Origin of the sequence: Catellatospora bangladeshensis, assembly GCF_016862575.1 — a bacterium.
In the GTDB taxonomy this organism is placed as follows: Bacteria; Actinomycetota; Actinomycetes; order Mycobacteriales; family Micromonosporaceae; genus Catellatospora; species Catellatospora bangladeshensis.
The window spans coordinates 1-57,671 of record NZ_BONF01000047.1; the positions used below are offsets into that span (position 1 = coordinate 1).

46 protein-coding genes and 1 tRNA gene (1 of these 47 running past the window's edge) are annotated in these 57,671 nt (G+C 74.3%); 33 read left to right on the forward strand and 14 right to left on the reverse strand.

Annotation, left to right across the window (positions count from 1 at the left end):
• Both Cba03nite_RS33620 and Cba03nite_RS33625 read left to right on the forward strand, forming a co-directional pair.
• Positions 1–3,050, forward strand: a 3,050-nt coding sequence (locus Cba03nite_RS33620) for an AMP-binding protein (RefSeq protein WP_203755265.1), incomplete at its 5' end; no start/stop codon positions are given.
• Complete coding sequence (locus tag Cba03nite_RS33625) at positions 3,047–6,013, forward strand: non-ribosomal peptide synthetase (protein WP_203755266.1); 2,967 nt, start codon at positions 3,047–3,049, stop codon at positions 6,011–6,013. The genes Cba03nite_RS33620 and Cba03nite_RS33625, both read left to right, overlap by 4 nt.
• Before the next feature lie 57 nt (positions 6,014–6,070).
• Here the strand turns inward: Cba03nite_RS33625 and Cba03nite_RS33630 are convergent, their stop codons facing one another.
• Both Cba03nite_RS33630 and Cba03nite_RS33635 read right to left on the reverse strand, forming a co-directional pair.
• Complete coding sequence (locus tag Cba03nite_RS33630) at positions 6,071–8,764, reverse strand: collagen-binding domain-containing protein (RefSeq protein WP_203755267.1); 2,694 nt, start codon at positions 8,762–8,764, stop codon at positions 6,071–6,073.
• Positions 8,765–8,953: 189 nt separating this feature from the next.
• Positions 8,954–9,628 (reverse strand): hypothetical protein, encoded by a 675-nt coding sequence (locus Cba03nite_RS33635; protein WP_203755269.1) that lies wholly within the window; start codon positions 9,626–9,628, stop codon positions 8,954–8,956.
• Between the two features lie 178 nt (positions 9,629–9,806).
• On the opposite strand from Cba03nite_RS33635, the gene Cba03nite_RS33640 reads away from it, so the two are divergent.
• From Cba03nite_RS33640 to Cba03nite_RS33680, 9 genes are all read left to right on the forward strand, one after another.
• On the forward strand, positions 9,807–11,024 hold the full coding sequence (locus Cba03nite_RS33640) for a collagen-binding domain-containing protein (protein WP_203755271.1): 1,218 nt from the start codon (positions 9,807–9,809) through the stop codon (positions 11,022–11,024).
• Between the two features lie 155 nt (positions 11,025–11,179).
• Positions 11,180–12,559: a serine hydrolase gene (locus Cba03nite_RS33645; protein WP_203755273.1), complete on the forward strand. Its 1,380-nt coding sequence runs from the start codon at positions 11,180–11,182 to the stop codon at positions 12,557–12,559.
• A 122-nt stretch (positions 12,560–12,681) separates the two neighbouring features.
• Complete coding sequence (locus tag Cba03nite_RS33650) at positions 12,682–14,265, forward strand: ABC transporter substrate-binding protein (RefSeq protein WP_203755275.1); 1,584 nt, start codon at positions 12,682–12,684, stop codon at positions 14,263–14,265.
• Positions 14,266–14,470: 205 nt separating this feature from the next.
• Positions 14,471–15,463 (forward strand): ABC transporter permease, encoded by a 993-nt coding sequence (locus Cba03nite_RS33655; RefSeq protein ID WP_239126215.1) that lies wholly within the window; start codon positions 14,471–14,473, stop codon positions 15,461–15,463.
• Between the two features lie 3 nt (positions 15,464–15,466).
• Positions 15,467–17,434, forward strand: coding sequence for a dipeptide/oligopeptide/nickel ABC transporter permease/ATP-binding protein (locus Cba03nite_RS33660; protein ID WP_203755281.1), 1,968 nt, complete (start codon positions 15,467–15,469; stop codon positions 17,432–17,434).
• On the forward strand, positions 17,431–18,384 hold the full coding sequence (locus Cba03nite_RS33665) for an ABC transporter ATP-binding protein (RefSeq protein WP_203755284.1): 954 nt from the start codon (positions 17,431–17,433) through the stop codon (positions 18,382–18,384). Before Cba03nite_RS33660 ends, Cba03nite_RS33665 begins: the two co-directional genes overlap by 4 nt.
• Positions 18,385–18,439: 55 nt before the next feature.
• Positions 18,440–21,775, forward strand: a complete 3,336-nt coding sequence (locus tag Cba03nite_RS33670) for a serine hydrolase (RefSeq protein ID WP_203755287.1) — start codon at positions 18,440–18,442, stop codon at positions 21,773–21,775.
• On the forward strand, positions 21,775–22,932 hold the full coding sequence (locus tag Cba03nite_RS33675) for a M20 family metallopeptidase (RefSeq protein ID WP_239126216.1): 1,158 nt from the start codon (positions 21,775–21,777) through the stop codon (positions 22,930–22,932). Before Cba03nite_RS33670 ends, Cba03nite_RS33675 begins: the two co-directional genes overlap by 1 nt.
• A 194-nt stretch (positions 22,933–23,126) precedes the next feature.
• Positions 23,127–24,794 (forward strand): PucR family transcriptional regulator, encoded by a 1,668-nt coding sequence (locus Cba03nite_RS33680; RefSeq protein ID WP_239126217.1) that lies wholly within the window; start codon positions 23,127–23,129, stop codon positions 24,792–24,794.
• A 21-nt stretch (positions 24,795–24,815) separates the two neighbouring features.
• Here the strand turns inward: Cba03nite_RS33680 and Cba03nite_RS33685 are convergent, their stop codons facing one another.
• Both Cba03nite_RS33685 and Cba03nite_RS33690 read right to left on the reverse strand, forming a co-directional pair.
• On the reverse strand, positions 24,816–26,531 hold the full coding sequence (locus tag Cba03nite_RS33685; RefSeq protein WP_203755291.1) for an ankyrin repeat domain-containing protein: 1,716 nt from the start codon (positions 26,529–26,531) through the stop codon (positions 24,816–24,818).
• 24 nt (positions 26,532–26,555) lie between these two features.
• Positions 26,556–26,628: transfer RNA gene (locus Cba03nite_RS33690), tRNA-OTHER, on the reverse strand.
• Between the two features lie 125 nt (positions 26,629–26,753).
• On the opposite strand from Cba03nite_RS33690, the gene Cba03nite_RS33695 reads away from it, so the two are divergent.
• The 8 genes from Cba03nite_RS33695 to Cba03nite_RS33730 all read left to right on the forward strand — a co-directional run bounded on the left by Cba03nite_RS33695 (position 26,754) and on the right by Cba03nite_RS33730 (position 36,386).
• Positions 26,754–28,757 carry an APC family permease gene (locus tag Cba03nite_RS33695; RefSeq protein ID WP_203755294.1) on the forward strand — a complete coding sequence of 668 codons (2,004 nt, stop codon included), beginning with the start codon at positions 26,754–26,756 and terminating at the stop codon, positions 28,755–28,757.
• A gap of 54 nt (positions 28,758–28,811) precedes the next feature.
• Positions 28,812–29,147, forward strand: a complete 336-nt coding sequence (locus Cba03nite_RS33700; RefSeq protein ID WP_203755297.1) for an STAS domain-containing protein — start codon at positions 28,812–28,814, stop codon at positions 29,145–29,147.
• A 127-nt stretch (positions 29,148–29,274) separates the two neighbouring features.
• Entirely contained in the window at positions 29,275–30,213 is a 939-nt protein-coding gene (locus Cba03nite_RS33705; protein ID WP_203755299.1) for an anti-sigma factor RsbA family regulatory protein, read from the forward strand.
• A gap of 156 nt (positions 30,214–30,369) precedes the next feature.
• Entirely contained in the window at positions 30,370–32,046 is a 1,677-nt protein-coding gene (locus Cba03nite_RS33710) for a hypothetical protein (RefSeq protein ID WP_203755301.1), read from the forward strand.
• Positions 32,047–32,087: 41 nt separating this feature from the next.
• Complete coding sequence (ypfJ, locus tag Cba03nite_RS33715; RefSeq protein ID WP_203755303.1) at positions 32,088–33,011, forward strand: KPN_02809 family neutral zinc metallopeptidase; 924 nt, start codon at positions 32,088–32,090, stop codon at positions 33,009–33,011.
• A 162-nt stretch (positions 33,012–33,173) separates the two neighbouring features.
• Positions 33,174–34,469, forward strand: a complete 1,296-nt coding sequence (locus Cba03nite_RS33720; RefSeq protein ID WP_203755305.1) for a Gfo/Idh/MocA family protein — start codon at positions 33,174–33,176, stop codon at positions 34,467–34,469.
• Between the two features lie 50 nt (positions 34,470–34,519).
• Positions 34,520–35,497: a helix-turn-helix transcriptional regulator gene (locus tag Cba03nite_RS33725; RefSeq protein WP_203755308.1), complete on the forward strand. Its 978-nt coding sequence runs from the start codon at positions 34,520–34,522 to the stop codon at positions 35,495–35,497.
• Positions 35,498–35,570: 73 nt separating this feature from the next.
• Positions 35,571–36,386, forward strand: a complete 816-nt coding sequence (locus Cba03nite_RS33730) for an alpha/beta hydrolase family protein (RefSeq protein ID WP_203755311.1) — start codon at positions 35,571–35,573, stop codon at positions 36,384–36,386.
• A 12-nt stretch (positions 36,387–36,398) separates the two neighbouring features.
• Here the strand turns inward: Cba03nite_RS33730 and Cba03nite_RS33735 are convergent, their stop codons facing one another.
• Positions 36,399–37,418: a DUF695 domain-containing protein gene (locus Cba03nite_RS33735; protein ID WP_203755313.1), complete on the reverse strand. Its 1,020-nt coding sequence runs from the start codon at positions 37,416–37,418 to the stop codon at positions 36,399–36,401.
• A gap of 80 nt (positions 37,419–37,498) precedes the next feature.
• Here Cba03nite_RS33735 and Cba03nite_RS33740 point away from each other — a divergent pair, with 80 nt between their 5' ends.
• On the forward strand, positions 37,499–37,801 hold the full coding sequence (locus tag Cba03nite_RS33740; protein WP_203755315.1) for a DUF1905 domain-containing protein: 303 nt from the start codon (positions 37,499–37,501) through the stop codon (positions 37,799–37,801).
• Positions 37,802–37,817: 16 nt separating this feature from the next.
• On the opposite strand, the gene Cba03nite_RS33745 is transcribed toward Cba03nite_RS33740, so the two are convergent.
• Positions 37,818–38,189: a hypothetical protein gene (locus tag Cba03nite_RS33745; protein WP_203755317.1), complete on the reverse strand. Its 372-nt coding sequence runs from the start codon at positions 38,187–38,189 to the stop codon at positions 37,818–37,820.
• A gap of 99 nt (positions 38,190–38,288) precedes the next feature.
• On the opposite strand from Cba03nite_RS33745, the gene Cba03nite_RS33750 reads away from it, so the two are divergent.
• The 3 genes from Cba03nite_RS33750 to ggt all read left to right on the forward strand — a co-directional run bounded on the left by Cba03nite_RS33750 (position 38,289) and on the right by ggt (position 41,203).
• Positions 38,289–38,720 (forward strand): protein-tyrosine phosphatase family protein, encoded by a 432-nt coding sequence (locus Cba03nite_RS33750; RefSeq protein ID WP_203755319.1) that lies wholly within the window; start codon positions 38,289–38,291, stop codon positions 38,718–38,720.
• Between the two features lie 78 nt (positions 38,721–38,798).
• The gene (locus Cba03nite_RS33755) at positions 38,799–39,296 is read left to right on the forward strand and encodes an EXPERA domain-containing protein (protein ID WP_203755321.1); all 498 of its coding nucleotides are present in this window, start codon (positions 38,799–38,801) and stop codon (positions 39,294–39,296) included.
• 89 nt (positions 39,297–39,385) lie between these two features.
• Positions 39,386–41,203 (forward strand): gamma-glutamyltransferase, encoded by a 1,818-nt coding sequence (ggt, locus tag Cba03nite_RS33760; RefSeq protein ID WP_239126218.1) that lies wholly within the window; start codon positions 39,386–39,388, stop codon positions 41,201–41,203.
• Between the two features lie 66 nt (positions 41,204–41,269).
• On the opposite strand, the gene Cba03nite_RS33765 is transcribed toward ggt, so the two are convergent.
• On the reverse strand, positions 41,270–41,956 hold the full coding sequence (locus tag Cba03nite_RS33765; RefSeq protein WP_203755323.1) for an alpha/beta fold hydrolase: 687 nt from the start codon (positions 41,954–41,956) through the stop codon (positions 41,270–41,272).
• A gap of 149 nt (positions 41,957–42,105) precedes the next feature.
• Between Cba03nite_RS33765 and Cba03nite_RS33770 the strand changes: the two genes are divergently transcribed.
• Positions 42,106–43,074: a helix-turn-helix transcriptional regulator gene (locus Cba03nite_RS33770; protein ID WP_203755325.1), complete on the forward strand. Its 969-nt coding sequence runs from the start codon at positions 42,106–42,108 to the stop codon at positions 43,072–43,074.
• Between the two features lie 89 nt (positions 43,075–43,163).
• The gene (gene nhaA, locus Cba03nite_RS33775; protein WP_203755328.1) at positions 43,164–44,573 is read left to right on the forward strand and encodes a Na+/H+ antiporter NhaA; all 1,410 of its coding nucleotides are present in this window, start codon (positions 43,164–43,166) and stop codon (positions 44,571–44,573) included.
• A gap of 2 nt (positions 44,574–44,575) precedes the next feature.
• Here nhaA and Cba03nite_RS33780 read toward each other — a convergent pair whose 3' ends face one another.
• From Cba03nite_RS33780 to Cba03nite_RS33800, 5 genes are read right to left on the reverse strand one after another with little or no spacing between them, the layout of a single operon-like run.
• On the reverse strand, positions 44,576–45,079 hold the full coding sequence (locus Cba03nite_RS33780; RefSeq protein ID WP_203755331.1) for a DsbA family protein: 504 nt from the start codon (positions 45,077–45,079) through the stop codon (positions 44,576–44,578).
• 26 nt (positions 45,080–45,105) lie between these two features.
• The gene (locus Cba03nite_RS33785; RefSeq protein ID WP_203755334.1) at positions 45,106–45,693 is read right to left on the reverse strand and encodes a GerMN domain-containing protein; all 588 of its coding nucleotides are present in this window, start codon (positions 45,691–45,693) and stop codon (positions 45,106–45,108) included.
• Positions 45,690–47,045, reverse strand: coding sequence for an ATP-binding protein (locus Cba03nite_RS33790; protein ID WP_373315789.1), 1,356 nt, complete (start codon positions 47,043–47,045; stop codon positions 45,690–45,692). Before Cba03nite_RS33790 ends, Cba03nite_RS33785 begins: the two co-directional genes overlap by 4 nt.
• Positions 47,045–47,719 (reverse strand): response regulator transcription factor, encoded by a 675-nt coding sequence (locus Cba03nite_RS33795; protein WP_203755340.1) that lies wholly within the window; start codon positions 47,717–47,719, stop codon positions 47,045–47,047. Before Cba03nite_RS33795 ends, Cba03nite_RS33790 begins: the two co-directional genes overlap by 1 nt.
• A 7-nt stretch (positions 47,720–47,726) precedes the next feature.
• On the reverse strand, positions 47,727–49,202 hold the full coding sequence (locus Cba03nite_RS33800) for a trehalose-6-phosphate synthase (protein WP_203755343.1): 1,476 nt from the start codon (positions 49,200–49,202) through the stop codon (positions 47,727–47,729).
• Between the two features lie 215 nt (positions 49,203–49,417).
• Here Cba03nite_RS33800 and Cba03nite_RS33805 point away from each other — a divergent pair, with 215 nt between their 5' ends.
• From Cba03nite_RS33805 to Cba03nite_RS33815, 3 genes are all read left to right on the forward strand, one after another.
• Positions 49,418–49,879 carry a hypothetical protein gene (locus Cba03nite_RS33805; RefSeq protein WP_203755346.1) on the forward strand — a complete coding sequence of 154 codons (462 nt, stop codon included), beginning with the start codon at positions 49,418–49,420 and terminating at the stop codon, positions 49,877–49,879.
• Between the two features lie 106 nt (positions 49,880–49,985).
• Positions 49,986–52,772: a CHAT domain-containing protein gene (locus Cba03nite_RS33810; protein WP_203755349.1), complete on the forward strand. Its 2,787-nt coding sequence runs from the start codon at positions 49,986–49,988 to the stop codon at positions 52,770–52,772.
• A 73-nt stretch (positions 52,773–52,845) separates the two neighbouring features.
• Complete coding sequence (locus Cba03nite_RS33815; RefSeq protein WP_203755351.1) at positions 52,846–53,301, forward strand: hypothetical protein; 456 nt, start codon at positions 52,846–52,848, stop codon at positions 53,299–53,301.
• 50 nt (positions 53,302–53,351) lie between these two features.
• Here the strand turns inward: Cba03nite_RS33815 and Cba03nite_RS33820 are convergent, their stop codons facing one another.
• A complete protein-coding gene (locus Cba03nite_RS33820; RefSeq protein WP_203755355.1) occupies positions 53,352–53,624 on the reverse strand; it encodes a hypothetical protein in 273 nt (90 codons plus the stop codon).
• A 187-nt stretch (positions 53,625–53,811) separates the two neighbouring features.
• Between Cba03nite_RS33820 and Cba03nite_RS33825 the strand changes: the two genes are divergently transcribed.
• The 3 genes from Cba03nite_RS33825 to Cba03nite_RS33835 are packed head-to-tail and all read left to right on the forward strand — an operon-like array spanning position 53,812 to position 55,256.
• Positions 53,812–54,210 (forward strand): MerR family transcriptional regulator, encoded by a 399-nt coding sequence (locus Cba03nite_RS33825; protein WP_203755358.1) that lies wholly within the window; start codon positions 53,812–53,814, stop codon positions 54,208–54,210.
• Positions 54,174–54,524 (forward strand): thioredoxin, encoded by a 351-nt coding sequence (gene trxA / locus Cba03nite_RS33830; RefSeq protein ID WP_203755361.1) that lies wholly within the window; start codon positions 54,174–54,176, stop codon positions 54,522–54,524. Before Cba03nite_RS33825 ends, trxA begins: the two co-directional genes overlap by 37 nt.
• A gap of 24 nt (positions 54,525–54,548) precedes the next feature.
• A complete protein-coding gene (locus Cba03nite_RS33835; RefSeq protein ID WP_203755364.1) occupies positions 54,549–55,256 on the forward strand; it encodes a class I SAM-dependent methyltransferase in 708 nt (235 codons plus the stop codon).
• A gap of 62 nt (positions 55,257–55,318) precedes the next feature.
• On the opposite strand, the gene Cba03nite_RS33840 is transcribed toward Cba03nite_RS33835, so the two are convergent.
• The gene (locus tag Cba03nite_RS33840; protein WP_203755367.1) at positions 55,319–56,065 is read right to left on the reverse strand and encodes a VOC family protein; all 747 of its coding nucleotides are present in this window, start codon (positions 56,063–56,065) and stop codon (positions 55,319–55,321) included.
• Between the two features lie 106 nt (positions 56,066–56,171).
• Between Cba03nite_RS33840 and Cba03nite_RS33845 the strand changes: the two genes are divergently transcribed.
• Positions 56,172–56,699: a GNAT family N-acetyltransferase gene (locus Cba03nite_RS33845; RefSeq protein ID WP_203755369.1), complete on the forward strand. Its 528-nt coding sequence runs from the start codon at positions 56,172–56,174 to the stop codon at positions 56,697–56,699.
• 92 nt (positions 56,700–56,791) lie between these two features.
• Positions 56,792–57,671 carry the 5' portion of a hypothetical protein gene (locus Cba03nite_RS40450; RefSeq protein WP_203755371.1) on the forward strand. 200 nt of this gene lie beyond the right edge of the window, so the window shows 880 of its 1,080 coding nt (coding positions 1–880); its start codon is at positions 56,792–56,794; its stop codon lies beyond the right edge, outside the window.

Here is a 57,671-nt window from a genome sequence, read left to right on the forward strand (position 1 = left end):
GTGATCCGATGACGCCCCGCACCCTCCCGGAACTGCTGGCCGCCCTCGCCGCGGCGCGACCCGAACATGTGGCGCTGCGGCTGGTGACCGGCCCCGGGCAGGGTGCGGGGCTCACCGCGCGTGACTGGCACACCCGGTCCGTGTCCGCCGGGCACGGCCTGCTCGGCAAGGGCGTCGCGCCCGGTGACCGGGTCGGGCTCGTGTTCGGCGGGCACGGCTGGCTGGACTACGCGGTCGCGTACGCGGCCGTCACCGGCGTCGGCGCGGTCGCCGTGCCGATCAGCGCCAAGCTGCCCCCCGCCCGCATCGCCGAGCTGCTGTCCCACAGCGGCGCGGCGGCCGTGGTCGGCGCGGACGGCTGGGCGCTGTCCGACCTGGACGGCCTCGGCGAAAAGCCGCTGCCTGCCGTCGAGCCCGGACAGTGCGCGCAGATCGTCTACACCTCCGGCACCACCGGCACGCCCAAGGGCGTCACCGCGAGCCACGCCAACCTGACCCACGGGCTCGACCCGGCCCGGCCGCCGCTGGCCCATTCGCGCCACGCGCTGCACGCCTTCCCGCTGGGCACCAACGCCGCGCAGACCATGCTGGTCACCGCACTGGTCGCGCGGCCCACCGTGGTGGTGCTGCCCGAGTTCGATCCGGCCGCGTACGCCGAAACGGCACGGACCCTGGCCGCGGGCACCCTGTTCCTGGTGCCCGCCATGGCGAGCGCGCTGCTGGAGGCGGGCGTGCTGGACGGGCTGGACGACGTGCAGCTCGTCTCGTGCACCGCCGCCGCGCTGCCGCCCGCGCTGGGCCGTGCCCTGTCGGAGACGCTGCCCGAGGCCGTCATCGTCAACAACTACACGTCCACCGAGGCCGCGCCCGCGTACACCAGCATGGTCTTCGACCCGGACCGGCCGGACTCGGTCGGCCGGGCCGAGGGCGGCGCGGAGCTGCGCATCCTCACCACCGACGGGGAGCCGGCCGGGCCGGGCGAGGTGGGCGAGGTGTGGCTGCACGCCGGTGACGCGGCCCGCGCCTACCACGCCGACCCGCACGGGAGTGCGGCCGTGTTCCGGGACGGCTGGGTGCGCATGGGCGACCTCGGCTACCGTGACGCCGCCGGTTACCTGTATCTCGTGGACCGGGAGTCCGACCTGGTCAACGCCGGGGCGCACCGGGTGTCCACGCTGCGCGTCGAGGCCGCCCTGTACGAGCACCCGCAGGTCACGGCCGCCGCCGTGCTCGGCCTGCCGCACCCGGTGATGGGCGCGACCGTGGCCGCCGCGGTGGTGCTGCGCGACCCGGCGGCCCTGGACGGGCTGCGCCCGTTCCTCGCCACCCGGCTCGCCGGGTACGAGCTGCCCACCCGCCTGATCGCGGTGCCCGAGCTGCCGCGCAACGACGGCGGCAAGGTGGTCAAGGGCGCGCTGCGGGAGCTGTTCGCGTCGGCCCCGGCCCGGGTGGCGCCGCGCACCGAGGCGGAACTCGCGCTGGCCGGGCTGTGGCGCGAGGTGCTGCGGGTGCCCGAGGTCGGCGCGGGCGACGACTTCTTCGCCCTCGGCGGTGACTCGATGCGCGCCACCCGCCTGGCCGCCGCCGCGTCCGAGCACTTCGGCGCTCCGGTCCCGGTCTCCCTCATCTTCGAGACCCCGGTCCTCGCTCCCCAGGCACTCCGCCTCGCGCAGCCCCCGGTGACCGGGCCGGCCGGCGGCGTCCGTCCGGCGAGCGAAGCTCCCGCCACGCGGTCGGCGACGGGCGAGAGTCTCGACCGCGAGGGCGGGGTGCCGCTGAGTTCGACGCAGGAGAGCATGCTGGCCTGGACGTGGGCCACGGGGGAGCCGCGCGACGTGGGGCCGATCAGCGTCGGCATGCGGGTGCGCGACGAGCTGGACCCCGACCTGCTGGAACGTGCCCTGGCCGAGGTGGTGCGGCGGCACGAGGCGCTGCGGACCGTGTTCGACCGCGACGCGGCCGGGATCGACCGGGCGCGGGTGCTGGCCGAGTGCCCGCCGGTGGTGACCGTGGCGGCGGCCCGGGATCTCGCGCACGCGGGCGAGCTGTGCCGGGCGGACCGGGAGCTGCGCTTCGACACCGGGCGGGGGCCGCTGGTGCGCGCGCTGGTGGCGAGCCTCGCGCCGGACGACCACGTGCTCGGGCTGGCCGTGCACCACCTGGTCTGCGACGGCGTGTCGATGGGCGTGCTGCTGCGCGAGCTGGGGCTGGCGTACGCGGCGCTGCGCGGCGGGCACCCGCTGCCACCGTCCGTGCCGGACACGGCGCTGCGGGACTTCGTCGCGTACACCCGGCGGCAGTGGTGCGTCACCCTGCCGCACTGGCACCGGGTGCTGGACGGCGCACCGGCGAACCTGGTGCCGTTCCGGGGCCGGGAGGTCGCGACCCGGCTGCGCAGCGGGCAGCGCGAGGTGCCGCTGCCCGCCGGGCTGGGCCCCGGGCTGCGCCGTGCCGCCGCCGCGCACGGCGCGACCCCGTTCATGCTGATCGCGGCGTGCTGGGCGGCGGCGCTGGCGGAGCGCACCGGCACGGACGACATCGTGCTGATGTCCCCGGTGCCCGGCCGGACCCGGCCCGGCAGCGAGGCGCTGATCGGCTGCCTGAGCCAGTCGCTGCTGCTACGGGTGGACACCTCCGGTGCGCCCGGCCACGACGGGCTGCTCGCCCGGACACGCCGGGTCGTGCTGGACGCGCTGGACCACCAGCACTTCCCGTTCGTCGAGTTCTACCTGCGGCATCCCGGCGCGGCCTGGCTGCGGGTGGAGACCTGGGGCGGCCAGGCGCACCTGCCCGGCCTGGAGTCGGAGGCGTTCGACCTGCCCCGGGCGCTGGACGCGGACTGGCCCACCCCGGGCGGCGAGCCCGATCTCCAGTCGCCCGAACTCGCCGTGGTCGAGCACCCGGACGGGAGCCTGGTCGGCCACCTGCTCTACAACCACCACGCGTTCTCGCCGTCCACCATGGACGAGCTCGCCGCCCGGGTCGCCGCGCTGCTGCGCGACGCGGTACGCGAACTCGCCCCCGCCGCACCGCAGGAGGAGCACCGATGAGCACCGCCACCCCAGCCCAGCACGGCATGTGGCTGACCGAGCACCTGGGCCTGGCCGGTACGGCGTACCACATGCCGCTGCCCGTGTGGCTGGACGGCCCGCTGGACTCCGCGCGGCTCGCCGCGGCGTGCGCGGCGGTGGTGGCCCGGCACGAGGTGCTGCGTACGGCGTTCGCCGAGGCCGACGGCGAGCTGCGGACCGTGCCCGCCGACCCGGTGCCCGCGCTGGTGCTCGGCGAGGCGCCCGCTGATCTGGCCGAGTACATGCGGGAGCGGACGTCGGCGCCGTTCGGGCTGGACGGCGGGCCGCTGATCCGGTTCGAGCTGGTGCCCGCCGGGCCGGGGCGGCACCTGCTGCTGATCGTCGCGCACCACCTGGTGTTCGACGGGGAGTCCAAGGAGATCCTGCTGGCCGACCTGGCCGCTGCCTACTCGGGCCGGGAGCTGCCGCCGCTCGGCCCGTCCGAGCCGCCGGTGCTGCCGGTGGAGGCGGCGGCCGCGCACTGGTCGGCGGCGTACGCCCCCGCGGCCGAGCCGAACCTGCCCGGCCTGCTCGGCCGCACCGGGCCCGCCGCGACCACGGGCGTGGCGGTGCCGGTCGAGCTGGACGCGGACCGGGTGCGGGCCGCCGCGCGGGAACTCGGCGCGACCGCGTTCGAGGTGGTGCTGGCCGGGCTGCTGACCCTGCTGGAGCGCTACGGCGACGCCGCGCCGGTGATCGGCGTGGACCTAGGCACCCGCACCGCGTCCGAGCACGACCGGATCGGCCTGTACGTCAACGAGCTGCCCGTGGCTGTGCCCGCCGACGCTGCGACTGCCTCCGGCGACGAGGTGACGGCGCGGGCACGGGCCGCCGCGGTGCGGCAGCGCCTGCGTGAGACCTACGCGGTGCGGACGGTGCCGCTGTCCTGGGCGGTGTCCGGGCTGTCCCCGCGCGCCGCGCTCACCCCGGTGTCGGTCAGCTACCGCCGCCGGGCCCGGCCCGAGCCGGTGTTCGCCGGGCTGGCCGCGCGGGTCGAGTGGACCGCGTACCACCACGCCGCCCGCAACGCGCTGCACGTGCAGGTGCTCGACGACCCGGCGGACGCGACGCTGCCCGTGCTGCTGCACGTCGACCCGGCGCGGCTGAGTCCCGCCGACGCGTCCCGGCTCGGCGGGCACCTGCGCGCGCTGCTGGACGGGTTCGCGTCCGACCCGGACGGGCCGGTGTCCGGGCACGAGCTGCTCGGCGCCGACGAGCAGGGGCTCACCGCGGCCTGGAACGACACCGCCCGGGTGTTCGCCGGGCCGGGCACGCTGCACGGGCTGGTGGACGCGGCGATCGCGGCGCACCCGGACGCGGTGGCGGTGGTCGCCGCGGACAGCGCGATGACGTACGCGCAGCTCGACGCGGAGGCCGGTGCCGTCGCGCGGGCGCTCGCCGGGCGCGGTATCGGGGCGGGCGACCTCGTCGCGGTGTGCCTGCCGCGTACCTCGCGCCTGCTCCCGGCGCTGCTCGGGGTCCTGCGCACGGGTGCGGCATACCTGCCGCTGGACCCGGAGCATCCGTCCGCCCGCCGCGCGGACCTGCTCGCCGACGCCCGCCCCGCGGCCCTGCTCGTGCCCGACGCCGACGGCGCGACGGTGCCCGCCGAACCGGCCGCACCCGCGCTCGGGCCGGCACCGGAAGGTGCGCCCGCACCGGCGGCACGGCATGACGCCGGGCTTGCCTACACGATCTACACCTCGGGCTCCACCGGGCGGCCGAAGGGGGTGCTGATCGAGCACCACGCGGTGGTGAACCTGCTGCACGCGCTGCGGGAGGTGCTGCCGACCGGGCCGGGCGACGCGTGGCTCGCGGTGGCCTCGGCCGCGTTCGACATGTCGGTGCCCGAGCTGTGGCTGCCGCTGGTCACCGGCGGCACGGTCGTGCTGGCCACCCAGGACCAGGCCCGCGACGGCGAGCTGCTGCTCAAGCTGCTGCGCGCCGGCGGGGTCACCCACGCCCACCTCACCCCGTCCACCTGGCGGCGGCTGCTCGACGCGGGCTTCGCCGAGCCGGGCGTGGTGGCGGTGTCCGGCGCCGAGGCGCTGCCCGAGCCGGTCGCGGCGGCGCTGCGGGAGCGGGCGGGGCGGCTGGTCAACCTGTACGGCCCGACCGAGACCACGGTCTGGTCGACGTGGGCCGACCTCACCTCGGGCGGCCCGGTGACCATCGGCCGGCCGCTGGCCAACACCACCGTGCACGTGCTGGACGCGGCGCTGCGGCCGGTGCCGCCGGGGGTGCTCGGGGAGCTGTGCCTGGGCGGGTCCGGGGTCGCCCGGGGTTACCTGAACCGGCCCGAGCTGACCGCCGAGCGCTTCGTGGACACGGCCTGGGGGCGGCTCTACCGGACGGGAGACCGGGTGCGCCAGACCGCACAGGGCGTCCTGGAGTTCCACGGCCGGGTCGACGACCAGGTGAAACTGCGCGGCTACCGGGTCGAGCCGGGCGAGGTGGAGGCGCACCTGCGGGCTGCCGGGGCCGTGGCCGACGCGGCGGTGGCGCTGTCACCGTCGGGAGAGGAGCTGGTCGCGTACGTCGTCGGCGCGCCCGACGCGGCCGAGCTGCGGGAGCGGCTGACCGCCGCGCTGCCCGCGCACCTGGTGCCGTCGTCGTTCACGCTGGTGGCGCAGCTGCCGCGCAACGCCAACGGCAAGCTGGACCGGGCCGCGCTCGCGGACCTCACCGGCACGCCGCTCACCCCGCCGGAGCAGCCGCGCGCGTACACGGGCCTGGCACTGCAGGTGTACGAGATCTGGCGGGAGGTGCTCGGGCACGGTGAGATCGGGCCGGACGACGATCTGTTCGACCTCGGCGGGCACTCGCTGACCGTCACGAAGATCGCCGCGCGGATGCGCCGCCGCCTGGGCGTCGACCTGCCGCTGCACGTCTTCTTCGACACCCCGACCATCAACGGCGTGGTCGCCGCCGCTGGCCGCTGACGACATGGCGGAGCCCCACCCGCCGGGGGTGGGGCTCCGCTGCGTCAGCGCCGGGCCTCAGGGCCGCGGGTGGCCGCCGTAGTACTTCTTCTTGACCTCGACCTGCTCGTCGCGGTCGCCGCACTCGGTGCTCGCGGTCTCACCGTTCTCTCCGGTGTAGGTCGCGACCCACTGGTAGGTGCCGGGCCGCTCCGGGCGGAACGACTCCGACCGGTAGCGGCCGTCGCCGGACACGTCCACCGTGGAGGTGAACACCGGGCGGCGTTCGCAGCGCCGGTCGCCGGGGCCGTACAGCTGGAACGTGATGGTGCCGGTCTCGCTCTGCGCGCCGGTCAGGCTCGCCCGGTCGAAGACCTCGCCGCCCAGCTTCACATCGTCGGAGGCCCGGGTGACCAGGCTCGGCCCGGCGACGGGGCGGACGACGACGCTCTCGTTCTCGGCGTTGCACGGGCTGACGGCCTCGTCGTTGTTCGCGTCCCCGCTGTAGGTGGCGACCCAGCGGTAGGTGCCGGGCGCGGTCGGCTCGAAGGCCGCCGACGTGTACCGGGTGGTGCCCGGGACCAGGTCCACCTCGTCGGTGAACACGGGCCGGCCGGTGCAGGTCTCGTTGTCCGGCCCGAACAGCTCGAAGGTGATGGTGCCGGTCGGGTTCTGGCCGCCGGTCAGGCCGGCGGTGTCGGTCACGGTGCCGCCCAGCGTGATGTCGTCGGAGGCGTTCGTGACGATGGACGGCCCGCCGCGCGGATTCACCACGACCGACTCGTTCGCCGCGTTGCACGGGCTGGCCGCCGGGTCGTTGTTGGTGTCGCCGCCGTAGCCGGCGGTCCAGCGGTAGGTGCCGGGCGCGAGCGGCTCGTACGGGTCGGTGGTGTAGGTGCGGGTGCCGCTGACCACGACCACCTCGTCGGTGAACACCGGCATGCCGGTGCAGGTCGCGTCGCCCGGCCCGTAGAGGCGGAAGGTGATGATGCCCGTCGGGTTCTGGCCGCCGTTGAGGGTGGCCGTGTCGGTGACGGTGCCGCCGATCGTGATGTCGTCCGACGCGTCGGTGACCAGGCTCAGGCTGCCCTGCGGGGTGATCAGGACGGTCTCGTTCGCCGCGTTGCAGGAGCTGGTGGCGCCGAGGTTGTTCGCGTCTCCGCTGTAGACGGCGGTCCACCGGTAGAGGCCGCTCTGGACCGGGGTGGTGGCCTCCGACGTGTAGGCGGCGTTGCCGTTGTCCACGGCCACGTCGTCACTGAAGACGGGGGTGCCGGTGCAGTTGGCGTCGTTCGGGCCGTACAGGCGGAACGTGATGGTGCCGGTCGGGTTCTGGCCGCCGGACAGGGTCGCCGTGTCGGTGACCGTGCCGCCCACCGGCACGGTCGGCGAGGCCTGGGTGGCGAGGGTCGTCGTGGCCCGCGGGTTCACCACCACGGACTCGTTCTCGGCGTTGCAGGGGCTGATCAGCTCGTTGTTGTGGTCGTCACCGCTGTACTCGGCGGTCCACCGGTAGGTGCCGGCCGCGGTCGGCGTGAAGGTCGGGGACGGGTACTCGCCGTTGCCGTGGTCGACCTCCACCGTGTAGTTGAACACCGGATCGCCGACGCAGGTCGGGTTGTCGGGCCCGTACAGCCGGAAGGTGATGGTGCCGGTCGGGCTGGCGGCCTCGTCCAGGGTGGCGGTGTCGAACACCGTGCCGCCCAGCGTCACGGCGGGCGACGCCCGGGTGAAGAAGGTCGGGGTCACCGGCCCGGAGCAGCTCAGGATGCCCTCGAACGGGAAGGGGTGCATCTCGCCGCCGTTGTTGCGGGCGTCGCCGTGCACCAGTCCGCTGACGATGACCTGGCCCTCGATGTTGTTCGAGCTGCGGTCGGTCAGCGTGGCGTTGGGGGCGTACAGCGTGCCCTCCAGCGTGGCCGAGTTCGGCTGCATGAGGATGTTGAGCGCGGTCGGGAAGTTCCAGAGGATGTACGGATTCGCGTCGTCGCTGAGGCCCGCCTGGTTCGCCACCGTCCAGGCGAAGTTGTTCATGACGGCGGTGGTGTCGACGTTGACCAGCAGCGGCCGGTCCTCGGTCGGCTGGTTGCGGAACGTCAGGCTGGCGAGGTTGTTCAACTGCCCGGCGGTGAGGTTCAGGACGTTGGTGACGTCGTCGTCGAGCGTGAGGTATGCCTGCGTGCCCGCCGGGAAGTCCTCCGGCAGCGGGGTGTTCCCGGCGTCGGTGAGGGTGACGTTCTCGATGCAGCGGGACAGCGTGCTGGAGTCGCTGCGGAACTCGGTGAACGCGGTGGCGAAGTTGATCGGCGAGGCCGGGCCGACCGAGCCGACGGGCTGCGCGATGGTGAGGTCCACCCGCGGCGTCGAGTTGTACAGAGCTCCGTCGCGCACGATGCGGGTGTCCACGTTCGGCGTGTTGTTGTCGTCGGTGTCGCGTACGTCGACGCCGGTCAGGTCGCCGACCTTGACGTACCCGTCGCTCAGCACGGACAGCCGGGAGGCCGCGTCGCTGCCTGCGAGGTTGACCTGGCCGCCGACGACCAGCGCGCTGGGCCGGGCGTCGGTGCCGACGGTGAACGTGCCGACGTCGTTACCGGCCACCTGGTAGTTGCCGCCGATGGTGAGGTTCCCGCCGAGGGCGACCGGGCCCTCCGTCTCGTTGCTGGTGAGAGCGGCGTTGCCGAGGACGAAGACGTTGAAGCCCAACGCCGCCTCGGTGGGCTGGGTGGGGCTCATCGCGTGCGCGGGCTCCACTCCCAGCAGGGAGAGCATGGCTGTGGTGGCTACACACAGCGATGCGGTCGCGGCGATGCCGCGAGTCCGGAAAAGGTTCATGAGGCATATATAGCCCCATTTGCCCGGAAGAAATATCCGTTTGCCCTATTTACCTTCTTGGCACCGTTTGTCAAAATCGGCAGCGGCCGACCCTGCGGTTTCGGGTCGGCCGCTGCGCGGAACGTGCTAAGGGGTGTACGGCGCGTCGGTGTGGGACAGCTCGGTCAGGGTGCTGCCGCTGACGCCGTACACGGCGGTGCGGCGCACGGCGACGGTGGCGGATCCGGCGTCGTCGGGGCGGGTCAGGTAGACCACGGTGAGCTTGTGCCCGGCGATGCTCACCGACTCGATCGGATCGCGGTCGTCGAGCACGAAGTGGACGGTGCACTGTGCCCGGCTGCCGGGCTTGACGCACAGCATCACGCCCCACCAGCGTCCGGTGGTGTCCACGTAGCTGCTCATGATGGTGCCGACGGTGACCTTGCCCAGCTTGCCGCCGAGATCGCCGGTGGTGCACGCCTGCTGCACGGCGAGCGTCAGCCCGTCCTCGCCACCGAAGATGCCCTCGGTCAGCGGTGCGCCCGCGGAGCCGAACGCGTCATAGGGGTCGATGCTGCCGCGTACCATCGCGTCCTTGACCTGGGCGCAGGTCGGCACCTTGTTGACGGCCGCCTTCGGGCTCGGCGAGGCGGCGGGCGGCGAGGCCGCGGCCGACGGCGAACCGGCCGCCGAAGGGCTCACCACGGTGACCGCGCTGGGCGCGGCCGAGGGCGTGCCGGAGTCCTTGCACGCGGCCAGCAGGCCGGCCAGGACGGCCGCCGGGAGCAGGAGCAATGCGGTGCGGCGGGGGCGGTGCGGCATGGGGTTCCTTCGGTGAGAGGTGCGCGGCCACTGCACAGTAGGGCCGCCGGGGCCGGGTGACCGAGCCCGAGTCCGGACCACGACACTGTGATCAGCTCCCGCGGCCCGGTTGGCGGTCGCCTGTCCGAACGTTGGCGAATCGCCTGAATCGCCCGTTTTGCCGCTATAGGGTCACGACATGCGACAAAACGTGCATCGTGGCAGGTACGCCACAGCAGCCGCCCTCAGCGCCACGGCCGTGCTCGCGGCCGCCCTGCTCGGCCCGACCGACCCGGCGTCGGGCCGCGTCGCGAGCCTCGCGAACCCGGTCGCCGGTGCGCTCGGATTCAACGTGTTCGTGGCCGAGGACGCCTCCCTCGTCGCCAACTCGTTCGAGGGCCCGCTGGCGGTCGGCGAAGACCTGACCCTGGCCGGTGACGTGTTCACGGTCGCGGCCACCACGGCGGGCACCTTCCGGGTGGGCACGGACGCGCTGCCCAGCGCGCTCGTCGTCGGCGGGGAGATCGACTTCGCGGACAGCTCCGGCAGCGGGGTGCTGACCGTGCCCACCGAGGGGTACGCGAAGATCGGCGACCTCGGTGACGCCACCGTGCACGACACCGACGGCACCGGCGCTCCGGCGAACACGCGGATCGTCGCGCAGGGCGCCGCCTACGGGAGCGCACCGCGCGCCGAACTGTCCGTGCGGCAGCCGGCGGCCTCGGTGGGGCCGGCCGCGCCGATCGACTTCGCGACCGCGTTCACGCAGTTCCGGGCCACTTCGGACGCGCTGTCGGGGTGCGGCGGCAACGTGGTGCTCACCGACGCCACCGGGCTGCCGCTGCCGCTGTACCTGCCGCCGGGCACGCATGCGTACCTCTCGCTCGCGCCGGGCGTCACCAACGTGCTCAATCTCGACCCGGGGCGGCTGGCGAACATCACGACGCTGACCTTCCAGCGGATCCCCACCCTGCCCCAGGCCGACGCGCCCCTGCTGATCAACGTGGTGCTGCCCGCCGCGGGCACGGCGTACTCGTGGACCGTGCCGCAGCTGGACGGGGTCGGCACGGCGCAGGCGCCGTACATCCTGTGGAACTTCCCGAACGCGGTGGCGGTGGCCCAGGACCCCGGTTCGCACACCATGGTCGGCACGTTCCTCGGGCCGCGCGCCAACTTCATCGACTTCAGCCCGGCCGCCAACGTCGGCCAGATCGTCAGCCGCCAGCTGGTGTACGGGGTGAACCAGGCGGGCGACCAGGACGCCGGCGAGGTGCACCACGCCCCGTTCGCCGCCGACCTGAGCTGCGCGGGCGGCCCGGGGACCCCCGGACCGAGCGCTTCGCCGAGCGGGACGCCGCAGCCGTCCGGGTCGCCGAGCTCCAGCCCGTACGGCGCCCCGCGCCCACCGCGCCCGTGAGCCCACGCCGCTGGAGGAGTTAAGAAGGGCACCTTCTTCTACGCATAGCGTTAAGAAGGTGCCCTTCCTTTGTTGTTGGGGGGTACGGAGGGTGGGGTGGGGGTTCGTCGTTCGGGACGAACGCGGTGAGCTGGGCCGAACCTAGGGTGTGGCCCATGTCGAAGCTGAGTGGGATCGATGAGTGGCTGCAGCGGCGCCTGCCGGAGCTGGTGGCCGAGCATGGGGTGGGCGCGGCGGTGGCCGTGTCCGCCGGGGGTGAGGTCGTCGAGCACGCCGCGGGTGTGCTGAGCAAGGCGACCGGCGTCGAGGCGACGACGGACTCGGTCTTCCAGATCGGGTCCGTGACGAAGGTCTGGACGGTGACGCTGCTGATGCAGCTCGCCGACGAGGGCCTGCTCGACGTGGACGCGCCGGTGCGGCGCTACCTGCCGGAGTTCGTCATCGCCGACGAGGCGGCCGCGGCCGCGATCACGGTGCGGCAGCTGATGAGCCACACGGCCGGGTTCGAGGGCGACATCTTCACCGACACCGGCCGCGGCGACGACTGCGTGGAGAAGTACGTCGCCACGCTCGGCGGCACCGCGCAGCTGTTCCCGCCGGGCGAGCTGTTCTCCTACAACAACGCCGGGTACTGCGTGCTCGGGCGGATCGCCGAGGTGCTGCGCGGCAAGCCGTACGACGACTGCGTACGCGAGCACCTGTTCGCGCCGCTGGGGCTGGTGCACGCGGCCAACGGGCCGTACGAGGCGATCCTGCACCGGGCCGCGGTCGGGCACGTGCAGCCCGGGCCGGACGCCGACCCGGTGCCCGCGCCGGTGTGGGCGCTGGCCCGCTCGAACGCCCCGGCGGGGTCGATGCTCACGATGAGCGCACGCAGCCTGGTCGCGTTCGCGCAGATGCACCTGAACGGCGGCCGCGCGGCGGACGGCACGGTCGTGCTCAGCGAGGCGAGCGTGGCCGCGATGCAGCAGCGGCAGGTCGACGTGCCGTGCGCGGGGCTGATGGGCGACGCCTGGGGCCTGGGCTGGGAGCTGTTCGACTGGGCGGGCGGGCCGGTCGTCGGCCACGACGGCAACACCATCGGGCAGGCGTCGTTCCTGCGCGTCGTGCCGGGCACGGACGTCGCGGTGGCGCTGCTGACCAACGGCGGCAACCCGTTCGCGCTGTACGCGGAGATCTTCCGGCACGTGCTGCGGGAGCTGGCCGGAGTCGAGCTGCCCGAGCTGCCGGTGCTGCCGTCGCGGCCGCAGCAGGTGGACGGGGCGCGGTACGTCGGCACGTACGCGTCCGAGGTGAACGAGCTGACCGTGAGCCAGGACGCCGACGGGCGGCTCTGGATGGACCTGGTCCCGCTGGGCCTGATGGCCGAGCTGGGCGGGCAGCCCGAGCGCACCGAGCTGGTGCACCTGCACGGCGACATCTTCCTGCCCACGCAGGCGCAGCTGGGCATCCACCTGCCGCACGCGTTCGTCGGCGACGACGGCGCCGGCAACGCCATGTACGTGCACAGCGGGCGGGCGACCCGCCGGGTCTGAGCGTCCGGGGTTCGGTGCGGCGTACGGAAGCGCCGCGCCGAACTCGTCATCCGGCACCAACACGGCAGCGCCCGGCTTGGGCAGGCTGCGCCCCACAGACTTCCCCCTCGGAGGCACCCACCATGAGATCGATAGTCACAGTCACGGCGGCCGGGGCGCTCGCGCTTACCTTGGCCGCGTGCGGCGGCACGGACACCCCCGCCGGCGGCGACTCCTTCGCCGACGGCAAGACCTTCACACTGGTGCTCAGCTCCGACCCGGGCACCCTCGACCCGCACTTCACCTCCATCTCGGCGGCGGGGCAGGTCGACCGCTTCCTGTACGACTCGCTGCTCAACCTCGACGAGAAGGGCGCCGCGGTCGCGGGCCTGGCCGAGAAGTGGGAGTCGACCACCACCAGCGCCAAGTACACCCTGCGCAAGGGCGTCACCTGCGCCGACGGCACGCCGCTGACCGCCACCGACGTGGCCGCGAACATCACGTTCGTGGGTGATCCGAAGAACGCGTCCACCCGTCTCGGCGTCTTCGTGCCGCCGGGCGCGACCGCGGTCGGCGACGACGCGGCGGGCACGGTCACGGTCACCTCGCCCGCGCCGGACCCGTTCCTCGACCGCAACGTGGGCAGCCTGCACATCGTCTGCAAGAAGGGCATGGCCGCGCGCGACACGCTCAAGCAGGGCTCGGACGGCACCGGCATGTACACCATGACCGAGGCCGTCACCGGCGACCACTACACGCTGACCCGGCGCAAGGAGTACGCGTGGGGCCCCGGCGACTGGAAGGCCGACCAGCGCGGCCTGCCGGACAAGGTGGTGCTGCGGGTCGTCGGCAACGAGACCACCACGGTGAACCTGCTGCTGTCCGGCGAGGTCAACGCGGCGATCGTGGTGGGGCCGGACCGGCAGCGGCTGCAGGCCGCCAAGCTGCACGAGCGGCCGACCGTCGCGCCGCTGGGCGAGCTGTGGTTCAACCAGAAGGCCGGCATGCCGGGCGCGGACGAGGCCGTGCGCCGCGCGCTGACCCAGGCGCTCAACCTGGACCAGCTCGGCCAGGTCGTGTCCAGCGGCAGCGGCAAGCGCTCGGCCGGCCTGGTCTCGCTGGGCGGGCCGTGCGGAGACGGCAACGCGTTGTCCCTGCTGCCCGCGTTCGACGCGAACGCGGCCAAGGCCGGGCTCGACGCGGCGGGCTGGACCGCCGGGGCGGACGGCGTCCGGGTCAAGGACGGCAAGAAGCTGGCCGTGCTGTTCTACTTCCCGACCAGCGTCGGCCCCGGTATGCAGGCCGGTGCCGAGCTGCTGCAGAAGGAGTGGTCGGCGCTGGGCGTCGAGGTCACCCTCAAGGCCGTCACCGACGCCGAGATCGGGCAGCTCGTGGTCGGCGGCCAGGGCGCGTGGCAGGCGGCGTTCATCCCGCTGGGCGTGCCGGTGCCGACCGCGCTGGTGGCGTTCCTGTCCGGGCCGAACCCGCCGAACGGCGTCAACCTGGCCTCGGTGAACAACGCCGAGTACGCGGCGCTGGCCAAGGAGGCGGCCGAGGTCCCCGGCACGCAGGGCTGCCCGAAGTGGACCGCCGCCGAGGACGCGCTGTTCAAGAAGGTGGACATCGTGCCGTTCGTCGACTCGTCGATCCCCACCTTCGGCAAGGGCGCCACGTTCGAGCTGAGCCAGGGCGCGGTGATCCCGGGCTCGATCCGGATGCTCGCCTGAGCCGTCCCTGAGAAAGGCGCCGAGCGCCGTACGACCCGCTTCGCACCGGTGGGTTCGTACGGCGCTCGGCGCGTTCCCGGATGCGGTGGTGGTGCGGCCGGACGAGGGGAGGGGGTGGGGCTTGTGCGGGCGTACCAAGACCGCTGGTCCGCCCGCCCGGCAGGATCGGGGCACCGAACCCGAGGATGTGACGGAGGCCATGCCGGTGACCAGTGCGACCGCCCCGTCCGGCCCGCTCGCGGCCCTGGCCGGCAACGCGTGGCTGCGGTTCGCCGCGCGGCGGCTCGGCCGGCTGCTCGTCTCGGTGTGGGTGCTGCTCACCTTCGCCTTCCTGATGATCCACCTGATCCCGGGTGACCCGGTCCGGGCCGCGCTGGGTGTATCCGCGCCGGCTGAGCTGGTCGAGGCCCGGCGGGAGGCGCTGGGCCTGAACGACCCGCTGTGGCAGCAGTACGCCGACTACCTGCGCGGCCTGCTGCACGGCGACCTGGGCACCTCGATGCTGACCGGACTGCCGGTGTCGCAGACCATCGGCGAGCGGCTGCCCGCCACGGTCGAGCTGGCCGGGCTCGCGTTCGCCGGCGCGGCGCTGGTGTCGGTGCCGCTGGGGCTGCTGATGGCGGTGCTGACCCGCGGCGGGCGGCGGCGGCCGGTGGAGCTGGCGTTCACCTCGGGCAGCGTGGTGCTGGCCGTGGTGCCGGAGTTCCTGCTCGCGGTCGGCCTGGTGTACGTGTTCAGCGTCGAGCTGGGCTGGGCGCCAGTGGCGATGCGCCAGGGCGCCGACTCGTACGTGCTGCCGGTGCTCGCGCTGGCGGTCGGCCCGGCCGCGATCCTGGCCCGGATCCTGCGCGTGGAGACCCTCGGCGTCCTGCAGGCCGAGTACGTGCGCACCGCGCGGGCCAAGCGGCTGCCGGACCCGAAGGTGTACCTGCGGCACGTGCTGCCCAACGCGCTGACCGCGACCATCACCCTGGGCGGCCTGCTGCTCAGCACCATGGTCGCCGGGACGGTGCTGGTGGAGAACGTGTTCGCCTGGCCGGGCCTGGGCGGCACCATCGTCGGCTCGATCCTGGCCAAGGACTACCCCGTGGTGCAGGGCGTGGTGCTCGTGTACGGGCTGGGCGTGCTGCTGGTCAACCTCCTGGTCGACGTGGCACTGGCGCTGCTCGACCCGCGTTCCACGATCAGGGAGAGCTGAACGATGACCTGGCGGGCGAGATGGCTCGGCGTGCTGCGTACGCCGGTGGGCGCGAGCGCGGCGGCGCTGCTGGGCGCGGTGCTGCTGCTGGCGGTGCTGGCCCCGGTGCTGTGGGGCGCGCGCGCCGAGGCGATGGACACGGCGCAGATCCTGCGCCCCGCGTCAGGCGCGCACTGGGCGGGCACCGATGGGCTCGGCCGCGACATCTTCGCCCGGGTGCTGGTCGCGACGGGGACCTCGGTGCGGCTGGCGCTGGCGGCGACGGCGCTCGCGGTCGCGGCCGGGCTGGTGCTCGGCACGGCGCCGCTGCTGCTCGGGGTGCGGCTGGGCCGGCTGGTCACCGCCGTGGTGCACATCGCGGTGGCGTTCCCGGGCATCCTGCTCGCGCTGTCGTTCGCGGTGGTGTTCGGCGCCGGGGCGCGCGGCGCGGTGCTGGCCATCGGCTTCGCGGGGGCGCCGTCGTTCGCGCGGCTCACCCAGACGCTGACCGCCGCGGTCGCCAACCGCGACTTCGTCGCCGCCGCGCGCATCGCCGGGGTCGGGCGGGTGCGGGTGCTGCTGCGCCACGTGCTGCCCAACGTCGGCGAGCCGCTGGTGGTGAACGCGACCATCGGCGCGGGCGGCGCGCTGCTGGCCTTCGCCGGGCTGTCCTTCCTCGGCCTGGGCGTGCAGCCGCCCGGCTACGACTGGGGCCGCCTGCTCGGCGAGGGCCTCAACGGTATCTACCTGAACCCGGCCGCGGCGCTGATCCCCGGCGCGGCGGTGGTCGTGGCGGGTCTCGCGTTCAACATGTTCGGCGAGGCGGTGGCCAAGGGCCTCGGCGTGCCCACCGGCGGGACGTTCCGGAGTCTCGGCCGCCGCGCCGAGCCCGCGCCCGCCGCGGTCGCTCCCGCGCCGTCCGACGTGCTGCTGAACGTGGAGGAGCTGCGGGTCTCGTTCCCCGGCAAGGACGGTCCGGTGACGCCGGTGCGCGGGGTCAGCCTGACCGTGCGCCGCGGCGAGACCGTCGGGATCGTGGGCGAGTCCGGTTCGGGCAAGAGCCTGACCGCGCTCGCGATCGCGCAGCTCATCGAGCAGCCGGGCCGGGTCGGCGCGCGGCGGCTGGACTTCCTCGGCGCCGACCTGCTGACGGCCGGGCCGCGTACCCTGCGGCGGCTGCTCGGCACCTCGCTGGCGATGGTGTTCCAGGACCCGGCGACCTCGTTCAACCCGACCCGGCGCATAGGCACCCAGCTGGCCGAGGTCGCCCGCGAGCACCTGGGCGCGGGCCGCCGGGCGGCGCACGAGCGGGCCGTGGACCGGCTCCAGGCGGTGCACATCCCGGCGGCGCGGCGGCGGGCGCGGCAGTTCCCGCACGAGTTCTCGGGCGGCATGCGGCAGCGGGCGATGATCGGCATGGGCCTGATGGGTAGTCCGCAGCTCATCATCGCGGACGAGCCGACCACCGCGCTGGATGTGACCGTGCAGCAGCGGGTGCTGCGGCTGCTGGCCGAGCTGCGCGCCGCCGAGGGCGTGGCGATTCTGCTGATCAGCCACGACATCGGCGTCATCGAGCAGGTGTGCGACCGGGTGCTGGTCATGTACGCCGGGCGCATCGTGGAGGACCTCCCCGCCGCCGAGCTGCGGAGCGCGGCGCGGCACCCGTACACCCGGGCGCTGCTCGCCGCCGTTCCGGACCTGGCCACCGACCGCGACCGGCCGCTGCCGGTCATCCCGGGGCGGCCCGCGGACCCGGCCGCGCCGCCGCCCGGCTGCGCGTTCGCGCCGCGCTGCCCGCTGGCCGACGACCACTGCCTGACCGAAGACCCGGCGCTGGTAAGCGACGATGCGGGCCGCCGCGTGGCCTGCTGGCATGCCGACCGATACTCCCCGCCGAGCGCCTTTGCTCTGCACACAAATACGCACGGTGCGTATTTGTGTGCAGAGCAAAGCGAAGCGGTGGTCACCGCTGGACCGGAGCACGAAGCATGAGTGAGCTGACCTTCGAGAACGTCTCCGTGCGGTACGGCACCGGGCGGCGGGCGCTGACCGCCGTCGAGGGCGTCGACCTGACCGTGCCGGCCGGTTCGGTGGTCGGGCTGGTGGGCGAGTCCGGGTCGGGCAAGTCCTCGCTGGCCCGTGCCGCCGTGGGCCTGCACCCGGTGAGCGCCGGGCGGATCCTGCTGGACGGGCGGCCGCTGCGCCGCGACGGCCGGGTGGACGGGCGGCGGCCGCTGCAGATGGTGTTCCAGGACCCGTACTCCTCGCTCGACCCGCGCATGACCATCGGCGCGTCGATCGCCGAGGCGCTGCCACGCGAGGTGGCACGCGGCTCGGCGGCGCGCCGCGACGAGGTGGCGCGCCTGCTGGCGCTCGTGGACCTGGGCGCGGAGCGGGCGGCGAGCTATCCCGGGCAGCTGTCCGGCGGGCAGCGGCAGCGGGTCGCGCTGGCCCGCGCCCTGGCCGGGCGGCCCGAGGTGGTCATCGCCGACGAGATCACCTCGGCACTGGACGTGTCCATCCAGGGCACCGTGCTGAACCTGGTCCGCGACCTGCAGCGGCGGCTGCGGCTGTCGATGCTGTTCATCTCGCACGATCTGGCCGTGGTGCGCTACGTCGCCGACCACGTCGCCGTCATGTACCTGGGCCGGATCGTCGAGTTCGGACCGGCGGAGCAGGTGCTGGGGGAGCCGCGGCACCCGTACACCCGGGAGCTGCTCGCCGCCGCCGGCCGCACCGCCGGAGCGGGGCTGCCCGCCGCGGTCGCCGACGCGGAACCGGCCGACCCGCACCACCCGCCGCCCGGCTGCCGCTTCCACCCGCGCTGCCCGGTGGGGCCGCTGGTGCACGCCGACCGCACGGTCTGCCGCGAGCGCGAACCCGCGCCGACCGGCGACCGGCACCGGACTGCCTGCCACTTCGCGCCGGGCGGTGCGATGTGACCAGATCACGACGTGCAGACGAGACGATGAGAAGACCTGAGCGAGGGAGAAGCCGGTGACCACACGGCAGTGCATCGACGACCTGACCAGCTTCGCGGTGCCCGAGCAGCCCGCGCTGTCGCCCGACGGCGGCTCGATCCTGTACGTGCTGCGTACGGCCGACGCCGCGGGGGACCGGAACCTGCGCTCGATCTGGCGGGTGGACGCCCGCGACGGCGAGGCCGTGCAGCTCACCCGGGGTAAGGCCGACGCCGCCCCGGCCTGGTCGCCCGACGGCGCCCGGGTGGCGTTCCTGCGCGGCCAGGACGGTCCGGCCCAGCTGTGGGTGCTGCCCGCCGCCGGCGGGGAGGCCGAGCAGCTGACCACGCTGCCGCTCGGCGCGGGCGCGCCGGTGTGGAGCCCCGACGGCACGAAGATCGCCTTCGCGGCGGCCGTCGACATCACGGCGGACGCGGGCGAGGACGACGCCGCGCGCACCCGCCGGGGTAAGGCGCCGATCGTCACCGAACGCGTCGACTACCAGGCCGACGGCGCGGGGCTGCTGCGCGGCATGCGCAAGCACCTGCACGTGCTCGACCTGGCCACCGGGCAGGTGCGCCAGGTGACCGAGGGCGACTGGCACGCCGGTGACCCGTCGTGGTCACCCGACAGCACCAGGCTCGCCTTCGGCGCGGGCACCGCCGCCGACGCGGACCTGAACATCCGGGTGCCGCTGCACGTCCTCGACCTGACCGACCCGGCCGCGCGCCCGGCTCAGGTCGGGCTGGCCGAGGGTGTCGCCGGGCCCGCGATCTGGACCGCGGACGGCGAGGCGCTGCTGGTCGTCGGCACGGTGGCAGGCCCGACGGGGCACGCCGGGCTGCTGCGGCTGCCGCTGTCCGGCGGCGAGCCGGTGAACCTGGCCGCGTCCCTGGACCGCAACGTGATGGCGGGCGGTCCCGGCTACCCGGGGGCGGCGCCGCGCCTAGTCGACGGCGGACGCACGGTGCTGTTCTGCGCCCGCGACCGGGGCTGCACCCACCTCTATGCGGTCGGCGTGGACGGCGGCGAGCCGCGCCTGGTCGTCGGCGGTGCGGGCCGGGTCGTCTCCGGCCTTTCCGTCGCCGGTGACACCGCTGCGATCGCGCTGGCCACGCCGGAGTCGTACGGCGAGATCGTGTCCGTGGACCTGGCGGCCGGGACCGAGAGCGTGCGCACCCAGCACGGGCCGGACCTGTCCGGGCTGTTCGCGCGGCGGGAGCGGGAGTTCACGATCTCGGACGGCACGGTGGTGCACGGCTGGCTGATCCGCGACGAGAACGTGGCCGGTCCGGGGCCGCTGCTGCTGGACATCCACGGCGGCCCGCACAACGCGTGGAACGGTGCCGCCGACGAGATCCACCTCTACCACCAGGAGCTGGCCGCGCGCGGCTGGGCGGTGCTGCTGCTCAACCCGCGTGCCAGCGACGGCTACGGCGCCGAGTTCTTCGACGCGGCGATCGGCGCGTGGGGCGACGGCGACGCCAGGGACTTCCTGGAGCCGCTGGACCAGCTCGTCGCCGAGGGCGTGGCCGACCCGGAGCGGCTCGCGGTCACCGGCTACAGCTACGGCGGCTTCATGACCTGCTACCTGACCAGCCGCGACGGCCGGTTCGCGGCGGCCGTCGCCGGGGGCGTCGTCGCCGACCTGGACAGCATGGCGGGCACCTCCGACGCGGGGCACTTCCTGGCCGTGCACGAGCTGGGCGGCCAGCCGTGGGGCGACACCGAGCGGTACGCGGCGATGTCGCCGTACGCGCGGGTGGACCAGGTGACCACGCCCACGCTGGTCATCCACGGGGCGGCGGACGTGCGCTGCCCGATCGGGCAGGCGCAGCAGTGGCACGCCGCGCTGCGGGCGCAGGGGGTGCCGACCGAGCTGGTGCTCTATCCGGACGGCTCGCACCTGTTCATCCTGGACGGGCCGCCGTCGCACCGCGTCGACTTCAACCGGCGCGTGGTCGACTGGGTCGAGACGTACGCCGCGGGCGGCCGCCGGGCCGTGGACGGCGCGCACTGGCAGCGGCGGCTGGCGGTGCTCGCCGCCAAGCACGGGGTCACCGGCGCGGCGCTGGGCATCCTGCGCGTCGGCGCGGACGGGCGGCCCGACGAGCTGGCCGAGGCCGCGTACGGCCTGCTCAACATCGACAGCGGTGTGACGGCGACGGCCGACAGCGTGTTCCAGATCGGGTCGATCTCCAAGGTATGGACGGCGACCGTGGTGCAGCAGCTCGTCGAGGAGGGCCTGCTCGATCTCGACGCGCCGGTCGCCCAGGTGCTGCCCGAGCTGCGGCTGTCCGACCCGGACGTGACCAAGCAGGTCACCATGCGGCACCTGCTCACCCACACCAGCGGCATCGACGGCGACGTGTTCACCGACACCGGGCGCGGCGACGACTGCCTGGAGAAGTACACCGCGCTGCTGGCCGAGGTGGCGCAGAACCACCCGCTCGGCGCGACCTGGTCCTACTGCAACTCCGGGTTCTCGCTGGCCGGGTACGTCATCGAGAAACTGACCGGCCTCACCTGGGACGCGGCGATGCGGCAGCGGCTGTTCACGCCGCTGGGCCTGGCCCGCACCGGTACCCTGCCGGAGGACGCGCTGCTGCACCGGGCCGCCGTCGGCCACGTCGACGGGCCCGACGGGCAGCGCATGCGGGCGCCGGTCTGGGGCCTGCCCCGGGCGGTCGGCCCGGCCGGCCTGATCAGCGCGCCCGTCGCCGACGTGCTCGCCTTCGCCCGGCTGCACCTGACCGGCGGCCTGGCCGCCGACGGCACCCGGCTGCTCAGCGAGCAGGGCGTGGCCGCGATGGCGGACAAGCACGCCGACCTGCCCGACAAGCATTCCCTCGGCGACTCGTGGGGGCTGGGCTGGATCCGCTACGGCTGGGACGGGCGCCGGCTGATCGGCCACGACGGCAACACCATCGGGCAGGGCGCGTTCCTGCGGCTGCTGCCCGAGCAGGGGCTGGCCGTCACGCTGCTCACCAACGGCGGCAAGTCGCGCGACCTGTACGAGGACCTGTACCGGGAGATCTTCGCGGAGCTGGCGGGGGTGGACATGCCGCGCACGCTCACCCCGCCCGCGACGCCGGTCACCGCCCACCTCGGCCCGCACCTGGGCACCTACGAGCGCGCCGGATCGCGGATGGAGGTGCTCGACGGCGGCACGCTGCGCATCACGGTCACCGGGCCGCTGGCCGAGCTGAGCCCGAACCCGACCCAGGAGTTCCCGATGACGGCGCTGGCCGACGACCTCTACCTGGTACGAATGCCCGGCCAGCAGACGTACATCCCGGTGACCTTCTACGCCCTGCCCACCGGCGAGCGGTACCTGCACTTCGGCGCGCGCGCCACGCCTAAGGTCGGCTGATGACGATCGCATCGATGACCGAGGCGCTGCCCGTCCTGCTGTCCGACATCGAGGAGCTGGTCACCTGCGAGTCCCCGTCGCAGGACCTGGCCGCGGTGGCGCGCAGCGCCGAGGTCGTGGCCCGCCTCGGCGCCCGCCGCCTGGGCGCCGAGCCGGAACGGATCGTGCTCGACGGGCGTACGCACCTGCGCTGGCGCTTCGGCGCCGGGCCGACACGGGTGCTGCTGCTCGGCCACCACGACACGGTGTGGCCGCTCGGCTCGCTGGCCACCCACCCCTTCTCGGTGGACGGCGGCGTGCTGCGCGGTCCGGGCTGCTTCGACATGAAGGCCGGCCTCGCCATGATCTTCCACGCGGTGGCCGCGCTGCCGTCGCGGGACGGCGTGACGATCCTGGTCAACGGCGACGAGGAACTCGGCTCGCCCAGCTCCCGCAGCCTCATCGAGACCGAGGCGGCAGGGTGCGCCGCCGCCCTGGTCCTGGAGGCCTCCGCCCCCGGCGGCGCCCTGAAGACCGAGCGCAAGGGCGTCTCGCTCTACCGGGTCCGCGTAACCGGCCGCGCCGCCCACGCGGGCCTCGAACCCGAACGCGGCGTCAACGCCACCATCGAGCTGGCCCGCCAGGTCCTCGCCGTCGCGGCGCTGGCGGACCCCGACCAGGGCACCACCGTCACCCCCACCCTCATGTCCTCGGGCACCACCACCAACACCGTCCCCGCCCTCGGCGAGTTCGCCATCGACGTCCGCGTACGCACCGTCGCCGAACAAACCCGCATCCACACCGCCTTGGAAAGGAAGGGCACCTTCTTATCGTTTTCCGATGTAGAAGGTGCCCTTCCTAACCAGGCCGGGGTCGAGGTGCTCGGGGGGCCGAACCGGCCGCCGCTGGACGGGGCGTCGTCGGCCGGGCTCTACACCCGCGCCCAGAAGCTCGCCGCCGAGCTGCGGCTGCCGCCGCTGACCTGCGCGGCGGTCGGCGGGGCGTCGGACGGCAACTTCACCGCCGGCGTCGGCACGCCCACCCTGGACGGGCTGGGTGCGGTCGGCGGCGGCGCGCACGCCGACGACGAGCACGTCCTGATCGACGCCCTGCCCGGTCGCACGGCCCTGCTCACCGCGTTGATCGCCGACCTCCTCGCCGGCGGCCGGGCGGCCTGAGGCGCGTCCGGTTTCGCGCTGGGCGCGCCTAGATCGTTCGACTTGCCAGGCACACGGGCGAAAGCGCGTTCAAGATACGCCCAGGTGCCTGGCAAGTCGGACGATCATGGGGTTGGTGTGGGGCGACGAAGCGGAGGGGTGGTCTCGTCGCGGGGGACGAACTAGGGTGGCCGTCCTGCTCCTATGTTCGGACGGTGCTGACCACGGTGAAGGCGAATCTGCGCTCCCAGGCGACCCTCGGCCGCGTGCTCGACGATCTCGGCGCGACCCTGCTCGAACTCGTGCACGGCGAGCCGGATGCGGCCGGTGACATCGGCGGCGTGGCCATCCACGATCCGCTGGAGGAGCCGGTGCTGCCCCAGCGCGCCCTGGTGCTCGGCGTAGGGCTGCGCGAACCGGCCGACATCGCGCGGCTGCTGCGTACGCTCGCCGGGCAGGGTGCGGCCGGGCTGGTGCTGCGAGCGCCGGTGCCGCGCGACGCGGAGCTGGCGCGGGCCGCCGCCGAGTCGGGCGTGGCGCTGCTCGCGCTGACCCGCGGCGCGTCCTGGGCGCAGCTCGCCGCGCTGCTGCGGGCGCTGCTGGCCGAGGGCGACGTCGGCGACGCGGGGCCGCAGACCATCGGCGGCATGCCGTCCGGCGACCTGTTCGCCCTGGCCAACGCGGTCGGCGCGCTGCTCGATGCGCCGGTGACCATCGAGGACCGCAGCTCGCGGGTGCTGGCCTTCTCCGGCCGCCAGGACGAGGCCGACCCGTCACGGGTCGAGACGATCCTCGGCCGCCAGGTGCCCGAGCAGTACTCCCGCCTGCTCACCGAGCGCGGTGTGTTCCGCGACCTGTACCGCAGCGACGAGCCGGTGTTCGTCGAGCCGCCGGGCCTGCCGGGCGGGTTCACCGTGCCACGGGTCGCGGTGGCGGTGCGCGCCGGCGACGAGGTGCTCGGCTCGATCTGGGCGGCCGTGCGCGAGCCGCTCAGCCCCGAGCGCAGCCAGGCGCTGCGCGACGCGGCCCGGCTGGTGGCGCTGCACATGCTGCGCATCCGGGCCGGTGCCGACGTGGAGCGCCGGCTGCGGGCCGACCTGCTGAGCACCGCGCTGGAGGGCGGCGCCGGGGCGCGCGAGGCGCTGCACCGGCTGGGCCTGGCCGACCAGCCCGTGGTGGTGCTGGCCCTGGCCACCCTGCGCGCCGACCGGGGCGAGTCGCTGGGCACCGACGTCAACCTGGCCACCGAGCGCCAGCGCCTGGCCGACGGCCTGGCCATGCACCTGACCGCGGTGCATCCCCGCTGCGTCGCGGCCCTGGTCGGCGATGTCGCGTACGGCCTGATCCCGGTCGCGCGGGAGGGCGACGGCGAGCAGCGCGCGCTGCGTATCGCCACCGACTTCCTGGACCGGGTCGGCGACCGGGTGCGCGCGGTGATCGGGATCGGTTCGGTCGCGGCCGACGCGGGCGGCCTGGCCGAGGCGCGCGCCGGGGCCGACCGGGCGCTGCGGGTGCTGCGTTCCGGCTCGGCGGGCGGCGGGCACCGGGTCGCCCGGCTGTCGGACGTGCACGTCGAGTCGCTGCTGCTGGAGCTGCGTGACCTGGTCGCGGCGCGCGGGGACCGGCCGACCGGGCCGGTGGCGCGGCTGTTCGCGTACGACGAGCAGCACAACGCAAACCTGGTGGACACGCTGCGGGCGTGGCTGGACGCGTTCGGCGACGTGATCGCGGCCTCGGCGGCGATGTACGTGCACCCGAACACGTTCCGCTACCGGCTGCGCCGCCTCGCCGAGGTCGGCGGCATCGACCTCACCGATCCCGAGGCCCGCTTCGCCGCGATGCTCCAGCTCCGCGTCCTGCCGCCCGGCAACCGCCCCGCCTAGCCGCCCGCCCGGCCGCCTCGCCTAGCCGCGCAGCGCGGCCCAGCGTTCGTGCAGGAGCTTGGTGAGGAAGTCGAGGTCGTCGCGGCGGGCGCGGTAGGCCGCGCTGCTGGCGACCATCGCGCCGTGCACCGTCTCGGCGAAGGGGTCGGCGCCCGCGGCGAGCAGCCGGTGGATCAGCGACACGTCGCCGCCGTTCATGACGGCCACGTACAGCGGGGTGCGGCCGGCGCGGTCGCGTGCGTCCACGGGCACCCCGGCGGCGTCCAGCAGCGGCAGCAGCCGCTCGTGGTCCACCCACATCGCGGTGTGCCGCAGCGACCAGCCGCTGCCGTCGCGCATGTGCGGGTCGATCACGCCGCGCGCCAGGCCGTCGAGCAGCCAGTCGGTGTCGCCGTCGAGCATGCGCTCGCGGATCAGCGCCCGCTGCGCGACCAGCGCCCTCGGCAGCCGCCCGGCCCCGGTCAGCCACGCCTCCCGCGCCGCGAAACAGCCCGCGCTCGCCCCGCCCATGGCCCGCAGCGTCTGCTCCCGCCGCAGTTCCTCGTCGGTATGGTCGTCCAGCCGCAGCGCACCCTCGCGCACGCCGAGCACGTGCCACGCCCCCTGGCAGCGGATCCGCGCCGGGTCTCCCGGCTGCCCCCGCCGTCGCCCCGCCCGCCGCGTCTCCTCATGGAGTGTCCGCGCATCGTGCGCGCCGACGTGCGGCGGGTTCGTGGTCGTCGTGCTGTCAGCGGCTGTGGCGGCGGCCGGAGACTCCGGGGTCGCGGCACCGGGCCGGGCGGGCAGCAGCGCCTCGCGCAGCAGGGGGTGCAGGTCGTCGGGAGTCAGGCGGCCGGTGTACAGCAGCGCGAGGTCGGCCGGGACGGGGCCGCTGGCGACGCGGGGATACAGGTCGTAGAAGTCGTGGGCGTCGCCCGCCGCGGCGGTCAGCGTCTCGGCCACGGTCACGTCGACGTGCGCGCCGAACTGGGTGCTGGCCTGCGTCGTGCCGAACGCGGCGGCGGCCGCGCGCAACTCCGCGGCCAGGCCGACGGGGCAGGTCGGCGGGGCGGTGTCGGCCTGCAACGGCTTCGTCTCGGTGAACGGGATGTCGAACCCGCAGGCCCGCCACGCGGCGGCGTACTCGCCCGCGGCGAGCATCAGGTAGATCCGCTCGGTGGCGGCGGCCTCGTCGGCGCCCCGGCCGAGTTCGGACCAGGGCAGCGGGGTGCCGTCGGGACGCAGCAGCGGCGGGCGCTCGGCGGAGCAGCCCCAGGCGGCGCGCAGGCCGGCGGTGGCGCGCACGTCCCAGGTATGGCGGGGTGCGACGTACCACCGGTGGTCGGCCATCTCGGCGACGGTGGCCACGGTCAGCCGCAGGCGCTGCGGTCCGGTGGGCGACAGCGGCAGCCGCACCCGGAGCAGCGGCGCGTCCGGCTCGACGGTGTCCGGGACGAGCACGGCGCTGGTGCGGGCCCGGTAGGTCGTCATGCCGCCGGGATGCCGGGGCAGGTGCCAGACCAGCAGGTCCAGTGCGAGGTGGCGCAGGTCGTCTGCGATCCGCGCGGCCGCCTCGGCGCCGTGCCGGTCCCGTACGGCGGCCAGGTCGAGTTCCAGGTCGGCGGGCACCACGGCCGCGGCGGTGCGCCAGTCACCGGCCGCTCGGGCGCGGGCGGCAGCCGCGACGGCGCCGGGGGAGGGCATGCGGGCGCGGATGCGGCGCCACTGCGCCAGGTCGTCGCGCAGGGACGTGATCATCCGCACACCTCCAGCTGAAAGGCGGCAGGCCGGCCGGATTCGAACCGGCGTCCTCCAACTGCGCGAAGTGGCGCGACGACCTCTGCGCTACGGCCTGCCGACCGGCACACTACACACCGATCCCGACAGTCCCGGCGCGCGCGGGTGGGGCTCGCGCGGCATGACACGCGGGCCTATGGTGTGCGCTGTTGTGATTCGGGTTCAGGTTGGTATCGGAAGGTCATGAGCAGCGACACCGCCACGACGGGCGACGCCGTCGAGTACGCCATTCCCGCCGTCGTGGACAGCCCGGTCCGGACCCCGGACCCTGCGGGAGGGCTGAGCCGCTGGCTGCTGCAGCACCGCGTGCAGCCGGTCGGTCCCGAGTCCGACGAGAATCACGCCACGCCGCAGGCGTGGTGGAAGGTGATGTGCCTGACCGGCGTCGACTACTTCTCCACGCTGGCCTACCTGCCGGCGATCGCGGCGACGGCGGCGGGGGCGCTGTCGCCGCTGGCGACGTTGCTGATCGTGGCGCTGACGCTGCTGGGCATGCTGCCGATGTACCGGCGGGTGGCCAGGGAGAGCCCGCACGGGCAGGGTTCGGTGGCGATGCTGGAGGACCTGCTGCCGTTCTGGCGGGGCAAGATCTTCGTGCTGGTGCTGCTCGGGTTCGTGGCCACCTCGTGGATCATCACGATCACCCTGTCGGCTGCCGACGCGTCGGTGCACCTGCTGGAGAATCCCCTGGCCCCGCACTTCCTGGAGGGCCACGCGGTCGCGATCACGGTCATCCTGCTGCTGATCCTGGGCGGGGTGTTCCTGCTCGGCTTCAGCGAGGCGGTCGGTGTGGCGATCCCGCTGGTGGCGGTGTTCCTCGGCCTCAACGCGATCATCGTGGTGGCGGGCCTGGTGGAGGTGTTCACCACGCCGGGGGCCTGGTCGGGCTGGACCGATGCACTGACCAGCGGCGGCGGCGGCTTCGGCGGCGTGATGGGCCCCGCGATCCTCGCGTTCCCGCTGCTGGTGCTGGGCCTGTCCGGGTTCGAGACCGGCGTGAGCATGATGCCCCTCGTGAAGGCCGACGGAGCGGACACGCGGCAGCGGCTGATCGCGCGGATCGGCAACACCCGTAAGCTGCTCACCGTCGCCGCGCTGATCATGTCGGTGTACCTGCTGGCTACGAGCTTCGTCACCACGGTGCTGATCCCGGCGGAGGAGTTCCAGCCGGGCGGGGCGGCCAACGGCCGGGCGCTGGCCTTCCTGGCGCACGAGCACCTGGGTGAGGGCTTCGGCACCGTCTACGACGTCAGCACGATCCTGATCCTGTGGTTCGCGGGCGCGTCGGCGATGGCGGGGCTGGTCAACATCGTGCCGCGCTACCTGCCGTCCTACGGCATGGCGCCGGAGTGGGGCCGCGCGGTCCGGCCGGTGGTGCTGGTCTACACCGTCGTGTGCGTCGGCGTGACGATCGCGTTCGGGGCCGACGTCGAGGCGCAGGCGGGCGCGTACGCCACCGGCATCCTGGCGATGATGGTGTCCGGCAGCGTCGCGGTGACGATCTCGGCCTGGCGGCACCGGCGGCGGGCGGCCACCGCCGGGTTCGCCGTGCTCACCCTGATCCTGCTGTACGCCCTCGGCGAGAACATCCACGAGAAGCCGGACGGCATCGCGATCTCGGCCATGTTCATCGGCGCGATCGTCGTGATCTCGCTGGTCTCGCGCGCGACCCGGACCACCGAGCTGCGCGTCGAGCACATCGAGTTCGACAACCGCGCGCGGCGGTTCGTCACCGAGTCGCTGGCGCACGACGGCGCGCTGAACCTGATCGCCAACCGCCGTCAGGACGGTGACATCGCCGAGTACGCGGCCAAGGAGGCCGAGCAGCGCGGCATGAACCCGGTGCCCGGGCGCGCGGACGTGCTGTTCCTGGAGATCGACGTGGTGGACCCGTCGCAGTTCACCAACGTGCTGCACGTCACCGGCGCGCAGGTGGGGCCGTACCGCGTCCTGCGGGTGAACGCCCCGGCCGCGCCGAACGCGATCGCCGCGGTGCTGCTCGCGCTGCGCGACGCGACCGGGGTGCGCCCGCACTGCTACTTCGAGTGGTCCGAGGGCTCGCCGCTGACCCACCTGTTCCGCTACCTGATCCTGGGCCGCGGCGACACCCCGCCCGTGGTCCGGGAGATCCTGCGGCAGCGTGAGGTGGAGCCCGCCCGCCGTCCGGGCATCCACGTCGGCGGCTGAACGCGGCCCCCGCCGGGGAGCGCGGAGGCGGACGTGTGTGCTACAACCTTTCGCGTGACCGCGACACCTCCTCAGCTCAGCCACCTCATCGCCGCCGCGGACGGTGAGGTGCGGGTCGCGCTGGCCGGCGAGGTCGATCTCGCCGTGGCCGACGAGCTGCACCGGTGGCTCACCGGGGCGGCGGGGGACCACCCGGGGCTGCCCGTGGTCGTGGACATGAGCGGCGTGACGTTCATCGACTCGTCGGGGATCAGGGCGTTCGTGCGCGCCCGCGCGGACGTCACCGCGGCCGGGTGCGGCATGCGGCTGGTCAACACGACGGGCATGGCGCTGCGGGTGCTGCAGGTCGCCGGGGTGTACACGCACCTGAGCGGCGAGCCCGCCGAGTGAGCCGCTCACGGCCGCGGAGGTGAGCTGACCTCGCCTCTGAGGTGCGCGCCTGTTACCTTTGGCCCGTGCACCAGGCGGCCGTAGTGATCATGGCTCTCCATGTCGCCAGGCCGCAGGGGTCTGCCGCATGAGGCCCGGCGCGCCTGCGGGCTTCGTCCACGAGGCCGCGTTCCCCGGCTCCGACCGGGAGTTCCTGGACGTCGTCGTGCCGTTCGTGCGCCGTGGGCTGGCCGCGGACGAGCCGGTGGTGGTCGCGTACGGCCCCCGGCAGCGCGAGCTGCTGTCCGGCGCGCTGGGGCCGGACAGCGGGGTGCTGTTCCTCGACGGCGGCGAGCAGTACGCGCGCCCGGCGCTCGCGCTCAAGCAGTACCGGGAGCTGTTCGGCGACCTGCTGGCGAGCGGCGCGCAGCGGATCCGGGTCACCGGTGAGGTGTCGTACCACGGGCTGCGCGAGCAGTGGGACTGGTGGGCGCGCTACGAGTCGGCGGTCAACACCGCGTGGGCCGGGCTGCCGGTGTGGGCCCTGTGCCCCTACGACGTCCGCCACACCCCGCCGCGCGTGGTCGACGACGTGCGCCGCACCCACCCGTACCGCGCGGTGCCCGGCGGCCACTACCGCGACCCGGCGTACCAGGAGCCGGGCGAGTTCGTCCCCGGGGTCGGGGCGTGGCGGGACCCGCTGGAGCAGGATGCGCCCGTCCTCGACCTGGCCGATCCGCAGCCCGGCCCGGCCCGCGACGCGGTCGCGGCCCTGCGGCAGGCGGCCGGGGTCAGCGTCGACGACCTCCAGGCGCTGCTGGTCGCGGTCAGCGAGGCGGTGACCAACGCCTGGCTGCACGGCCGCCCGCCGGTGCGGCTGCGAGCCTGGACCGGACCGGGGCGGCTGGTGGTCAGCGTCGCCGACGCCGGGCCCGGCCCCGCCGACCCGATGGCCGGCCTGGTGCCCGGCCCCCGCCCCGGCGGCATGGGTCTGTGGCTCGCCCATCAGCTGTGTACGCATGTGTCGCTGCAGCGTGACCCGCACGGTTTCACGGTGCGCCTGGCCGCCGGGCGGCTCGGCGGCTGAGCGGCGCGCCGCCGACTGGTGCCGAGGCGGGTGCTAAGCGACAATCCTGCGGTGGAGCACGGCGCCGATCCGGGCCGGCATCGAGCTTCCTCGTGGTACGCGGGCCGTGACCGGCCCGTACGGCCGTTCTATCCCCGAGTGCTCAGGAGCAGCCACGTGTCCGATGTCGATGTCGAGCCGGTGTCCGCGTCCCCGGACCGGGTTCCGCCCCAGCCGCAGGCACCGGAGCCGGCGGCGCCGTGGTGGCGGGGCGTCCGGCTGCCGTACGCCCTGACCGGCGTGCTGCTGCTGGTGATGACCTGGTTCACGATCGCGCAGGGCCGCTTCCACGGCCGCACCTACGACGAGTACATGCAGGACGACTACGGCGCCCGGGTGCTGAAGTTCTACCTGTCCGGCACCGAGGACCGCTCCTTCCTCGACTTCCCGGACTACCTCTACATGCCGCAGCACGGCGCCGGGTTCGAGCTGATCGTGGCGTTCTTCCAGCACCTCACCGGCGAGGTGTGGCAGACCCGCACGATCGTCAACGGGCTGTTCGGCGTACTCGGCATGCTGATCATCGGGCTGGCCGCGCGGGAGCTGGCCGGCCGCGGGGTGACCGGGGCGTGGGCCGGGTTCGCCGCCGCGCTCGGGCTCGCGCTGTACCCGCGCTACACCGGCCAGATGATGAACAACTCCAAGGACATCCCGCTGGCCGTGGCGATGGTGCTGGTGCTCTGGCTGGTGCTGCGGCTGATGCGCCGCTGGCAGGAGCCCGACCGGCGCGGCGAGGTGCTGGAGCTGGGCGCGATCGGCGCGGCCATCGGATTCGCGGCCTCGATCCGGGTCAACGCGCTGCTGTGGTTCGGGCTGCTGGCGCTGGTGGCGGGCGGCTACTGGATGCTGCACGGCCGTAGGCTGCGCGGCCGGGAGCTGCGGTCGGAGATCACCAACCAGATCACCGCGCTGCTGGCCATCGGCACCACCGCCTACCTGGTGATGTCGCTGCTGTGGCCGTACCTGCTGACCAACCCGACCGACGGCCTGCTCGCCTCGGTCGAGTCGATGGCGAAGTACGACTGGGACAACGAGATCCGCTTCGGCGGCGAGATGGTGCGCTCCACCCAGCTGCCCTGGTACTACGCGCCCTGGTGGCTGGTGATCGGCTCGCCACTGCCGGTGGTGGCGCTCACCGCGGCGGCGGTGGTGGCCGGGGCGGTGGCGCTGGTCCGGCGCACCGGCGTGGACGGGCGGCTGCTGCTGGTCGGCGCGTACATCCTGGTGCCGCTCGCGCTGATCATCGGGGCGCACTCGACGCTGTACAACAGCCTGCGGCAGTTCCTGTTCGTGGCCCCGGGCCTGATCGTGCTCGGCGCGGTGCTGCTGGTGCGCTGGATCCGGCAGGCGTTCGCGTCCGGGCGCACCGCGCTGGCCTGGTCGCTGCTCGTCCTGGCGGTGCTCGGCCAGGTCGAGGTGCTCTACGCCTCCGCCCGCATCTACCCGTACGAGTACTCGTACTTCAACCCGCTGGTCGGCGGCTACGCCGAGGCCCGGCACGACTACGAGAGCACCTACTACGGCTCGTGCACCCGGGCCGCCGCCGTCTGGCTGGGGGAGAACTACCAGCGCTACACCGCCGACCCGGCGCCCACGTTCCGCGACGAGCACCAGTGGAACTCGCTGGCCGAGGTGGACCTGCCGGACAACTTCGTCGGGATCGGCGACGGCCAGCCGTACTTCCGGATCGTCACCGGCGAGGCCGGGCCCGGCTACCGGGAGATCCACGCCGTCGTCGTCGAGGGCGAGCCGGTCTGCCGGGTGGCCGTCGTCGACTACGCGCCCGGCGGCTGACCAGCGGTTACTGGTGGCATGGCGCGGGGTATCCCCGCGCCATGACCCTCAACGAGAACGCGGATATCGACACCAGCCAGGTGACCGACGCCCGGGGTGGCGGCGGTGGGGGCCGGAGCTTCGGCGGTGGCGGCATCCCCATCCCGATCCCCACGAGCGGCGGCGGGATCATCGGCACGCTGCTGGTGATCGGCCTGGCGCTGGCCGGGGCGTTCCTCGGCCCGCAGATGCTCGGCGGCGGTGGCGACGCCGGCGGTCCCGGCGTCAGCGAGACCTGCTCGACGGCGAACCCGGACCGGCTGGAGCACTCGGAGTGCCGCAACGCGCTCTACATCAACTCGATCCAGGCGTACTGGCGCGAGGCGATGCCGCAGACGTTCGGCCAGGCGTACCAGCAGACCGACACGGTCTTCTTCTCCCAGGCGGTGAACACCGCCTGCGGCTCGGCCGACAGCGGCGTGGGGCCGTTCTACTGCCCCGCCGACAACCAGGTCTACATCGACCTGTCCTTCTACGACGAGCTGGCCAGCCGGTTCGGCGCGGACGGCCAGTTCGCCCAGCCGTACGTGCTGGCCCACGAGTACGGCCACCACCTGCAGAACCTGCTCGGCACGTCGGAGCAGGTGCAGCGCGAGTCCCAGCGCGACCCCGGCAACGCCAACGCGCTGTCGGTGAAGCTGGAGCTGCAGGCCGACTGCCTGGCCGGGGTATGGGCCAAGCACGCGACCGAGACCGAGGACGCCAAGGGCCAGCCGATCTTCAAGTCGGTCACCCAGCAGGACATCGACCAGGCGCTCGAAGCGGCTGCCGCGATCGGCGACGACAAGATCATGGAGCGCTCCGGCGCGCCGGTGGACGAGTCCAAGTTCACCCACGGCACGGCCAAGCAGCGCAGCGACTGGTTCAACACCGGCTACCGCACCGGTGACGGCCGCCAGTGCGACACCTTCACCAAGGGCGTCTGACCGCCCGCCCCCTAGGATGATCGCCGGTTCGTGTCGAAAGGTCGGGTCTGACCGCACCTTTCGACACGAACCGGCGATCATGCTGGTCAGGCTGGGACTTGTGGCGCAGGTAACCGGTTCCTATAGTGGCCCGGAGCTGATCATCGCCCCGGAGGTCCCACCGTGCAGCCAGTCCGACTCGCTCTCATCGGCGCCGGTGACCGCGGCAACGCGTACTCGCGGTGGGCGCTGGCGCACCCGGACCGGGCGCGGGTGGTCGCCGTCGCCGAACCGGACGCCGAGCGCCGGGAGCGCTTCGCGCGGGACCACGACATCGCCCCGGCCGCGCAGCACCCCGGCTGGGCGGAGCTGCTGGCCGATCCGGCGCTGGACGTCGACGCGGTCCTCATCGCCACCCAGGACTCCGGGCACGCCGCCCCCGCCATCGCCGCCGCGCGGCGCGGGCTGCACATCATGCTGGAGAAGCCGCTCGCGCCGACCCCCGAGGAGTGTGTGCGCATCGTCGACGCGGTCGCCGAGGCGGGCGTGATGCTGGCCGTGTGCCATGTGCTGCGCTACGCGCCGTACACCCGGCTGGTCAAGAGCCTGCTCGACGGCGGCGCGATCGGCGAGGTGATGTCGGTGCAGCACCACGAGCCGGTCGGGTTCTGGCACCAGGCGCACTCGTTCGTACGCGGCAACTGGCGCCGCGAGGACCTGTCCAGCTTCATGCTGCTGGCCAAGTCGTGCCACGACATCGACTGGCTCCAGCACGTCGTCGGCCGCGACATCACCCGCGTGTCCAGCTTCGGCGGGCTGCGCCACTTCCGCCCCGAGCACCGCCCCGAAGGCGCCGCCGACCGCTGCCTCGACTGCGCGGTCGAGCCGGGCTGTCCCTACTCCGCCCCGCGCCTCTACCGCGACCGGCTCGCCCGCGGCGACCACGGCTGGCCGCTGAGCGTGGTCACGCCTGTGTTCACCGAGGAGGCGCTGACCGCCGCGCTGCGCGAGGGGCCCTACGGGCGCTGCGTGTACGCCTGCGACAACGACGTGGTCGACCACCAGGTGGTGGCGATGGAGTTCGCCGGCGGGGTCAGTGCGGTGTTCACCATGAACGCGTTCAACACCGGCGGCCACCGCCGCACCCGGATCTTCGGCACCCGCGGCGAGCTGGTCTGCGAGGGCACCGCGATCACCGTTCACGACTTCGTCACCGGCACCGCGACCAGCCACGACCCGGCCACGGCCGGCGGGGCGGACGCCGCGGGCGGGCACGGCGGCGGCGACGCCGGGCTGATGGACGCGTTCACCGCAGCGGTGGCCACCGGCGAGCGCGACCGCATCCTGTCCGGCCCGGCCGCGACGCTCAACTCCCACCTGGCCACGTTCGCCGCGGAGCAGGCCCGGCACGAGGGCGCCGTGATCACCGTGCGGAGGCCGGGCAGCACCCCCGCGCCCACCCCGTCGTTTGGAGGTTAGGCACGCCTGACACCGACAGCGCGGGCGGGCCGTGGCGTCGGGGGTGGGTAATGACAGACGGCGGGTCACCGCGGGTGCGCGCGCTGGAGTACACGACACGGGACCTGGAGGTGGCACACCAGGTCCTGCGCGACACGTACGTCGACCACCGGCATCGCCTGTTCGGCCCATCCGGGGAGTTCGTGTACCGGCAGCACACCGTGGGCGCCGGGGAGCTGGCCATGGACAGCGTGCGGCACACGGCCGCCGTGGAGAACACCGTCGACCCGCTGACGTACCTGATGTTCGGCGTGCCGCTGAGCCCGTCGATCACCATCCGGGCCGGGCGCGCCGAGCTGCGGCCGGGCCGCGGCGAGGCGTTCCTCTACCCGACGGGTGTCCCGTTCACCGTGCGCTGGAGTGAGCTGGACGTGCGGCTGCTGCGCCTGCCCATCGAGCGGGTTGCCCGGGTCGCGGCCCGGTCCACCGGCATCGCGGTGGCCGACTTCCGCTTCGACGGCCTGTCGCCGGTGTCGCCGCACGCGGCCCGGCACTGGCGCGACACCATGGCCTACCTGTACCACGTGCTTTCCGCGCCGGACTCGGCGCTGGCCAACCCGCTGGTGTACAGCGCCGCGGTGGACCTGGCCGCCTCCGTCGCCGTCGCCACCTTCCCGAACACCGCCACGTCGGTCGGGCACCTGGCCGAGCCGGGCCGGGTGGCGCCGGCCGCACTGCGCCGCGCCGTGGCGTTCATCGACGCGCACGCGCACGAGCCGGTCACCGTCGAGGACATCGCCGAGGCGGCCGGGATCTCCTCCCGCGGGCTGCAGGCCGCGTTCAGCCGGCATGCCGACACGACCCCGATGTCGTACCTGCGGCGGGTGCGGCTGGAGCGGGCCCACCGCGACCTGCTCGCGGCCGACCCGGCGCGCGGCGACACCGTCGCCGACGTGGCCCGGCGCTGGGGCTTCGCCAGCCTGAGCCGGTTCGCCGCGGTGTACCGCGAGGAGTACGGCAGATCACCGCGGCACACCTTGCGCACCTAGGGCAACCGCACCCGGACCCCAGCCGGTATCTCCCTACAGGACGGACGGGGAGGTTCGGGTGCGCCGGAGGACATTGATCACCGCTGTGGGGCTGCTGCTCGTGGCGGGCTGCGGCGCACCCGCTCCACCGGCGTCGCCCGCGCCGCCGTCGGTGCTGCGGCTCGACCTGGCCAACGGGCCGGACCGGCCGCTGCCGACCGAGGTGCGCCTGCCGGGCGGTGGCGGGCGGCATCCGCTGCTCGTGTTCGTGCACGGTTACACCTGCCACGTCGCGGAGTACACCGACCTGCTGGACCACTGGGCGAAGGCCGGATTCGCGGTGGCCGCGCCGACGTTCCCGTACACCCACGGCGCCGCCGCGAAGCTCGACATCATGGACCTGCTCAAGCAGCCGGCCGACGTCACGGCCGTCATCGACGCCCTGCTGGCCCGCGCGGAGCAGCCGGGTGACCCGCTGCACGGCCGCCTCGACCCGGCCCGCATCGCGGCGGGCGGGCACTCGCTCGGCGGGATGACGACCGTCGGCGCGCTCGGCAGGTGGCGCGACCCGCGGCTCAAGGCCGGGATCGTGCTGGCCGGCAGCGCGCGTGACGTGGGCACCGGATTCCAGGGCGAGCCCGCGCCGCTGCTGTTCGTGCACGGGCTCGGCGACCGGGTGGTCACCATCGACCAGGGGCGGGCGGCGTACGAGGCGGTGCCCTGGCCAAAGGCGTTCCTGACGCTGCCGCTGGGCACCCACCGCAACCCGTTCATGTTCCCGTCCGACCCGGACTGGGCGCGGGTCGCCGACGCCACCACGGACTTCCTGCGCTGGCGGCTGACCGGGGACAGCTCGGCCCGCACCAGGCTGACCGCCCTCGGCCCGGACTTCGACGACCGCCTCGGCTGACCTCCGCCCGGCTCAGGGCCGCAGGTGGCGCACCCGCTCCCAGGCCGGATCCGTGCTGGTGCGGACCTTCGCCCGGCCCTCCCGCCACGATCCGGCGTGCTTCTCCAGGGGCTTGGCCGCGAAGCGGGTCGAGTCGCCGTAGATGTGCAGCGTACGGACGTTCTCCCCGGTCTCGTGCGCGATCAGCTCGGCACCGTCGAGCAGCGGGGCCAGGCTGTCCTCGAAGGCGCGCAGCGCGTCCAGCGAGTCCTGCTCCGGCAGGCCGTTGCCGGTCGCCCGGAACGGCAGCGTCACCCCGACGTGGGTGTCGTACGACGGCCGGCGGGCGGGCTTGAGCGGCTGCTGGACCGTCGCGATGCGGGGCACGGCGGCCGTCTCCGGGGTGCCGAGCACCGCCCAGCTGTCCTCGTCGAACTGACCGGCGAGCGCGGACACCGCCTCGGCCAGCGCCGTCCCGGGCAGCGCCCCGTCCAGTTCGGCGACGGTGGCGTCGATGGTGCCGATCCAGATCTCCACCCCGTCCTCGCCGAGCAGCCAGGTGAGCGACAGGTACGCCAGGCGCAGGCGGTGCTGCTCGGGCATGGAGACGAAGGCCGGGTGGTACACCACGACGTCGTACTCGTGGCGCGGCTCGTCGAGCGCGAACCCGTAGCGCAGCTCGGCGAGCTGGAGCCGCACCCCGTCCGCCTCGAACGCCCCGTCGAGCATCTCCGGCTCGGCCTGGCGGGCGCCGTGATACTCCCAGGTGGCGTCGGGTGCGGGCGCGGCCAGCTGCCAGCGGTGCGCGATCGCGCGCAGCGCCGGGTCGCCGGCCGCGCTGACGATGAACGCGTGCTGCGCGGTGCGGCCCTTGCTGAACTCCCACTCCAGGTCGCTGTGGATGGCGTCCACCCGCTTGGACACCTCGCGGACCAGGTCGTGGTCGACCTCCTTCGCCGCGAACGCGGCCTCGGCGCGGGCACGCAACCCCGGCCAGGCGGCCCAGAAGTCCCTGATGCCGGAGGACGGGTCACGACGGCGCGAGAAGATCATGGCGAGGGAGCTTACGGGCTCGGCTGCCCCCGCGGAAGGCCAGGCCGGACATTGTCGGACCGGCGTGTGATGCTGGGGCGGTGATCGTGGACTTCGAGGCCGAGCTGTGGCTGTGGGATGCCCGCCGCGACGAGAGCTGGACGTTCGTCAGCCTGCCCGCCGAGGCGTCCGAGGACGTCCGCGAGCTGGCCACCGGGCCGCGCCGTGGCTTCGGCGCGGTGCGGGTGAAGGTCACCATCGGCACCAGCACCTGGGCCACCTCGATCTTCCCGGACAGCGGGAGCGGCTGCTACGTGCTGCCGGTCAAGCGGGCCGTACGCAAGGCGCAGCGCCTCGACGTGGGCGACACCGCCGCGGTGCGGGTCGAACTCGTCGACCTCTGAGACCGCCCGGCGCGGTTCAGTAGATCCGCACCAGGGTGAGCCCGACGAAATAGGCGGCGCCCGGACAGAGCAGCAGGCCAGCGACCCAGCCGGTGAGCACGCCCAGCCCGATCCCGCCGTTGCGGCGCACCGCACCGGCGATGCCGTACCCGAGTGCGACGGTCGCCAGCACGGCCTGCCCGGAGATCAGCGCAGGGAGATACACGTCGAGTGGCGCGGGGTGCTCGCCGAAGCCGCCATCGACCGCCTCTTTCGGGTAGAGCAGGGCGAGCGGCCATGCCACCAGGATCGTCGCCAGGTGCGCGCCGAGCGCCAGTGCGATCCCGGCGCGGAGGCGGCGGCTGCGCGGTCCGGCTTCAGGCGGCGCCGGCGTTCGGCCGTGGTCCATTCACATGTCTCCTAGGCGTGGGTGCGATCAGCGTAGGGCGGTCGCGCCGGTGGGGCCATGGCCGTGCGGGGGACCGCGGCCGGTGGTTAGGGTCGGCGGATGGGTTTCTGGGAGATCGGCGCGCCGGGCGTGCTGCGGCTGCCGTCGGGGCGGTTGGTGCGCGGGCGCGGCCTGAGCCGGCCGCTGCCGGACGGGCCGCTGCCCGAGTACGGCGTCTACCTGCTCGGGCACGAGCCGCCGGGCACCGCCTGGGACGCGCGATGGGTGCGCTGGCCCGACTTCCGGCTGCCCGCCGACCCGGCCGCGCTGCCCGAGGTGCTGGCCGAGGCCCTGCGCCGGGCAGAAGGGAAGCGGGTCGAGTTCGCCTGTGCCGGTGGGCGCGGCCGGACCGGCACCGCGCTGGCCTGCCTGGCCGTGCTCGACGGGGTGCCCGCGGCCGAGGCGGTCGGCTGGGTGCGGGCCCATTACGACCGCCGGGCCGTGGAGACGCCGTGGCAGCGGCGCTTCGTCGAGCGGTTCGGAGCCGCCTGAACAGGGGTGTCGCCGGGCGGTGCCGGGCAGTACATTGCACGGCATTCGATCAACCTCGTATCGATTGAGGACACCCCCATGAGCGCCAACCTGCCCCTGCGCGAGCGCCGGATCGACGTCTTCTTCGCGGTCGTGTTCAGCGCGTTCACGATCACCTCGCTGATCGCCGACCTGATGCCGACCCTCGGCTTCGACTTCAGCGAGCCGTCGGACAACTTCATCCTCAACGCCAATCACTGGTACGCCCACGACACCGACCCGCTGTTCATGGACCCGCCGGTGTGGATGCGCATCGTGACCGGCCTGTCCGCGCTGGTCTACATGCCGTTCTACGTGGTGCTGGTATACGCGCTGCTGCGCGGCCGCAACTGGATCCAGCTCCCGGCGGTGATCTACGCGACGATGATCTCGACGATCACCGGGATCATCGTGTTCGGGGTGGAGTTCTTCGGCGAGCCGCAGTGGCAGACCCCGAACCCGGCCAAGTTCCTCGCCTTCAACCTGCCGTACGTGCTGCTCCCGCTGCTGCTCCTGGTGCGTATGCGCAAGCCGGAGCCGTTCACCCGCCGGTTCTGAGAGACTGGTGGCGGCGCGGCCGGCATGCGCTCGGCGGCGTCCCGGCATACGGTGAGGGCATCGATCTGATCCGATCCGGGAGGGAACCTGTGAGACCGCGTCACCACCGTGCGCTCGCCCTGCTCGCCGCCACCGCCCTGGCCTCGACGGTCCTCACCGCACCGGCGTACGCCGGATCGCCCTCGCCGCCGCCGTCGGCCCCGCCCAAGCAGCCGACCGCCGTCGGGTACGGCGGGGCGGTGGCCACCGTGGACGCCGACGCCACCGCGGCCGGCCTGGAAGTGCTGCGCAAGGGCGGCAACGCGGTCGACGCCGCGATCGCCGCGGCCGCCACGCTCGGGGTCACCGAGCCGTTCTCGGCGGGCATCGGCGGCGGCGGGTTCTTCGTCTACTACAGCGCCCGCGACCGGCGTGTGTACACCATCGACGGCCGCGAGACCGCGCCGATGACGATGACCGAGACCGCGTTCGTGGACCCGGCCACCGGGCTGCCGTTCGCGTTCCCGGAGGCGCGGGTCAGCGGCATCTCCGCGGGCGTGCCCGGCACCCTGGCCACCTGGGAGAAGGCGCTGCGCAGCTGGGGCACCACCGACCTGGCCGACGCGCTGCGCCCGGCGGCGAAGGTCGCCGACAAGGGCTTCCTGGTCGACAACACGTTCCGCACCCAGATCAGCGACAACGCGGCCGCGTTCGGGCAGTTCTCGTCCACGGCGGAGCTTTACCTGCCTGGCGGGCAGCCGCCCGCGGCCGGTTCGGTGTTCCGCAACCCGGACCTCGCCGACACCTACCGGCTGATCGCCCGCCACGGCACCGGCGTGTTCTACCGGGGCGCGGTGGCCCGCGACATCGTGGACACCGTGCAGCACCCGCCGGTGGCCGACGTGCCCGTCGGCACCTGGGCCTACCCGATCCGCCCCGGCACCATGGCGCTGTCCGACCTGGCGGCGTACCGGGTGCGCACGCCCGAGCCGACGCGGATCCGCTACCGCGGCTACGAGGTGTACGGCATGCCGACCCCGTCCAGCGGCGGGCAGGCCGTCGGGGAGGCGCTCAACATCCTGGAGCAGACCGACCTGAGCGCGCTGTCGCACACCGAGGCGCTGCACCACTACCTGGAGTCGAGCGCGCTCGCGTTCGCCGACCGCAACCGCTACGTCGGCGACCAGACGCCCCGGGCGCTGCTGGACGAGCTGCTGTCGGACGGGTTCGCCAAGGAGCGGGCGTGCCAGATCAACCCGGCGCAGGCGCTGGTCAAGCCGGTCGCGCCGGGTCAGCCCGACGGGACCTACACCGGCTGCGGCACGGTCGCGCCGGGCGCCGCCGTGCTGGAGGGCCAGTCGACGACCAACCTGACCGTGGCCGACCGCTGGGGCAACGTCGTCGAGTACACGCTGACCATCGAGCAGACCGGCGGCAACGGCATGGTGGTGCCGGGCCGCGGCTTCCTGCTCAACAACGAGATGACCGACTTCAACTTCACCCCGACGCAGGGCACCGCCCCGGACCCGAACCTGCCCGCTCCGGGCAAGCGGCCGCGCAGCTCGATGGCGCCGACGATCGTCCTGAAGGACGGTAAGCCGTTCCTGGCCGTGGGCACGCCCGGCGGCTCGACGATCATCACGACGGTGCTGCAGATCCTGGTGAACCGCCTGGACCTGGGCATGACCCTGCCGGAGGCGGTGGCCGCCGCGCGGGCGACGCAGCGCAACTCGGCTTCGGTGCTGGCCGAGGCGGAGTTCGCCCCGGACATCCCCGGGCTGACCGCGCTGGGTCACGTGTTCGGGCCCAGCCCGGAGATCGGGGCCGCGACCGGCATCGAGTTCCTCGGCCACGGCAGGCTGCTCGCGGCCGCCGAGCCGGTACGCCGGGGCGGCGGCGCCGCCGGAGTCGTGTGGCCGACGCCCTGACCGTGTCGTGACCGGAGCGCCGTTCCCGCACCCCCGTGCTGCGGGAACGGCGCTCCGGCCGTGCCGTCAGGCGCCGGTGGCGGCTGCGGCGATCAGGCGGGCCAGCTCGTCCGGCCGGCTGAACATGGGCCAGTGCCCGGAGTCGATGTCGGCGAAGTCGACGTGCTTGGCACGAGCGAGTTCGGGCAGGTCACCGGCGGCGATCCACTCTCGGGCCTGGTCGGGGGTGAACTCGGGGCAGATCATCAGGACCGGCACGTCGTAGCGCCGCTCGTCGGTCAGCCGTACCACGCCGGTGGCCACCTCGCCTGGGACGTCGACCATGGTGCTCGCGATGGCGGCCAGGGCCTGCTCGTCCAGGTCGGCGGTGTCCGCGCCCGCGAACGGGCCCCAGCCGGGGAACGGCATGACCCCGTTCTCCACCTCGAAGAAGGCGGCGTAGGGCTGCCCGTCGGCGTTGGGGAAGCCGCCGATGAGCGCGACCTTGGCGACCCGCTCGGGGCGGGCGTCGGCGGCCAGCCAGGCCAGGGTGCAGGCGGCCGAGTGGCCGACGACCATGGGGTTGCCGTCGGCCGCGTCGACGGCGGCGAGCACCGCCGCGACCTGGTCGTCGAGGGTGGCGTCAGTCGCGCCGTCGCCCTGGCCGGGCAGCGTGATGGGCACGGGCCGGTGGCCGAGGTCCGCCAGCGCGGGCGCGACGCCGTCCCAGGCGGAGCCGTCCAGCCACAGGCCGGCGATGAGCAGGATGTCCACGTCGGTTGCCTTTCTCCAGTGCGTTCAGATCACGTTCGGCGGCGACGGGCGAGGTCCCGGCCCCTTGAACGCGGTCACGAGCACCAACCTAGGCCCAATTCCGGACGATCGGCTTCCGGTACGCGAGGAGGTTGCCTAGTCTTCGGAACGTGTCGACCGAGACGAGCCCGACCGCGCGCGCCCTGCTCACGCTGGAGGTGCTGCAGACCCGGCCCGGCACGACCGCCACTGAACTGGCCGAACGCCTCGGCGTGACCGAGCGGGCCGCGCGCCGCTACGTCGGCATCCTGCGCGAGGCGGGCATTCCGGTCGAGTCGGCCCGCGGCCCGCACGGCGGTTATCGGCTGCGGCGCGGGGCACGGCTGCCCCCGGTGGTGTTCACCCAGGCCGAGGCGCTGGGACTGGTCATGGCGGTGCTCGACGGACATCCGGCGGCGGCCGACGCCGACGACCCGGTCGGCGCGGCGCTCGGCAAGGTGATCCAGGCGCTGCCGGAGGGGATCGGCCGCCAGGCGGCGGTGCTGCGCGAGCACGCGGCCGCCACCCCGGACCGGTATCCGGCCCGGCCCGAGCCCGCCACGACCAGCGCGCTCGTGGCCGCGTCGGCCGCGCGGCGGCGGGTGAGCGTGACCTACCGCAGCGAGAGCGGCCGGGAGTGGGACGCCGACGTGGACCCGTGGGCGGTGGTGGTCCGGCACGGGCGGTGGTACCTGCTGTGCCGTTCGCATCGCGCGGACGCGGTGCGCACCTACCGCATCGACCGGATCCGCGCCGTGCGGCAGACCGGCGGCCTGTTCGTGCCGCCGGACGATCTGGACCCGGTCGCCGCGCTGGAGGACAACCTCGGCGTCGGCTGGGAGTTCGCCGTCCGGGTGCGCTTCGATGCGCCGACGGACCAGGTGGCGCGGTGGATCCGGCCGCCCATGGGACGGCTCGAACCGGACGGGGACGGGTGCGTGCTCGTCGGCAGCACCAGCAACCCCGCGATGTACGCGCAGGAGTGGCTGGCGACGGTGCCCCTGCCGTTCCGTGTCGAGCAGGGCCCGGAGCTGCGCGCGGCGGTCGCCGAGGTCGCGGCCCGGTTCGCCGCCGCCCTGCGCCCGCCGGAGGACGCCTGAGCGGCGAGCAGGTCGGCGAAACCGCCGAGCCGGACCGGCGCCGGGCGAGATCATGACAACGTGACGGAACAGCCGATCGGGGACATGCCGTGGTGAGCCGGCCGAACACGGCCTCGCTGCCGCCGCGGCCCGGCCCGTCGCCGCGCGTGTCCATCCCGGTGCCGCACGTGTCGTTCCCGCTGCAGCGCTTCCTGGCCACCGAGGCCGGCGGCGGCCTGCTGCTGCTGATCGCCACCGTGCTGGCGCTGATCTGGGCGAACATCCCCGGCGGCGGGTACGAGGAGTTCTGGCACACCGAGGCGTCCGTGCGCGTCGGCGACCTGGCCATCGACCTTGACCTGCGGCACTGGGTCAACGACCTGGCGATGGCGCTGTTCTTCCTCACCGTCGGGCTGGAGATCAGCCGTGAGGTCACCGTGGGGGAGCTGAGACGGCCGCGCACCGTGGTGGTGCCCGTGCTGGGCGCGATCGGCGGCCTGGTCCTGCCCGCGCTGATCTACGTGGCGTTCAACCCGTCCCCGCCCGCGCTGCACGGCTGGGGCGTGCCGATCTCCACGGACACCGCGTTCCTGGTCGGCGTGCTGGCGCTGTTCGGGCCGCGCTGTCCGGACCAGCTGCGGCTGTTCCTGCTGACCCTCGCGATCGCCGACGACATCGGGGCGATTCTCGTGCTCGCCGTGTTCTACACCGACTCGGTGTCGGTGCCCGCGCTGCTGGCGGCGTTCGTGCTCACGCTGGCGCTGGTGGCGCTGCGCTGGGCCCGGGTCTGGCAGCTGCAGCCGTACGTGGTGGTCGGCATGCTGCTGTGGGTGGCGGTGTTCGTCTCGGGCGTGCACGCGACGCTGGCCGGGGTGGTGGTCGGCCTGCTGGTGCCCGCCACGCCCGTCGAGCCGGAGCAGGTCGAGCGGCTGCGCTACTTCGGCCGGGCGGTGATCGAGCGCGCCGACGCGGTGCGGGCGCGGCTGGCCGCGGCGGCCGCGCGGGCCACCGTGCCGCCCAACGACCGGCTGCAGGACGCGCTGCACCCGGTGAGCGCGTTCCTGGTGATCCCGGTGTTCGGCCTGGCCAACGCGGGCGTGCGGCTGGACGCCGAGACGGTGAGCCGGGCGATGACCTCGCCGGTGACCATCGGCATCGTGGTGGCGCTGGTGGTCGGCAAGTCCGTCGGCATCAGCATCGGCGCGGCGATCGGGCTGCGCACCGGCTGGGGCGAGCTGCCCGGCCGGGTGCGCTACGGCCACCTCCTCGGCGGCGCGCTGCTGGCCGGCATCGGCTTCACCATCTCGCTGTTCATCGCTGATCTGGCCTTCGACGACCCGCTGCTGCAGGCCGAGGCGAAGATCGGCGTGCTGGCGGGTTCGCTGCTGGCGGCGGTGCTCGGCTCGCTGGCGCTGCGCTGCCTCGGCGAGCGCCTGCCCCTGTGCACCGTCGACGACGACGAGGCCATGCCCGAGCTGCCCACCGGCCCCTGGCGCGATCCCACGCTCAGCGAGCGCTGAGGTCAGTGGTGCATCCCCAGCGCGCTGCGGAGCGCGGAGATCTCGACCTTGCCCTGGTAGAGCCGGCCGTCGGCGAAGAGGGTGGGGGTGCCGCGTACGCCCGCGGCCACGCCCGAGTTGTAGTCGGCGGCGATGGCGGGCTGGAAGGGCTGGGCGGACTCGCCGGTCACCGAGCCCACGCCCAGCATCGCGGCGTAGTTCTCCAGGTCCGGGTCGGTGAGCCGGCTCTGGTGGGCGAACAGCAGGTCGTGCATCTCCCAGAAGCGGTCACCGGCGGCCTCGGCGGCCAGCGCGGCGGTCAGCGCGAACGGGTGCACCGTGAACAGCGGGAAGTGCCGGTAGACCAGCCGCACCATACCGCCCGACTCGTCGATCAGCCGCCGCAGCACGGGCGCGGCGGCCCCGCAGTACGGGCACTCGAAGTCGCCGTACTCCACCAGCGTGATCGGGGCGTCGGCCTGGCCGTAGACGTGCCGGTCCAGGTCGACCGCGACGGTCTCGGTCACCCTGCCAGACTAGATCGACTGGGCGGTCACGCGTCGGCGATCAGCCCGGCGTAGTCGGCGGCGCGCAGCGGGTCCTGGCTCAGCGACGCGTCCGGCAGCGGCACCCCGATCGCCGCGCCCCGGCGGGTGAACACGACGCGCTCGATGCCGGCCCGGCTGGTCAGCGTGCACACGATCTGGCCGAAGGCGAGCACGTCGTCGTTGCGGCCGGTGCCCTCGATCGCGGCCGGGATCTCGACGTACGCGGTCACGCCCCAGACGTCCACCGACACCACCACGTCGCTGCCGGCCAGCGCGCTGCGCAGCCCGCGAGCCTGCTCGGCCTCGGTCGGCCCGGCCAGCAGGTCGGCCAGCAGGTGCTGCGGATCGGGCTCGCGGGGCAGCCGCCGCTGCACCGCGACCAGCGCACCGTCCCGCACCAGGTAGAGCCGCTCGGACGCAGGCCCGGAGGCGGCGACGGCCGGGGCGGTGGACGGGGTGCGGCCGGGCACGGGCTGCTCGATGACGCGCGGCGCGTCCTCGGTCGGCACCCCGCATCCGGCCGCGCCCGCCGTCGTGGCCAGGAGCAGCGCCGCGAGCAGCGAGCGCCACCGCGCGTTCCGGTAGCCGGTCATGAGGGCACCCGGGGCAGGACGACCTCGAAGCGGGCCCCGCCGCCGGGCCGGTCGGCGACCCCGGCCCGGCCGCCGTGCGCTTCGGCGTGCTGGGCGACCAGTGCCAGTCCCAGGCCGGTGCCGTCGCCGTCGCCGCGGGCGCCGGAGCGGCCGCGCACGAACCGGTCGAAGATCGCCTCCCGGTCGTCGGGGCTGACCCCCGGGCCGTCGTCGTCGACCTGGATCAGGTAGGCGCCGTCGCGGCGGGCCAGCCGCACCGCGACCACCCCGCCGCCGTGGCGCTGCGCGTTGTCGAGCAGGTTGGCCAGGATCTGCTCGATGCGGCGGCGGTCCACCTGCCAGATCGCGTCGGTGGCCGGAGCGGTGCCGACGAGATCGGGCGGCAGCCCGCGCGCCTGGCACAGCCGCCGGGCCAGCGCGGGCACGTCCACGGCCGCGCGGTCGGCGTGGCGGTCGCTGCGGGACAGTTCGATCAGGTCGGTGACCAGCACCTGGAACCGGGCCACCTCCTCGGCCAGCAGGGCGGCCGCGGTCGCGGTGCGCTGGTCGAGGTGCGCCCGGCGGCGGGCCAGCACGCTGGCCGCGTTGGCCAGGGTCTGCAGCGGCGAGCGCAGCTCGTGGCTGACGTCGGCGGCGAACCGGCGGTCGCGCTCCATGCGCCGGGAGAGCTGGTCGACCATCAGGTTGAACGAGGTGGTGAGCCGTTCCAGCTCCGGTTCGGCGGCCGGGTCGAGCCGGGTGCTGTGGTCCCCGGCGGCGATCTCGCGGGCGGCGTCGGCGATGGAGGTGAGCGGGCGCAGCACCCGCCGGGCGGCCCACGAGCCCAGCAGCGCCCCGGCCCCGGTCGTGACGGCCGCGACCATGGTCAGCACCAGTGCCAGCACCTTCAGCGAGCGGTCCAGCTCCCGCATGAAGTCGACCTCGTAGAGGTAGGTGTCGCCGCTCAGCGGCATCGCGACGACCATGGCCGGGGTGCCCGCGACGCGCACCCGCTGGATCGCCGGGCGGCCCTGCTCGGCGAGGCCGACCAGCTCCACGGGGATGTCCTCGATGGTGTTCGCGGTGTCGGCCTTGCTGGAGTACCAGCGCCCGTCGCGGCGGATCAGCGCACGCCGGTTGGGGCCGGTGTCCAGCGAGCTGAGCGCGGCCAGCGCGTCCGGCGGCTCGGCGTCCAGGCCGGCCGCCACGATCCGGGCGTCCTGCGCCACCGCGCGCACCGCCGACGCCTCCCGCTCGGCCAGCAGGAAACGCTCCGTGAGCTGGTACGACAGCACCCCCACCACGGTGGACGCGCCCAGCGCCCCCACCGCGAAGCCCGCGGTGACCCGTGCCCGCAGCCCCGGCCGCCGGATCATCGCTGCAGTTTGTAGCCGAGGCCGCGTACGGTCACCAGCCGCGCGGGGGCGCCCGGGTCGTCCTCCAGCTTGTGCCGCAGCCGTCCGACGTGGACGTCGACCAGGCGCTCGTCGCCGAAGTCGTACTCCCACACCCGTTCCAGCAGCTGCTGGCGGGACAGCACCTGCCCGGCGTGCTCGGCCAGCTCGCACAGCAGCCGGAACTCGGTGCGGGTCAGCGCCAGCGGCTGCCCGCGCAGCAGCACCTCGCCCGCCTGCGGGCGGATCTCCAGCTCGCCGATCAGCGTGGCGCGCGGACCGGCGCCGGCGGCCCGCGCCCGGCGGCGCAGCGCCCGCAGCCGGGCGGTCAGCTCCTTGGTGGCCACCGGCTTGACCACGTAGTCGTCGGCACCTGCCTCCAGCGCGGCCACGATGTCGTGCGTGTCGTCGCGGGCGCTGACCACCACGATCGGCACGTCGTCGGCGCGGCGCAGCTCGCGGATGCACTCGAAGCCGTCGATGCCGGGCAGCATCAGGTCCACCAGCACCGTGTCGGCGGGCTCGCGCCGCTGGCGCAGCAGGCCCTCCTCCGCGGTGGCCGCGGCGTGCACCGTGTATCCCTCGTCCTCCAGCGCCAGGGTCAGCGAGAGGCGGATACGGTCGTCGTCTTCGATGACCAGTACGGCAACCATCCCCGCATCATCGCCCGGCGGCCCGGCGCGCGGCCAGTGGCAGCCAGCCCGGCTCGTGCCCGCCGGGGCGGGTGTGGCCGGGCGCGGCGGGCAGCCGCCGGGTGCGGGTGGCACGTGCCCCGGTCGTGGCCGGGCCGGGCAGCGGACCGGCGTCGGGCAGCGCCGCGCCGCGCGCGCGGACCGCGTACAGCAGGCGCTGTGCCCAGGTCTCCGGCGCGACGGGCGGGTCCGCGTCGCGGGCCAGCGGCGCGGGGCCCCGCAGTCCGGCGGCGCGCGCGACGGCCTCGGCGTAGGCGACGGTGTCGTGCGGGTTGACCACGATCGCGCCCGGCAGCGCGCCCGAGGTGCTGCTCGACTCGCTGGTCACGACGGTCGCGCCCAGGTCGCCGTGGGCGGCGGCGAACTCGTGGGCGGCGGCCACGGCGCCGTGGTGGGTCGGCGTGGCCAGCATCCCGTCGCAGGCGAGATAGAGCGCGGTGAGGTCACGGCGGTCCGGATCGCTGCGTACGTAATGGACGACCGCCTGCCCGACGCTGGCGTGACTGCCGTTGATCTTCGCGATGAGGCGCTCGGTCCGCTCGCGCTGGGCGTGCTCGGCCGGCGTACGCGGCTGCCCGCATGCCACGTGCAGCAGCGTGACGGTGCCCGGGGCCGGGCGGTGCCGGGCCAGGAAACGATCGAAGGCGTGCAGGCGCTGCTCGACGCCGTCGGCGGGATCCCAGCCCGCCACCGACAGCAGCACCGGGCCGGTCACCCGCAGCGCCGCTCGCAGCCGTGCGGCCAGGGCCTGCACCTGCGGTGACGCGGCGAGCCGGCGGACCGCGGCGGTGTCGGCGGGCAGCGGGTACGCGACCACGCGCACCCCGCGGTGCCCGGCGGCGATGCGATCGTCGCGGACCGGCAGGCCGTGCACCCGCCCGGCCAGGTCCAGCAGGTTGTCCACGGCGCGCGGGTGGGGCAGGGCGACCACGTCCGCGCCGAGCAGCCCGGACAGCAGTGCCCGGTGCTCGGGCAGCCGGGCGTAGGTCTCCGCGGGCGGGAACGCGCAGTGCAGCTGTACCGCGATGGTGAGGTCGGGCCGCAGGCGGCGCAGCATGCGGGGCAGCAGCTGCAGCTGATGGCCGTGCACCCACACGGTCGCGGCCCCGGCGGCCGAGGAGGCCACCGCGGCGGCGACGCGGCGGTTGACGGACAGGTAGCTCTCGAACCAGCCGGGCGGGAAGTCGGCGGGCTGGTGATGGTCGAGGGAGTGCAGCAGGCGTGCGCCCAGTGCCGCGGCGTCCGCGCCGGGCGGCGGCGCGACCCCGATCACGCCCTCGCCCGCGCCCCTGCCGCAGGCCGGTGCCCAGGCGCCGGACTGTGCCGCGACCAGCGGCCGGAGCGACGCGAGCGCGGCGTCGACGGGCTCGCGGGCGTCGTCGGGATCGGTCGGCGGCAGCCGGTCGGCCGCCACGACGAGGCCGTACCGTCGCCCACGCGTCATCGCGCACCTCCCGTGGCTGGGGAATCGAGGATTCCCGGACGGTACGGCGGTAATCCCGCGGATTCATGACAGTTGTGTGACAGATCCGTTCACGCACGTTCCGTCTCGGATTCACGCCCGGGCGGGCGTACGCCTACCGGGGGATCCCGCCGGGTGGGGCGGGCCGGTAGCGTCGGTCCCGGTCCCCGTATCGGGAGGTATCGGAATTGTCAGGCATGCCATTGCACGACCTGCGCCGCGTGCCCGACGAGACGCTGTTCGTCCGGCTCACCGTGCTGCACCGGGAGTTCCCCGCCGACTTCGACGCCGAGGACTACGACTACCGCCGTGCCATCTGGGAAGCGGCGACCAAGGCGCTGCAGGCCGAGATCCGCCGCCGCCGGGCCGCGCCGCCCGCCTGGTGGATCGCCGAGCACGGCGAACCCGCCGCGATCCGGCAGCGGCGCTTCGGCACGATCACGGTGTACCTGGTCGCCGGGGCGATGGCGGTGGTGGCCTCGGGCCTGCCCGCGCTGTCGGTGCTGCTCATGCTGACCGTCGCGGTCAGCGGTGCCGCCTGGCTGGTCCCCGAGGTGCTGCGCAATCACCGCCAGACCTTCCTGCGGCCCATCCCGCGCCCGCGCATCCCCCCCGCGGTGACCGCCCCTCCGTCCGGCCGCCGCCACCCGGCCACGTAGTCTGCACAATGTGGACGGACGGTCTGCCGACACTCCTCATGCGAGGGAACAGGCCAGTTCGGGCGCGCGGTAGCGTCAGCGCCACGGGGCCGTTCGAGGAGGTTGTGTGGGCATCGGCGGTGCCGATCCGGTGGGCGAGATCGCCCGCATCGTCGCGGACCTGCACGTACGCGACCTGGTGCAGGCGTACGACGTCGACTACGACGTGCCCTTCCGGCACGGCCTGGCCGGCGGCGTGCTCCAGCTGAAGCAGGCGTTCCGGCCGGTGCCCGGCGCGGGCGCGGGCCGCCTGGCACGCCGCGTCGGCGCCTACTGGTGCGACATCGTGCGCGCCGACGTCGAGCTGGACCTCCAGCAGGGCCTGGCCCTGGTCGACGCGTCGCGCGCGGACGCCGCCCGGCTCACCGAGCTGCTCGATCCCTCCGATGAGGACCTGTTCCCGGCGTACGCGGCGGCCCGCTGGCACGACGGCGCGGGCCGGGTGCTCTACCGCAGCGGCAGCCACGCCCGGGGGCGTATGCACTTCACCACCGGCCTGGAGGTCGCCGAGCGGCACGGCCTGTGGTGGTGCCTGCCCGACCAGCGCTCCAACGTGCTGCGGGCGCGGCTGGAGGAGGCCCGCCAGGCCGCGCCGGAGGTGATGGCCCGGCGCACCGCCGAGATCATCGCGGAGATGGCCGCCGAGGCGGCGCGCTGCGAGCAGGCCGCCGACGAGGCCGGGGTGCCGCGCGACGGGAACGCCCTGCCGCTGGACCGCCGCTGGCGGGAGTTCCTGCGCGGCTACTCCAACGTGCTGCACAACCTGTCGTTCGCGCTGCACCACGACCGGCAGCCGGTGGCGGCGCTGGGCCGGTCGCTGCGCTCGCTGGCCGTCTCGGAGGCGCTGGGGGACAGCTACCGCCAGGCGCAGTCGCTGAACCACCAGGCGATCGTCATCGGCGCGCACCACGTGGCGCTCCACCGTGATCCGGCGGAGGCGGACGCGCTCTACCGGCGCATCCTGCACCTGCGCTGGGCGCGCGGGCGCCGCATCGCCCAGCAGCAGCTGGCCCGGCGCAAGGGCGGCTTCGAGGGCGCCGCGGAGCTGGCCGGGCTCCTGGCCGAGCTGGCCGCCGAGTCGGCCGCCACCGGCGGCGCCGCCGGTCTGGACATCGACCTGCGCTCCTTCACGGTCTCCTGCTACCAGGGCGTCTCCGCCGGGCTGCCGGACACCGAGGAGGGCCGGGCGGCCCGCGCCGACGCGGCCGGGCGCGAGCTGGAGATGGCCCGTTCGGTGCGGCAGGTCATCGCGCTGCCTGCGTACAAGCGGGCGTACGGCGGCGCGGTGCGGCCGGTGTACTCGCGGCGTATCGCGCACCTGATCGAGCAGCCCGCCACCGGCTCCGGCGACCGTGACCGCTACGAGGAGATCCTGTCGCTGACCGAGGAGTCGTCCGGCCGCGAGCTGCTCGACCTCATGTCGACGGCGGCCCTGCCGCAGCTGGACCTCGCTGAGGACGAGGAGGCCGCCCCGGCCGACGGGTCTGGGAGCGAGGCGGCCGGTGGCTCCGGCGAGGCGGCGCAGGCGGTGCCGTCTGCCAGGGGGCAGGCGGCGGCTGCGCAGCCGCGGGCCGAGCAGCCGGGAGGCGACGAGCCCGAGTCCGAGCAGCCCGAGAGCGACGGGACCCGCGGCGGGCGCCGCGACGGGCTGCGCCGCGCCGCCGACCCGGCGGAGGTGGAGGCCGACCGGGTCGCGCTGCTGGAGCGGGAGAGCCGGTTCGAGGAGCAGTTCCTGCGCCGCCCGCTGGAGGCCGCGCCGCACGACCCGGACGTGGCCCGCCGGGCGGAGATGTTCGTCATCAACCACCCCGGCACCGCACTGGTCCGCTACTTCACCTACGGGCAGGGCGCGGGCCTGACGCTCGGCGCCTTCGTGATCCGCGACGGGCTGCGCCGCCCGGTGGTGTGCGGGCCGTACGCGCCGGTGCAGGAGCTGATCAACGAGCTGGCCGCGCGGCGCTCGCCGCGCGAGGAGCACAGCCGCCGCATCTGGCGGCTGCTGGTGGAGCCGCTGCTGGGCGACCTCGGCGACCCGTCCACGCTGGACCACCTGGTGGTGGTGCCGACCGACGGCCTGTTCTCGCTGCCGCTGCACATCGCCTCCCCGGACGGGTACGCACCGGGTTCGGTGCCGCTGGGCGCGCAGGTGCCACTGTCGCTGTCGGTGAGCGTGACCGCGTTCGTCACCCGCGGCCGTTACCTGCTGCGCCGCCAGCGGGTCAGCGGCAGCGACGACCTGGCCGCGCTGGTCGTGGACGATCCAGTGATCAGCGGTAAGGAGCTGGTCGGCACCGGCTGGCCGGAGCACCGGATGCTGGTCGCCGGGCGGCTGCCCAAGGGGCTCGGCGTGGACGTGCGGCGGCACCGTGCCGACTGGGACGGCCTGGCCGCCGCGGTCGGCACCCGCCCGGAGTTCTTCGTGTACGCCGGGCACGGCCGCTATCTCGCCGAGTACGGCGAGCTGGGCCCGTTCCTGCAGATCGACGACCGGCACGGGCGGCCGGACCGGCTCACCCCGTTCGACGTGGCGCTGCGGCTGCGGCTGGCCGGCAACCGGCTGACCATCCTCGGCGCGTGCCTGGCCGGGCAGGGCGCGCAGACCACCGGCGGAGATGTGGTCGGGTTCGTGCGCTCGTTCATCGCCGCCGGTGCGGGCGCGCTGGCCCTGCCGCTGTGGCGGGTGCTGGACGGGGCGATGGCCGAGACCGGGCGCCACCTGCTGGCGAGCAGCCGGGCCGCCGTCACGCAGGACGGGGTGTTCGACGTGGTCCGGGCGCTGCACGAGCACTACCGCGCGACGGTCGCCGAGGGGGACGGCTGGATCGAGTTCATGCCGCTGGCCCTGTACACCTGACAGACCCGCCGAGCACGGCGGGGCGGGGGCCGGCCGGGTTCGGCACGTACCGACTATCTGGAGTGGATCCCCTGTGAGCAGGATGGTTCTGGACGACCTGTCCGACGACGAGCTGGCGGAGCTGACGGCGCTGGCCGAGCAGCACGACGTGGAGCTGATGCGGGAGGGCGACCGGGGCGAGCCGGTCACCATCGCGATCCTGGTGGGCAGCGCGCTGGCGATCGGCGCGGTGATGCACGAGTTCGAGCGGCGCAAGGGCGGTCAGGTGATCGACCTGCGCCCGGACGCGCCGAAGCCGGCCTACCGCGACAAGGACCTGCAGTACGGCCTGGTCATGATCCGTTCGGCGGACGGCGTGGTCCGGGTGGAGGTGCACGAGCCCAAGGGCATGCTGGGGCAGGTCCTTGACGCGATCAACGGCATCGTGGGCACGCTGACCGGCCAGGAGCCGGACGGCCTGCTGCAGCAGCTGCAGAACGCCGTCGGCGACCGCGCCACGGTCACCCGGGATCCCCGCGACCAGCCCTGAGCTTTCCGGCCGTGACCGAAGCTCTCGCCACCCTGTGCCGGGAGCTTCGGTCAGGCCAGCGCGTTGCGGTTGGCGGGCCGGACCGGCAGGCGCCGCCAGTTGCGGCGCGTCGTGCGGCGGCGCAGCGGGACGACGACCGCCCGGCGGCGCAGCCCGGTCCGCAGCACCCGCACCTGGCGGCGTACGCCGCGGGCCAGCTCCCGCCCGGTGCGCAGCCGCCGCCCGGCGTCGGCCCGCAGCCGGTCGGCGCGGCGGCGCAGCACGAGCAGCACCACGTACGCGCCCGCCAGCACGCCGCCGAGCACGACCTCCGACGCCGCCATCCGTGCCGCCCCTCCCGAGTGCCTGCGAACGGTGTCCCCCCATCGCACCAACGACAAACACCGATGGCGGTTGTTTCCTTCCCGAGAACGGTTCGCGGGGTCACCCGGGCGGCGTGACGGGGCGCACTCTTGCCCTGACACCGGCGGCAATGTTTAGCGTGGTCCGGGACAGGGGTGAGGGGGACGGATGCGGATCGGCGAGCTGGCCCAGCGGGCCGGGACGAGCACCCGGACGCTGCGCTACTACGAGGAGCACGGGCTGGTCCGCTCGCAGCGGGCGGCCAACGGCTACCGGGCCTTCGACGAGGCGGAGCTGCGGGTGGTCCGGGAGATCCGGGAGCTGCTCGCGATCGGGTTCGACCTGGAGGACATCCGGCCGTTCGTGGCGTGCCTGCGCGCCGGGCACGACTCCGGCGGGGTCTGCCCGGACTCGGTGGCGGTGCTGCGCCGCAAGCTGGCCGAGGTCGACGCGTACCTCGACCGGCTCGGTGCGGTGCGCGAGCAGCTGCACGGCCAGCTCACCCAGGCGATCGCCCGACGGGAGAAGGCATGTCCGAGAAGATCCAAACCGCCGACGGGGTCCTGACCGTCACCGACGACACGTTCGCCGAGCTGGTGTTGCGTGCCGAGCGGCCGGTGCTGCTGGACGTGTGGGCCGAGTGGTGCCCGCCGTGCAAGGCCATCTCGCGCACGCTGGCGGAGCTGTCCGCCGAGTTCGCCGGCCGGATCACGGTGGCCGCGCTCGACGCCGACGCCAATCCGGCGACCGCGCGGGCGTACCGCGTGCTGTCCATGCCGACGCTGCTGGTGTTCCGCGGCGGAGAGGTCGTCGCGTCGTCGGTCGGCGCCCGGCCGAAGGCGGCGCTGCGCGAGTTCCTGGAGCGGCACGCCACCGCCTGACCTCGGCTTTGACATGATCAGCTGATGGGGCAGGCGTACGCGGTCACCGCCGAGTTCTACGACCTCCTGCAGGCGGCCGAGCAGCTCGGCGTGACCGAGCGCCTGCTGGACCGCTGGCTCGGGCAGCCCGAGGTCGGCGTGCTCGACGTCGGCGCGGGCACCGGCCTGGCCACCGCCCGGCTCGCCGCCCGCTGCGCCGTGCTGGTGCACGCGGTGGAACCCGCGGCAGGGATGCGGGCGGTGCTGCTCAGCCGGCTCGCCGGGCAGCCCGACCTGCTGGCCCGGGTGCGGGTGCACGCCCGCGGGGTGCAGGAGCTGGGGCTGCGCCGGGTCGCGGACTTCGGCTGGTGCCTGAACACCATGGCGGGCCTGGCCGCCGACGAGCGCGCCGGGGCCCTGGCCGCGCTGGCCGGCGCGCTGGTGCCGGGCGCGCGCCTGGTGGTGCAGCGCCCGCCCTCCGAGGCTGCCGACGCCCGCCGGGACCTGCCGTCCTGGCGACTCGGCGGTGACCTCTACACCGGCGAGGTGACGACGGTCCGTACCGGCCCGCGCGGGGTGCGCTGGCGCTTCGACTACCGGGTCAGCCGCGACGGGGCGCTGGTGCGGGAGGCGTCCGAGGTGTTCGACGGCCACCTGGCCAGCGAGCCCGAGTTCGACGCCGAGCTGGCCGCCGCCGGGTTCGCCGTGGTCGCCGCCGACACCCCGGACATCGTCGTCGCCCGGCGCAGCTGAAACCCGGCGGGGTTAGGAAGGTGCCCTTCCTCTACGGAAAACGATAAGAAGGTGCCCTTCCTTTACCAGGTGAGGATGCCGAAGAGGCCGCCCTGGGGGTCGGTGAGGATGGCGAGGCGGCCGTCGGAGTAGTCGCCGCGCATCATCTGGACGGCGCCCAGCTCGATGGCGCGGTCGGCACTGGCGTCGGTGTCGGCGACGCCGAAGTACGGCATCCAGTGCGAGGGCATGCCCGCCGCGCCGGGGGGTTCGAAGATGCCGCCGACGGGCTGGCCGGCGACCGAGATCACCGAATACACCTCGCCGCCCATGTCGCGGTCCTCGTGGCTCATCGCGAAGACCGCGCCGTAGAACTCCTTCGCGCCGGCCGGGTCCGGCGTGTACAGCTCCACCCAGCTCAGCGCGCCGGGCTCGCGCATGATGCCGACGCCGTCGTGCGAGCCCGGCTGCCAGGTGGAGAAGAACGCCCCGGCCGGGTCGGTGAAGACGGCGAGGGTGCCCTGCTCCATCACCGCGTCCGGCGGCACGATCACCTTGCCGCCGCTCGCCTCCACGCGCCCGGCCGTGGCCGCCGAGTCCTCCGTGCCGAAGTAGACCGCCCACGACGTGCCCCGGGCCGCGTCCGTGGCCGGGCCGATCCCGGCGGCCATCCGGCCGTCCTTGGTGAAGAAGCCGTAGCCGCCCGCCTCCGGGCCGAGATCCTGGTGCGCCCAGCCGAACAGCGCGCCGTAGAACGCCACCGCACCGGCTATGTCGGTCGTGCCGAGGTCCACCCACCGCGGGGCGCCCGGCTGATGTGTCAGCGTCATGGCCCCATCCTCACCCGCGTCGCCGGTGTGACGGCCGAGGTGACGGCCGTGTCATGTGACGGGTTCCCGCTGTTCGCGGTGGGCCGGTTCGCTAGCGTGAGCGTTCATGGACGACACGGGGGTCACGATCCGGATCGCGGGCGCGGAGGCGATCGACGCGCTGGAGCCGCTGTGGCTGTCCCTGCACGAGCATCACCGCCGGATCGCACCCGACCTGGTGATGTACGCCGACGAGCGGTCCTGGCCGCTGCGCCGCGACCTGTACCGGCGCTGGATCACCGAGCCGGGCTCGTTCGTCCTGCTCGCCGAGGATGGGCCGGAGCTGGTCGGGTACGCCTTCACGCACGTCTTCGACGGCCCGGACGACACGTGGGTCTCCGGGGACCGGATCGCCGAGCTGGAGACGCTGTCGGTGGCGGCGAGCCACCGGGGCCGGGGTGTGGGCACCCGCCTGCTCGACGCCGTCGACGCCCGCCTGTCCGAACTGGGCGTCACGGATCTGTACATCTCGACGCTGGCCGACAACCACGCCGCCGCGCGCGTGTACGAGCGGCGCGGCCTGCGCCCGCTGATGGTCAAGTACGCGCGCCTCGCCGCGTCGCCGCGCTTCAGGTCCGGCCACGACCGCGCGTAGGCACGTTTTCGCAGGTCACGGGTGTGGCGATGCCGGACGGGTCGATGTCTCCGCCATAGGATCTTGCCGATCCTGAGGAAAGGTGACATCTGGTGAAAAAGTCGGATCGGGTGGTCGCGGTCGCCGCGACGCTGCTCGCCGCGACCCTGACCGTGCCGCTGGGCGGCGCCGCGTCCTGGGGCGCTCGCGCGGCCGGGGAACAGGTCTACGCGTCGGCGGGCACGTACACCTTCGACATGCCGGGCGGCACGGCGGTGACGCTAGAGCTGTGGGGCGCGGGCGGCGGCGGGGGCGGCGGCTACGCGGGCGGCGCGGGCGGCGGCGGTGGGGGCGGCGGCAAGTCGCTGTTCACCCGGGGCGGTGGCGGCGGCGCCGGGGGCAGTTCCGGCGGCGGCGGGGCGGGCGGCGGCTCGGGCGGCGCGGGCCAGTACGTGCGCTGCGAGCTGCCCGCCGACCTGCCCGCGACGCGGCTGTCCATCGTGGTCGGCCGGGGCGGCAGCGGCGGCCGGGGCGCGGCGGGCGCGACCGGCGGAGCCCCGAGCGCACCGGGCGGCAACGGCAATGCGGGCCAGACCGCCGAGCCGGGCGCCGAGGGCGGCGACGGCGCCCTCACCGAGGTGAACGTGCTGCTCAACGGCGTACCGCTGCTGCTCGCCCAGGCCGCGGGCGGCAGCGGGGGACAGGGCGGCCGCAAGTTCTCCAACGGCGGACCGGGTGGCATGGACGCCACCGGCAGCCGTCCCGGCACCTCCCGCCCCGGCGGCCTGGGCAGCACCGCGCCCGGCGACGGCGGCGCGGGCGGCACGATGACCGTGGCGACGGCGAGCCTGTGCACCGCCGAGGACGGCTCGGCGGGCGAGCCCGGCAAGGCGGGCACCACCGGCGCGGCGGGCGGCTCGGGCGCGGACGGCGCGTCCAGCGGCGACGGCGGCGCGGGCGGCACCGGCGCGACCGTGACCGGCTCCGGCGGCG

What these genes read in the sequence shown, in the direction of transcription:
- Cba03nite_RS33625 (WP_203755266.1), top strand. Translation starts at nt 3,047, where the DNA reads ATGAGCACCGCCACCCCAGCCCAGCACGGCATGTGGCTGACCGAGCAC.
- Cba03nite_RS33630 (WP_203755267.1), bottom strand. Translation starts at nt 8,764, where the DNA reads ATGCTCTCCCTGCTGGGAGTGGAGCCCGCGCACGCGATGAGCCCCACC.
- Cba03nite_RS33635 (WP_203755269.1), bottom strand. Translation starts at nt 9,628, where the DNA reads ATGCCGCACCGCCCCCGCCGCACCGCATTGCTCCTGCTCCCGGCGGCC.
- Cba03nite_RS33640 (WP_203755271.1), top strand. Translation starts at nt 9,807, where the DNA reads ATGCGACAAAACGTGCATCGTGGCAGGTACGCCACAGCAGCCGCCCTC.
- Cba03nite_RS33645 (WP_203755273.1), top strand. Translation starts at nt 11,180, where the DNA reads ATGTCGAAGCTGAGTGGGATCGATGAGTGGCTGCAGCGGCGCCTGCCG.
- Cba03nite_RS33650 (WP_203755275.1), top strand. Translation starts at nt 12,682, where the DNA reads ATGAGATCGATAGTCACAGTCACGGCGGCCGGGGCGCTCGCGCTTACC.
- Cba03nite_RS33660 (WP_203755281.1), top strand. Translation starts at nt 15,467, where the DNA reads ATGACCTGGCGGGCGAGATGGCTCGGCGTGCTGCGTACGCCGGTGGGC.
- Cba03nite_RS33665 (WP_203755284.1), top strand. Translation starts at nt 17,431, where the DNA reads ATGAGTGAGCTGACCTTCGAGAACGTCTCCGTGCGGTACGGCACCGGG.
- Cba03nite_RS33675 (WP_239126216.1), top strand. Translation starts at nt 21,775, where the DNA reads ATGACGATCGCATCGATGACCGAGGCGCTGCCCGTCCTGCTGTCCGAC.
- Cba03nite_RS33685 (WP_203755291.1), bottom strand. Translation starts at nt 26,531, where the DNA reads ATGATCACGTCCCTGCGCGACGACCTGGCGCAGTGGCGCCGCATCCGC.
- Cba03nite_RS33695 (WP_203755294.1), top strand. Translation starts at nt 26,754, where the DNA reads ATGAGCAGCGACACCGCCACGACGGGCGACGCCGTCGAGTACGCCATT.
- Cba03nite_RS33705 (WP_203755299.1), top strand. Translation starts at nt 29,275, where the DNA reads ATGAGGCCCGGCGCGCCTGCGGGCTTCGTCCACGAGGCCGCGTTCCCC.
- ypfJ (WP_203755303.1), top strand. Translation starts at nt 32,088, where the DNA reads ATGACCCTCAACGAGAACGCGGATATCGACACCAGCCAGGTGACCGAC.
- Cba03nite_RS33725 (WP_203755308.1), top strand. Translation starts at nt 34,520, where the DNA reads ATGACAGACGGCGGGTCACCGCGGGTGCGCGCGCTGGAGTACACGACA.
- Cba03nite_RS33735 (WP_203755313.1), bottom strand. Translation starts at nt 37,418, where the DNA reads ATGATCTTCTCGCGCCGTCGTGACCCGTCCTCCGGCATCAGGGACTTC.
- Cba03nite_RS33745 (WP_203755317.1), bottom strand. Translation starts at nt 38,189, where the DNA reads ATGGACCACGGCCGAACGCCGGCGCCGCCTGAAGCCGGACCGCGCAGC.
- Cba03nite_RS33750 (WP_203755319.1), top strand. Translation starts at nt 38,289, where the DNA reads ATGGGTTTCTGGGAGATCGGCGCGCCGGGCGTGCTGCGGCTGCCGTCG.
- Cba03nite_RS33755 (WP_203755321.1), top strand. Translation starts at nt 38,799, where the DNA reads ATGAGCGCCAACCTGCCCCTGCGCGAGCGCCGGATCGACGTCTTCTTC.
- Cba03nite_RS33785 (WP_203755334.1), bottom strand. Translation starts at nt 45,693, where the DNA reads ATGACCGGCTACCGGAACGCGCGGTGGCGCTCGCTGCTCGCGGCGCTG.
- Cba03nite_RS33795 (WP_203755340.1), bottom strand. Translation starts at nt 47,719, where the DNA reads ATGGTTGCCGTACTGGTCATCGAAGACGACGACCGTATCCGCCTCTCG.
- Cba03nite_RS33800 (WP_203755343.1), bottom strand. Translation starts at nt 49,202, where the DNA reads ATGACGCGTGGGCGACGGTACGGCCTCGTCGTGGCGGCCGACCGGCTG.
- Cba03nite_RS33805 (WP_203755346.1), top strand. Translation starts at nt 49,418, where the DNA reads ATGCCATTGCACGACCTGCGCCGCGTGCCCGACGAGACGCTGTTCGTC.
- Cba03nite_RS33820 (WP_203755355.1), bottom strand. Translation starts at nt 53,624, where the DNA reads ATGGCGGCGTCGGAGGTCGTGCTCGGCGGCGTGCTGGCGGGCGCGTAC.
- Cba03nite_RS33825 (WP_203755358.1), top strand. Translation starts at nt 53,812, where the DNA reads ATGCGGATCGGCGAGCTGGCCCAGCGGGCCGGGACGAGCACCCGGACG.
- trxA (WP_203755361.1), top strand. Translation starts at nt 54,174, where the DNA reads ATGTCCGAGAAGATCCAAACCGCCGACGGGGTCCTGACCGTCACCGAC.
- Cba03nite_RS33835 (WP_203755364.1), top strand. Translation starts at nt 54,549, where the DNA reads ATGGGGCAGGCGTACGCGGTCACCGCCGAGTTCTACGACCTCCTGCAG.
- Cba03nite_RS33840 (WP_203755367.1), bottom strand. Translation starts at nt 56,065, where the DNA reads ATGACGCTGACACATCAGCCGGGCGCCCCGCGGTGGGTGGACCTCGGC.
- Cba03nite_RS33845 (WP_203755369.1), top strand. Translation starts at nt 56,172, where the DNA reads ATGGACGACACGGGGGTCACGATCCGGATCGCGGGCGCGGAGGCGATC.